47 protein-coding genes (1 of these 47 running past the window's edge) are annotated in these 57,057 nt (G+C 67.3%); 14 read left to right on the forward strand and 33 right to left on the reverse strand.

The window, feature by feature from the left end:
• Positions 1-428: the 5' end (the start) of an FAD-binding oxidoreductase gene (locus ACSFA0_RS17785; protein ID WP_435451580.1), read on the reverse strand. 991 nt of this gene lie to the left of the window's left edge; the window shows 428 of its 1,419 coding nt (coding positions 1-428); its start codon is at positions 426-428; the stop codon falls past the left edge of the window.
• Positions 425-895 (reverse strand): DUF2069 domain-containing protein, encoded by a 471-nt coding sequence (locus ACSFA0_RS17790; protein WP_435451581.1) that lies wholly within the window; start codon positions 893-895, stop codon positions 425-427. Before ACSFA0_RS17790 ends, ACSFA0_RS17785 begins: the two co-directional genes overlap by 4 nt.
• Positions 896-912: 17 nt before the next feature.
• On the opposite strand from ACSFA0_RS17790, the gene ACSFA0_RS17795 reads away from it, so the two are divergent.
• Positions 913-2,196: a YihY family inner membrane protein gene (locus ACSFA0_RS17795; RefSeq protein ID WP_435451582.1), complete on the forward strand. Its 1,284-nt coding sequence runs from the start codon at positions 913-915 to the stop codon at positions 2,194-2,196.
• A gap of 64 nt (positions 2,197-2,260) precedes the next feature.
• Positions 2,261-2,629: a thioredoxin family protein gene (locus ACSFA0_RS17800; protein ID WP_435451583.1), complete on the forward strand. Its 369-nt coding sequence runs from the start codon at positions 2,261-2,263 to the stop codon at positions 2,627-2,629.
• 61 nt (positions 2,630-2,690) lie between these two features.
• Here the strand turns inward: ACSFA0_RS17800 and ACSFA0_RS17805 are convergent, their stop codons facing one another.
• From ACSFA0_RS17805 to ACSFA0_RS17815, 3 genes are all read right to left on the reverse strand, one after another.
• On the reverse strand, positions 2,691-3,614 hold the full coding sequence (locus tag ACSFA0_RS17805; protein WP_435451584.1) for a DUF3829 domain-containing protein: 924 nt from the start codon (positions 3,612-3,614) through the stop codon (positions 2,691-2,693).
• Positions 3,615-3,844: 230 nt separating this feature from the next.
• Complete coding sequence (locus tag ACSFA0_RS17810) at positions 3,845-4,651, reverse strand: alpha/beta fold hydrolase (protein WP_435451585.1); 807 nt, start codon at positions 4,649-4,651, stop codon at positions 3,845-3,847.
• On the reverse strand, positions 4,651-5,961 hold the full coding sequence (locus tag ACSFA0_RS17815) for an O-acetylhomoserine aminocarboxypropyltransferase (protein ID WP_435451586.1): 1,311 nt from the start codon (positions 5,959-5,961) through the stop codon (positions 4,651-4,653). The genes ACSFA0_RS17810 and ACSFA0_RS17815 overlap by 1 nt, the downstream gene beginning before the upstream one ends.
• Before the next feature lie 125 nt (positions 5,962-6,086).
• On the opposite strand from ACSFA0_RS17815, the gene ACSFA0_RS17820 reads away from it, so the two are divergent.
• Complete coding sequence (locus ACSFA0_RS17820) at positions 6,087-6,542, forward strand: CBS domain-containing protein (RefSeq protein WP_435451587.1); 456 nt, start codon at positions 6,087-6,089, stop codon at positions 6,540-6,542.
• 8 nt (positions 6,543-6,550) lie between these two features.
• Positions 6,551-7,738 (forward strand): GAF domain-containing sensor histidine kinase, encoded by a 1,188-nt coding sequence (locus ACSFA0_RS17825; protein ID WP_435451588.1) that lies wholly within the window; start codon positions 6,551-6,553, stop codon positions 7,736-7,738.
• A 57-nt stretch (positions 7,739-7,795) separates the two neighbouring features.
• On the opposite strand, the gene ACSFA0_RS17830 is transcribed toward ACSFA0_RS17825, so the two are convergent.
• The 11 genes from ACSFA0_RS17830 to ACSFA0_RS17880 form a co-directional block, all read right to left on the reverse strand.
• Complete coding sequence (locus tag ACSFA0_RS17830) at positions 7,796-9,127, reverse strand: lytic murein transglycosylase (protein WP_435451589.1); 1,332 nt, start codon at positions 9,125-9,127, stop codon at positions 7,796-7,798.
• A complete protein-coding gene (locus tag ACSFA0_RS17835) occupies positions 9,124-9,912 on the reverse strand; it encodes a DUF3750 domain-containing protein (protein WP_435451590.1) in 789 nt (262 codons plus the stop codon). The genes ACSFA0_RS17830 and ACSFA0_RS17835 overlap by 4 nt, the downstream gene beginning before the upstream one ends.
• A gap of 76 nt (positions 9,913-9,988) precedes the next feature.
• Complete coding sequence (locus ACSFA0_RS17840; RefSeq protein WP_435451591.1) at positions 9,989-10,630, reverse strand: glutathione S-transferase family protein; 642 nt, start codon at positions 10,628-10,630, stop codon at positions 9,989-9,991.
• Between the two features lie 14 nt (positions 10,631-10,644).
• Positions 10,645-15,789, reverse strand: a complete 5,145-nt coding sequence (locus tag ACSFA0_RS17845) for a malto-oligosyltrehalose synthase (RefSeq protein ID WP_435451592.1) — start codon at positions 15,787-15,789, stop codon at positions 10,645-10,647.
• Complete coding sequence (treZ, locus tag ACSFA0_RS17850; protein WP_435451593.1) at positions 15,782-17,626, reverse strand: malto-oligosyltrehalose trehalohydrolase; 1,845 nt, start codon at positions 17,624-17,626, stop codon at positions 15,782-15,784. Before treZ ends, ACSFA0_RS17845 begins: the two co-directional genes overlap by 8 nt.
• Entirely contained in the window at positions 17,623-19,761 is a 2,139-nt protein-coding gene (gene glgX / locus ACSFA0_RS17855) for a glycogen debranching protein GlgX (protein ID WP_435451594.1), read from the reverse strand. Before glgX ends, treZ begins: the two co-directional genes overlap by 4 nt.
• 96 nt (positions 19,762-19,857) lie before the next feature.
• A complete protein-coding gene (locus ACSFA0_RS17860; protein WP_435451595.1) occupies positions 19,858-20,565 on the reverse strand; it encodes a mechanosensitive ion channel family protein in 708 nt (235 codons plus the stop codon).
• A 47-nt stretch (positions 20,566-20,612) separates the two neighbouring features.
• Entirely contained in the window at positions 20,613-23,993 is a 3,381-nt protein-coding gene (treS, locus tag ACSFA0_RS17865; RefSeq protein ID WP_435451596.1) for a maltose alpha-D-glucosyltransferase, read from the reverse strand.
• Between the two features lie 21 nt (positions 23,994-24,014).
• A complete protein-coding gene (locus ACSFA0_RS17870) occupies positions 24,015-26,171 on the reverse strand; it encodes an alpha-1,4-glucan--maltose-1-phosphate maltosyltransferase (RefSeq protein WP_435451597.1) in 2,157 nt (718 codons plus the stop codon).
• Complete coding sequence (gene glgB, locus ACSFA0_RS17875; RefSeq protein ID WP_435451598.1) at positions 26,164-28,056, reverse strand: 1,4-alpha-glucan branching protein GlgB; 1,893 nt, start codon at positions 28,054-28,056, stop codon at positions 26,164-26,166. The genes ACSFA0_RS17870 and glgB overlap by 8 nt, the downstream gene beginning before the upstream one ends.
• A 157-nt stretch (positions 28,057-28,213) precedes the next feature.
• Positions 28,214-29,431, reverse strand: a complete 1,218-nt coding sequence (locus ACSFA0_RS17880) for a polyhydroxyalkanoate depolymerase (RefSeq protein WP_435451599.1) — start codon at positions 29,429-29,431, stop codon at positions 28,214-28,216.
• Between the two features lie 100 nt (positions 29,432-29,531).
• Between ACSFA0_RS17880 and ACSFA0_RS17885 the strand changes: the two genes are divergently transcribed.
• From ACSFA0_RS17885 to ACSFA0_RS17900, 4 genes are all read left to right on the forward strand, one after another.
• Positions 29,532-30,188 (forward strand): glutathione S-transferase, encoded by a 657-nt coding sequence (locus ACSFA0_RS17885; protein WP_435451600.1) that lies wholly within the window; start codon positions 29,532-29,534, stop codon positions 30,186-30,188.
• Positions 30,189-30,356: 168 nt separating this feature from the next.
• The gene (locus tag ACSFA0_RS17890) at positions 30,357-30,551 is read left to right on the forward strand and encodes a hypothetical protein (protein ID WP_435451601.1); all 195 of its coding nucleotides are present in this window, start codon (positions 30,357-30,359) and stop codon (positions 30,549-30,551) included.
• A 172-nt stretch (positions 30,552-30,723) separates the two neighbouring features.
• Entirely contained in the window at positions 30,724-31,083 is a 360-nt protein-coding gene (locus tag ACSFA0_RS17895; protein WP_435451602.1) for a hypothetical protein, read from the forward strand.
• A gap of 61 nt (positions 31,084-31,144) precedes the next feature.
• Positions 31,145-32,233: a PA0069 family radical SAM protein gene (locus tag ACSFA0_RS17900; protein ID WP_435451603.1), complete on the forward strand. Its 1,089-nt coding sequence runs from the start codon at positions 31,145-31,147 to the stop codon at positions 32,231-32,233.
• 16 nt (positions 32,234-32,249) lie between these two features.
• Here the strand turns inward: ACSFA0_RS17900 and ACSFA0_RS17905 are convergent, their stop codons facing one another.
• From ACSFA0_RS17905 to ACSFA0_RS17945, 9 genes are all read right to left on the reverse strand, one after another.
• On the reverse strand, positions 32,250-33,059 hold the full coding sequence (locus ACSFA0_RS17905) for a ParB N-terminal domain-containing protein (protein ID WP_435451604.1): 810 nt from the start codon (positions 33,057-33,059) through the stop codon (positions 32,250-32,252).
• A 70-nt stretch (positions 33,060-33,129) separates the two neighbouring features.
• Positions 33,130-33,762, reverse strand: coding sequence for a 3'-5' exonuclease (locus tag ACSFA0_RS17910; RefSeq protein ID WP_435451605.1), 633 nt, complete (start codon positions 33,760-33,762; stop codon positions 33,130-33,132).
• A 16-nt stretch (positions 33,763-33,778) separates the two neighbouring features.
• Complete coding sequence (gene fghA / locus ACSFA0_RS17915) at positions 33,779-34,636, reverse strand: S-formylglutathione hydrolase (protein WP_435451606.1); 858 nt, start codon at positions 34,634-34,636, stop codon at positions 33,779-33,781.
• Positions 34,633-35,550, reverse strand: a complete 918-nt coding sequence (locus ACSFA0_RS17920) for an alpha/beta fold hydrolase (RefSeq protein ID WP_435451607.1) — start codon at positions 35,548-35,550, stop codon at positions 34,633-34,635. The genes fghA and ACSFA0_RS17920 overlap by 4 nt, the downstream gene beginning before the upstream one ends.
• On the reverse strand, positions 35,543-36,664 hold the full coding sequence (locus ACSFA0_RS17925) for an S-(hydroxymethyl)glutathione dehydrogenase/class III alcohol dehydrogenase (RefSeq protein WP_435451608.1): 1,122 nt from the start codon (positions 36,662-36,664) through the stop codon (positions 35,543-35,545). The genes ACSFA0_RS17920 and ACSFA0_RS17925 overlap by 8 nt, the downstream gene beginning before the upstream one ends.
• Positions 36,665-36,786: 122 nt before the next feature.
• Entirely contained in the window at positions 36,787-37,161 is a 375-nt protein-coding gene (locus tag ACSFA0_RS17930) for an acyl-CoA thioesterase (protein WP_435451609.1), read from the reverse strand.
• The gene (locus tag ACSFA0_RS17935) at positions 37,158-37,979 is read right to left on the reverse strand and encodes an IclR family transcriptional regulator (protein WP_435451610.1); all 822 of its coding nucleotides are present in this window, start codon (positions 37,977-37,979) and stop codon (positions 37,158-37,160) included. Before ACSFA0_RS17935 ends, ACSFA0_RS17930 begins: the two co-directional genes overlap by 4 nt.
• Positions 37,980-38,088: 109 nt before the next feature.
• The gene (locus ACSFA0_RS17940) at positions 38,089-39,051 is read right to left on the reverse strand and encodes a Bug family tripartite tricarboxylate transporter substrate binding protein (protein WP_435451611.1); all 963 of its coding nucleotides are present in this window, start codon (positions 39,049-39,051) and stop codon (positions 38,089-38,091) included.
• Positions 39,052-39,271: 220 nt separating this feature from the next.
• Positions 39,272-39,730, reverse strand: a complete 459-nt coding sequence (locus ACSFA0_RS17945; RefSeq protein WP_435451612.1) for a PaaI family thioesterase — start codon at positions 39,728-39,730, stop codon at positions 39,272-39,274.
• Positions 39,731-39,884: 154 nt separating this feature from the next.
• Between ACSFA0_RS17945 and ACSFA0_RS17950 the strand changes: the two genes are divergently transcribed.
• Genes ACSFA0_RS17950 through ACSFA0_RS17960 form a run of 3 tightly spaced genes read left to right on the forward strand, consistent with a single transcriptional unit; the run spans position 39,885 to position 43,836 of the window.
• On the forward strand, positions 39,885-41,438 hold the full coding sequence (locus tag ACSFA0_RS17950) for an acetate--CoA ligase (RefSeq protein ID WP_435451613.1): 1,554 nt from the start codon (positions 39,885-39,887) through the stop codon (positions 41,436-41,438).
• A gap of 47 nt (positions 41,439-41,485) precedes the next feature.
• Complete coding sequence (locus tag ACSFA0_RS17955) at positions 41,486-42,625, forward strand: FAS1-like dehydratase domain-containing protein (protein WP_435451614.1); 1,140 nt, start codon at positions 41,486-41,488, stop codon at positions 42,623-42,625.
• Between the two features lie 2 nt (positions 42,626-42,627).
• The gene (locus tag ACSFA0_RS17960; RefSeq protein ID WP_435451615.1) at positions 42,628-43,836 is read left to right on the forward strand and encodes a CaiB/BaiF CoA transferase family protein; all 1,209 of its coding nucleotides are present in this window, start codon (positions 42,628-42,630) and stop codon (positions 43,834-43,836) included.
• Here ACSFA0_RS17960 and ACSFA0_RS17965 read toward each other — a convergent pair.
• Together ACSFA0_RS17965 and ACSFA0_RS17970 are read right to left on the reverse strand one after the other, a co-directional pair.
• Positions 43,833-45,653, reverse strand: coding sequence for an ATP-binding response regulator (locus ACSFA0_RS17965; protein ID WP_435451616.1), 1,821 nt, complete (start codon positions 45,651-45,653; stop codon positions 43,833-43,835). The two genes, ACSFA0_RS17960 and ACSFA0_RS17965, sit on opposite strands and share 4 nt — an antisense overlap.
• Positions 45,653-46,276: a response regulator gene (locus ACSFA0_RS17970; RefSeq protein WP_435451617.1), complete on the reverse strand. Its 624-nt coding sequence runs from the start codon at positions 46,274-46,276 to the stop codon at positions 45,653-45,655. Before ACSFA0_RS17970 ends, ACSFA0_RS17965 begins: the two co-directional genes overlap by 1 nt.
• A 212-nt stretch (positions 46,277-46,488) precedes the next feature.
• Here ACSFA0_RS17970 and ACSFA0_RS17975 point away from each other — a divergent pair, with 212 nt between their 5' ends.
• The 3 genes from ACSFA0_RS17975 (at position 46,489) to ACSFA0_RS17985 (ending at position 47,937) form a co-directional block, all read left to right on the forward strand.
• Complete coding sequence (locus tag ACSFA0_RS17975; RefSeq protein ID WP_435451618.1) at positions 46,489-46,749, forward strand: hypothetical protein; 261 nt, start codon at positions 46,489-46,491, stop codon at positions 46,747-46,749.
• 68 nt (positions 46,750-46,817) lie between these two features.
• Entirely contained in the window at positions 46,818-47,273 is a 456-nt protein-coding gene (gene aroQ, locus ACSFA0_RS17980; RefSeq protein WP_435451619.1) for a type II 3-dehydroquinate dehydratase, read from the forward strand.
• 10 nt (positions 47,274-47,283) lie between these two features.
• Positions 47,284-47,937: a DNA-3-methyladenine glycosylase I gene (locus ACSFA0_RS17985; RefSeq protein WP_435451620.1), complete on the forward strand. Its 654-nt coding sequence runs from the start codon at positions 47,284-47,286 to the stop codon at positions 47,935-47,937.
• 9 nt (positions 47,938-47,946) lie between these two features.
• Here ACSFA0_RS17985 and ACSFA0_RS17990 read toward each other — a convergent pair whose 3' ends face one another.
• The 6 genes from ACSFA0_RS17990 to grpE form a co-directional block, all read right to left on the reverse strand.
• Entirely contained in the window at positions 47,947-49,497 is a 1,551-nt protein-coding gene (locus ACSFA0_RS17990) for a SpoVR family protein (RefSeq protein WP_435451621.1), read from the reverse strand.
• Entirely contained in the window at positions 49,494-50,780 is a 1,287-nt protein-coding gene (locus ACSFA0_RS17995; protein WP_435451622.1) for a YeaH/YhbH family protein, read from the reverse strand. Before ACSFA0_RS17995 ends, ACSFA0_RS17990 begins: the two co-directional genes overlap by 4 nt.
• 42 nt (positions 50,781-50,822) lie before the next feature.
• Complete coding sequence (locus ACSFA0_RS18000) at positions 50,823-52,745, reverse strand: PrkA family serine protein kinase (RefSeq protein WP_435451623.1); 1,923 nt, start codon at positions 52,743-52,745, stop codon at positions 50,823-50,825.
• Between the two features lie 328 nt (positions 52,746-53,073).
• Positions 53,074-54,213: a molecular chaperone DnaJ gene (gene dnaJ, locus ACSFA0_RS18005; RefSeq protein WP_435451624.1), complete on the reverse strand. Its 1,140-nt coding sequence runs from the start codon at positions 54,211-54,213 to the stop codon at positions 53,074-53,076.
• Positions 54,214-54,300: 87 nt separating this feature from the next.
• Complete coding sequence (gene dnaK / locus ACSFA0_RS18010) at positions 54,301-56,238, reverse strand: molecular chaperone DnaK (RefSeq protein ID WP_435451625.1); 1,938 nt, start codon at positions 56,236-56,238, stop codon at positions 54,301-54,303.
• A 106-nt stretch (positions 56,239-56,344) separates the two neighbouring features.
• A complete protein-coding gene (gene grpE, locus ACSFA0_RS18015) occupies positions 56,345-56,920 on the reverse strand; it encodes a nucleotide exchange factor GrpE (RefSeq protein ID WP_435451626.1) in 576 nt (191 codons plus the stop codon).
• Between the last annotated feature and the right edge of the window lie 137 nt (positions 56,921-57,057).

A 57,057-nucleotide genomic window follows, 5' to 3' on the forward strand; every position in this document is an offset into this window, starting at 1 on the left:
TTGCCGCCGATGGTGCAACTGCCCTCGGCCGCCAGGCTCAGCGGGAACAGGAAGCCGGCCTTCTCGGCGGTCTCCTGCAGCGTCTGCAGGATGCAGCCGGCCTCGACCGTCATGGTCAGGTTGGCCGCGTCGATGTCGCGCACCGCGTTCATGCGCTGCAGGCTCAGCAGCACCTGGGTGCCGCTGGCGTCGGGAATGCCGCCGACCGCCAGGCCGGTGTTGCCGCCTTGCGGGACGAGCGAGGCCGACGCGGCGGCGCAGGCCTTGACCACGTCGGCCACCTGCTGCGCGCTCGCGGGGCGCACTACGGCCAGCGCCTTGCCGCGCTCGCGCTTGCGCCAGTCCTGCTCGTAGGCGGTGAGGTCGCCCTCGGTCAGCACATGGGGCGCGCCGACGATGGCGCGAAGTTGGTCGATCAGATCGGTCATGGGATGGAGGTCTCCAGCGGAACGGCGGCCCGTGCGGTGCGGGCATCGCGCAGGCGCAGCCGCACGTGCATCGCGCACGCCGTGAAAAGCATCAGGCACAGCGCGATTTCGATGCCTGCCAATGCGCGCCCGAGCGGCAGGGCGTCGCTCCACGCGCGCACCACGCCTTCGGTGAAATAGAGCCAGATCATCAGGCTGACCCAGCGGTAGGTGTACATGCGGTTCTTGTAGAGCCCCGCGAGCGGCACCACCAGCGGCAGCACCTTGAGCGCCAGCCAGGAGCCGCCGGGCCGCAGCGGCGCCAGCCACATCTCCCACGCCAGGCCCAGCACGATCAGGCCGACGAGGCTGCCCACGGCCAGCCAGCGGGTGGAGGCGACGGCGGACGAGGGGGCTTGGGGCAGGGTCACGGATGGGGTGTGCAAGGGTCGCGCGCGGCGGGCGCGCAGGGCGGTCTGCGGCGGCATGCCGCAGGGCCGATGGCATGATACCGGCCATGAAACACCGGTCATGGTGGAGGGACCTTTCGCATTTTCCTTGGGGCAACACGGCGGCCGTGCTGCGGGAGCGTTTCCGCGAAGACCGCCTGGGCCTGACGGCCGGCAGCCTGACCTTCACCACCACCATCGCGCTGGTGCCGTTCTTCACCACGGCGCTGGCGCTCTTCACGGTGTTCCCGATGTTCGCCAAGATGCAGGGCCGACTGCAGCGCTGGCTGATCGAAAGCCTCATTCCGGACAACATCGCACGGCAGGTGCTGGGCTACCTGAACCAGTTCGCCAGCAAGGCCAGCGGGCTCGGCATCGCGGGCCTGATCGTGCTGCTGGTCACGGCGGTCGCGCTGATTTTGACCATCGACAAGACGCTCAACAGCATCTGGCGGGTGCGCACCCCGCGCCCGCTGGCGCAGCGCGTGCTCATCTACTGGGCGGCCATCACGCTCGGGCCGCTGATCCTGGCGGTGAGCCTGAGCACCACGTCGTACGTGTTCTCGGCGTCGCGCGGCGTGGTGGGCAGCGGCGGCCTGCTCAAGCTGCTGTTCGACACCTTCGAATTCGTGCTGCTCGCCGGCGGCATGGCCTCGCTCTACCACTACGTGCCCAACACCTCGGTGCGCTGGGCCCACGCCTGGGCGGGCGGCCTGTTCGTCGCCGCCGCGATCGAGATCGCCAAGCGCGTGCTGGGCTACTACCTGAGCCTGGTGCCGACGTACTCGGTGCTCTACGGCGCCTTCGCCACGGCGCCCATCCTGCTGGTCTGGATCTACGTCGCCTGGGTGATCGCGCTCTTCGGCGCGGTGATCGCGGCCTACCTGCCCAGCCTGCTGGCCGGCGTGGCGCGCCGTGGCGACACGCCGGGCTGGCCTTTCCAGCTGGCGGTCGAGGCGCTGCAGTTGCTCGACGTCGCCCATGCGACGCCGGCCAAGGGGCTGGGTGCGAACGAGCTGGTGGTGCGGATGCGGGTCGATGCCCTGCAGCTGGCGCCAGTGTTGGAGACGCTGGTAACCATCGACTGGATCGCACCACTCGCGGAAGACCCGGCCAACGAAGACCCGCGCTACGTGCTGCTGGCCGACCCCGACGTCACGCCGCTGGCGCCGCTGCTGACCGCGCTGCTTCTGCCGCGCGCCGACGCGCTCGCACACCTGTGGCGCAAGGCCGCGCTGGAGAGCCTGTGCCTGCGCGACGCGCTGGTGGTGCGCGACGATCTGCAGGACCTGACACGGCCGAGCCAGATGGGGCGCTACGCCCACCTCGCGAGGCGTTGACCCTTTGCTGCAGCCTTGGGCAGCCACCTCGATAATCCACGCTCCATCGTTCCAGGCCTTCTCCGTGAGCGCACCGCCCATCGCCGATCCCGCCGCACCCACCTGGGTGGTCTGCCTGTGCGCGGACTGGTGCGGCACCTGCCGCGATTACCGCCCCGCCTTCGAGCGCATCGCTGCCGCGCACCCCGGGCTGCGCTTCGCCTGGGTCGACATCGAGGACCATTCGGACATCGCCGACGACTTCGATGTCGAGACCTTTCCCACGCTGCTGGTCGCGAGTGCGCAAGGCACGCACTTTCTCGGGCCACTGCTGCCGTACCCCGAGACGCTGAGCCGCATGCTCGGCGCGTTGCCGGCCGCGCAGCCGTCGAGCGATGCGGTCGGCGTGCTGATGGCGGCGGTCAGCCGCGCGCCCGAGCGATTCGAACTTTGAAGCAGGGGGCGTGCACCAACGGGCGCAGCCCGTGGCGACTCCGTGCAGGAAGGCGTGCGGCCTAGCGGCTGGCTGCCTGCACCGCGTCGTTGTAGTAACCCACGATGTTGCGGCCCGTCATCGCGCTGGGACTCTTGCTGGTGGAGAAGACGCGCCACTGCCCGATCATCGATTGAAGCTTGCTCTGCACATCCAGATTGGCTTTGGCGGTCTTCTGGGCGTCTGCACTGGCGTCTGCAGGTTTGGCGGCGATGGCTTTGCGGTAGTTTTCCATGGACGTCTCGAGCTCGGTGGTCAGCGTGTTCGCCCGGGTCATCGCTTGCTGGTTCTTGCCGCTTTCGATGCGTTGCAACTCGCCCATGAACTTCTTGGCGAGGGCCATGGTCTCGATGCTGTAGTAGCTCGCTATCTCGCCCTTCTCCTTGAGCTTCGCCATCTGGTTGGCTCGCCGGTCGTCCTCGACACGATCCAGCTCCTGCCCGAAGAGGTCGATCTCCGTCAGAGCGCCGGTGAAAGCCGCGGTCATGTTGGCGTCTTCAGCGCGAGCCTTGACGTAGTTGTCCGCCAGAAAACCCTGCGCGTGGAAGTACGGATGCAGCGGGGTCCAAACGGCGAGCAGCTTCTCGCCGCTGGCGAGCAGGCGGTCGGCCGCCGTGTCGAGCGGTGCATCCCCGGAGCCGACCGTTCGCGCCTCTTTCAAGGTCTTGAAGAGAGCGTCGAAGGTGGCCGGGTCGCCATAGAACGACGAGGCATTCGGACGCTTCGTCTGGATCTGCAAGCGCTGGTAGCTCTTGAAGATGGCCGCGAGACTGCGGTTGTCATCGATCAACCGGTTGTAGGTGACGATGTAGGTGTTTTTGGCTTTGGCCTGTGCGTTGGCGGTATCGCGCGTCGACGACGCGGCTGGGGCCGGACTGCCAGAGGCTGAGGCCTCCTTCTTGTCGCAAGCGGTCAAAAATGCACTGCAGATCGCAAGCGCGACCAAGCCTGCGCGCGAGGCGCTCCTGTTGATTTTCATGGACTCCACTCCCTGGAAAGACGGATGCCGACGTGCCCTCTTCGTGGCGTGCGGCCGATTTCGGGGCCAGCGCGGAGTGCGCTGTGCCCCGGGGCGGGATTCTGGCGTCTGGCTTTCGAAGCGTGCTGAGCAGCAACTTCGCTTTTCAGCATTTCCTCACGAATCGACGTTGCGTCTTCACGGCTCCTGCATTGGCATCAGCCGTCCAGGAAGTCCCTCAACGCGAACAGCACAGCATCCGGCGCCTCGGTCATGAGCTGATGACCGGCCTGCACCACCACCGTCTTCGATGAGAGCGCTTTGGCGCTGAGCGTCCTGGCGGCCTTGGGCGGCGTCATCTGGTCGGCCGCCCCGAGCAGGAACAGCACGGGGCACTGCACCGCCGCCATCGCCGCTTCGCCGTTCGCATAGTCGTTGCACGCGTTGAATCCGACGTGGAACACGTTGACCTCGCGGTTGCTCGCCAGCACGCGGCGCATGAGCGCGCGCGAGCCGCCGTAGAGCCAGGTGCCGGGGCCGAGCGAGGAGGGCGGCGGCGCCATCATCGAGTGCGAGAAGACGTTGACCATGTCGATAGCCTTCATCGGCGCGTTCAGCGCGCTGTCGAGCAGCGCCGGCGACACCGCCATCGGGTAGGCCGTGCCGACCATCGCCAGGTGCGAGATGCGTTCCGGCGCGCGGGCGGCCGTCTCCAGCGCGATCAGCGAGCCGAAGCTGTGGCCGACCAGTGCGGCCTTTTGCACGCCGGCCGCATCGAGCAGCGCGACGATGAACTGCGCCGCTTCCTCGACGGTGGCCGGCGCCTTGCCGGCGCTCTTGCAGTGGCCGGGCAGGTCGATGGCCAGCACGTTCCAGCCATGGTTGGCGAACCAGCGGCTCTGCAGGATCCACACGCTGTGGTCGTTGAGCACACCGTGGATGAAGACGACGGTCGGCTTGGTCGCATCGAGCGTCTTGCCGCCGGTGTAGGCGTAGGTGGCGTGGCCGTGAACGATCAGTTCCATCACGCACCTGCCTTTTCTGCCGCCTTCAGCGCGCGCTTCAGGTCGTCGATCAGGTCGGCCGGATCTTCCAGGCCGATCGACAGCCGGATCGTGCCCTGTCCGATGCCAGCGCCGGCCAGCGCCTCGTCCGTCATGCGGAAGTGCGTGGTGCTGGCCGGGTGGATCACCAGGCTGCGGCAGTCGCCCACGTTGGCCAGGTGGCTGAAGAGCTTGAGCGCTTCGATGAAGGCCTTGCCCTGCGCGCGGCTGCCCTTGATGTCGAAGCTGAACACCGCGCCGGCACCGCGTGCGCCGTGCTTGAGCAGCTTCTGCGCCAGCGCGTGGCTCGGGTGCGATTCGATCAGCGGATGGCCCACCCGCGACACGAACGGGTGCGCGGCCAGAAACTCGACCACCTTCTGCGTGTTGTCGATGTGCCGCTCAATGCGCAGCGGCAGCGTCTCGATGCCCTGCAGGATCAGCCACGCCGTGTGCGGGCTCATCGACGCGCCGAAGTCGCGCAGGCCTTCGCGGCGCGCGCGCAGCAGGAAGGCCCCGACCGTGCTCTCTTCGCTGAACACCATGTTGTGGAAGCCGTCGTAGGCCTGGCTCAGCTCGGCGAACTTGCCCGACTTCTCCCAGTCGAAGCTGCCGCCGTCGACCACCACGCCGCCGATCACCGTGCCGTGACCGGAGAGGAACTTGGTCGCCGAGTGGTAGACCAGGTCGGCGCCGTGGTCGAAGGGCTTGATCAGGTAGGGCGAGGTCAGCGTGGAATCGACCAGCAGCGGCACGCCGGCCGCATGGGCGATGTCGCTCACCGACGGGATGTCGAGCACGTCCAGCCCGGGGTTGCCTACGGTCTCGCCGAACAGCAGCTTGGTGTTCGGGCGGATGGCGGCTTTCCAGCCGTCGAGGTCGTTCGGCTTGACGAAGGTCGTCTCGATGCCGAAGCGCCGCATCGTGTAGTGCAGCAGATTCTGCGAGCCGCCGTACAGCGCCGTGCTGGCCACGATGTGCGAGCCGGCGCCCATCAGCGTCGCCACGCTCAGGTGCAGCGCGGCCTGGCCGCTGGCGGTCGCGATGGCGCCGATGCCGCCCTCCAGCGCCGCCACGCGTTGCTCCAGCACCGCGTTGGTCGGGTTGCTGATGCGGCTGTAGACGTGCCCGGCGCGTTCCAGGTTGAACAGGGCGGCGGCGTGGTCGCTCGACTCGAAGACGAAGGACGTGGTGAGGTGGATCGGTACGGCGCGCGCGCCGGTGGTCGGGTCGGGCGCCGCGCCCGCGTGCAGGGCGAGGGTGTCGAAACCGGGGTCGGAATAGCCAGGCATGTGTCTCCTTGGGGGCTTGTACGCCCGCCCGCGTGCGTGCACGGCAGGGCGGCGATGGCCGGCTATTGTGAGCGAGTTGGGCTATATTCATCCGATCGGCCGAGAGTCAGAAGAGGAGCACCACGATGAAAGTCAGCGACATCCTGCGCGTCAAGGGCAACACCCTCTACACGATCACCCCCGACGAACCCCTGGCCGACGCCGTGACGACCATGGCCGAGAAGGACATCGGTTCGCTGGTGGTCATGGAACACGGCGATCTGGTCGGCATGCTCACCTTCCGCGAGGTGATCGTCGCCATCGTCAAGAACGGCGGCCAGGTCGGTGGCTCGCTGGTGCGCAAGGCGATGGACGACGCGCCCGTCACCTGCACCGCCGAGACCGACCTCGACGAGATCCGCCGCATCATGCTCGAGCGCCACGCGCGCTACATGCCGGTCATGGACAAGCGCATGCTCATGGGCGTGATCAGCTTCTACGACGTCGCCAAGGCGGTGGTCGACAGCCAGAACTTCGAGAACAAGATGCTCAAGGCCTATATCCGCGACTGGCCCGCCGGCGACGAGGGCGCCGCCACCTGAGCCGTGCCATGGACGACAGCGCAGAGGCCATCGCACGTGACGTGGCGGCGGTGGGGCGCATCAGTGCCGTCCCGTCCCTGCTTCGCCTGATCTGCCAGAACACCGGCATGGGCTTCGCCGCCGTGGCGCGGGTCACCGATGGCACGTGGACGGCCTGTGCGGTGCAGGACGACATCGCATTCGGCCTGAAGCCCGGCGGGCAGCTCGAGGTGGCGACCACGCTGTGCAGCGAGTCGCGCGCCGTCCGCGAGCCGGTGGTCATCGACCACGCCAGCCTCGACCCGATCTACCGCGACCACCACACGCCGCGCCTCTACAACATCGAAAGCTACATTTCGGTGCCGATCGTCCGGCCGAATGGCCAGTACTTCGGCAACCTGTGCGCCATCGACCCGAAGCCGGCCGTGGTCTCCGACCCGCGCACCGTGGCGATGTTCACGGCCTTCGCCGACCTCATCGCGATGCAACTGGAAAGCGAAGATCGCCAGTTGGCGGCCGAGACCGCATTGATCGATGCACGCACGACAGCCGAGCTTCGCGAGCAGTACATCGCCGTGCTGGGGCATGACCTGCGCAACCCGCTGTCGGCCGTCGGCGCCACGGCCGAACTGCTGTCGCGCCGCGCCGAGCCGGAACTGGTCCGCCTCGGCACGCGCCTGGGGGCTACCACGCGCCGCATGTCGCAGCTGATCAACGACGTGCTCGACCTGGCGCGCAGCCGGCTCGGTGCCGGCATGGGCGTGGTGCTCGAAGAAACGGCCGAGCTCGGGGGGGCGCTGAACGATGTCGTCTTCGAACTGCAAGAGGCGCATCCGCGGCGCTGCATCGACGCCGACATCGTGCTCCCGTGCACGGTGCGTTGCGACACGGGCCGCTTGCAACAGCTCCTCTCGAACCTGCTGGGCAATGCCCTGACCTATGGCGCCATCGACCGGCCGGTGCGCGTCGATGCATCGATCGATGGCGACGATCTGCTGCTGGTGGTGGCGAACGAGGGCGCGCCGATCGCTCCCGACGACCTGGCGCGTGTCTTCGAGCCCTACTGGCGCCCGCTTACCAGCAAGCCGGGCGGTGGGCTGGGCCTGGGCCTCTACATCTGTGCGCAGATCGCCACCGCGCATGGCGGCGCGATAGCGGTGGCGTCGTCGGCCGAGACGGGCACGGCGTTTTCAACGCGGCTGCCGATCGTCGTCTGACGCATGGCGCCTCGCGCGCCGGCCTTTCGCGTGCACACTTTCTTTCGACCGCGCACCTCAGCGACGCACGCGCTCCAGCAGATCCGCGGTCGGATAGCCGTCCGCAGGCATGGCCGATGCCCGCTGGAAGGCCCGGATCGCTCGCCGCGTGTTCGTACCGGCCACGCCATCGGGCGTGCCGCTGTCGAAGCCACGGGCGTTCAGCGCCTCCTGCAGTTCACGCATCTCGCTGCGGCTCAACGGGCGCAATTCGCGTGGCCACGGGGCCACGACGCCGGGCCCGCCGCCCAGTCGCTGCGACAACAGGCCGACCGCCAGCGCGTAGCTCACCGAGTTGTTGTAGCGCAGGATGGCGCGGAAGTTCGGCCCGACCAGGAAAGCCGGCCCCTGCGCGCCGGCCGGCAGCAGAAGCTCGGCATCCGGCAGGTCGGGCAGCGTTCTGTCGATCGCCTGCACGCCCATCGCTGCCCACTGCGCGCTCGGTCGGCGCTCGCCGGGGTCGGCCAGTGCGGGGTCGAAGCCCGTCGGCAAGCGCACCTCCACGCCCCACGCCTGACCCGCCTGCCAGCCGGAGCGCGCGAGGAAGTGTGCGGTGGACGCCATGACGTCGGCCATGCTGCCCCAGATGTCGCGCTTGCCGTCGCCATCGGCATCCACCGCGTAGGCGAGGAAGCTGGTCGGAATGAACTGCGTCTGCCCCATCGCCCCGGCCCACGAGCCGATCATGTGCTCCCGGTCGACGTCACCCAGGTCGATGATCGTCAGCGCCGCGAGCAGTTCCCTGCGGGCGAACGCCTCACGGCGACCGTCGACGCCCAGCGTCGCGAGGGCGTCGATGGTCGGCGTGCTGCCGTAGTTGCCGCCGTAGTTGCTCTCCATGCCCCAGATCGCGACCAGCACCTCGGGCGGCACGCCGTAGCGCGCTGCGGCGCTCGCGGCCTCGCGCTGGACCTGGGCCTGCTTCTCACGTCCATTCGTCACGCGCTGCGCGCTGACCGTGGTATCGAGGTAGTCCCAGATCGGCCGCGTGTATTCAGGCTGGGCCCGGTCGAGCTCGACCACGCGCGGCAGGTACTGCACACCGTTCAGCGCCGCGTCGAGGGTCGACGCGCGCACACCGGCAGCCAGCGCCTGGGCGCGCACCTCGGCCAGCCACGCTGCAAGGCGCAACTGCGCGTCGGCCGATGCGTCGGCTGCCGGCTGTGCGGCGATGGGGGCGGCCATGGCCGCACCCGTCACGCTGGGCTGCGGGCGGTTGATCGACCCCGTGGCTGTCGGTTCAGCGGGCGCCGTCGCGCATCCAGCGATGGCCAGCGAGAGGAGGCCGGTGGCCAGTGATGGCGCGAAGCGCGAAGACACACGAACACGCACGAAATGGGAGCAGGTCATCGCTTCATTCTCGCCTCGGGCAAAGCAGGCTGGCTGGGAGCCGGTGGCGCGACATCCGGCAGTCGGCCGAAACCTGGCAAGCGCAGGGCCACGTCGTCGACGTCGATGCCGAAGCCCAGGCCCAGCAGGTTCATTTCCAGGCCCTCGTCGCGTGCGACCGTCACGCCCGCCAGTCCCATGAGCGAGAACTGCCAGCCGGTGCCGCTCGGCGCACGGTCGATGAAGGTGGTCGGCCCGAGATAGTCTTTGCCGATGGCCGTCGGTGGCAGGTCCAGGCGCAGCGCAGGCACCTGCCGGGCCACCCAGGCCACAAAGGTGTTGCTGTTGGGGCCGGGCCAAAGGCGGTACGAGCCGCGCCAGGGATAGGCCGCCACGACCGATTCGATCTGCGCGATCATGGCTTCGGCCTCGGCACCCCGGTGGTCCGCCAGCAACTGCGGATAGGCGCCGTACCACAGCATGTCCGGTGACGTCACTTCGTTGGTGACCAACGCATCTCCGCCGCGCCGGGCCCGCCATCCGACGATGTGATAGGTGGTGTACAGATCCGAGCCGGCACGTTTGACTGCGATCCAGGGATGAATGCCGAAGGCGCCCCGCCAGCGCACGATGCGGGCCCCATAGACCTGCACCACCGCACCGCGCTCGATGGCAGGATCCGGCGCCTGCCCGGTGCTCTCACGACTCGTCAGGTGCCATGGGGTGTTCAAGTCCAGGCTGCCGGAGGCCAACACACCGATAGGCCCGAGCATCAGCACCGCCAGCAGGCCCAGGAACCCCAGCATCCAGCGCGACCAACGCGGTCGGCGCCGTCGTAAGGCCGAACTCAATGAAGCGGAGCCCTCGTCGAAGCGCACGTTCTCAACCCAGCATCGGCACCAGATCCGGATCGCCCTTGGCCATCGCACGTTGATACGCCGGCCGCTCGCCGATGCGTTGCAGGTAGGCGCGGACATGGGGATACGGTGCGAGGTCCATCGGCTGGAAGAGGCGCATCGTGGTGAACGAGAACACGCTCATGATGTCGGCGGCGGTGAACTCGTTGCCCGCGAAGTAGGGGGCCTCGCCGAGCCGCGCTTCGACCAGCGCCATCACCTTGTCGAGCCGGCCTTGCACCGACACGAGCACCGGGTGGTCGGCAGGCAGCTTGGCACGGCTGACGATCATGAGGCGGCCCATGGCGGGCATCAGGTTGCCGTTGGAGAAATGGAACCAGTAGAGGAAGGCCGCGTAGTCCGGGTGCTCGGGGCCGAGCTTGAGACGGCCGCCGCCGTGCTTCACGATGATGTATTCGACGATGGCCGCCGACTCGGCCAGCAGCAGGTCGCCGTCCTCGATCACTGGCGCCGCACCGAGTGGATGCAGCGCCTTCAGCGCGGGCGGCGAAAGTCGGGTGACGGGGTCGCGCGTATGGTGCTGAAGGTCGTAGGGAAGCCCCAATTCCTCGCAGAGCCAGACGATGCGTTCGGACTGGGAATGGCCGAGGTGATGGATCTTGAGCATGTTGGTTCCGTTGATCAGTCGTGCGCGTCGAGCGCGGCCAGGGCCGCGCCCGGGAAGTGCGAGAAGACCTCGCTCATCGGCAGCGCACCGTCGCGCACGGTGAGGACTTCGCCGGTGAACAGGTTGCGAAAGCGCGCGCCGTCTGTCCAGCCCGGCAGCGCCACGCCCGTGTCTTTCCAGACCTCGACGCCAAGCGGCAGCCAGCAGTCCGATGCCGCGATGGAGGCTTGCGATTCGGCTTCGGTCGCCAGCCCGACGAAGAGGCGGCCGGCCACGATCAGCAGCGTCTTGTCTTCGTGCGTGCGCTGGAAGGCGAGCACGTGTGATGCGCCGCTGCCCGCCGCTTCGAGCGGCGCATAGGCGCCGTCGCGGAACAGCGCGGGCTCGTCGCGGCGGAATTCGAGCAGGCGAGAGAGGATCCACAGCTTCGCGCCGCCGTCGTGTGGCGCCGCCGCCAGCGCACGCACGGCCGCGGGTTCACCCGTGCCATGGGCGATCTGCGACAGGCGCTCCAGCCACTGCGCACGTTCGCCGTAATCGACGGGCCGGCGGTTGTCGGGGTCGACGAGGCTCAGATCGGTCAGCTCGTTGCCTTGGTACAGGTCGGGCACGCCGGGCGAGCCGTACTTGATGAGCGTCATCGACAGGCTGTTGAGCGCGCCGAACCAGGCCAGCGTGTCGCCCAGCGCCTGCACGTCGTCGAGGAAGGGATTGCCCGCGACCCGACCGAGGATGCGTTGCACGAAGCCCGCGAGCGCCTTCTCGTAGTCCTCGTCGGGGAAGGTCCAGCTCGTGTGCTCCTTCGACTCGCGCGCGGCCTTGAGCATGTAGCGCTCGATGCGCTCCACGTACGCGGCACGCGCTTGGTCGGTCAGGCCGCCCGCGGGCAGCGTGCCCAGCAGCGTCTGGTACAGCAGGTATTCGTCGGCGGCGGAGGGCATGGCGCCGCGTTCGTCTGCGGCGGTTGCGGCATCCGCGTCGGTGCGGTTCATCGCGCGCCAGCGGCGCAGCGCCAGGCGCCAGGTGGCGGGCATTTCGGACAGCACGTCGATGCGGGTGCGCACGTCTTCCGAGCGCTTGTTGTCGTGCGTCGAAGTGGCCAGCATGGTGTGCGGCCAGCGCGCGGCGCGGTCGGCGCTGGCGGTGTGGAAGTCGGCCACGGTCATGCCGAAGTGCGCCGGCTCGCCGCCCACTTCGTTGAGCGAACTGAGCGGGAAGTAGCGGTAGAACGCGGTGTCTTCCACACCCTTGGCCGTGACCGGCGCGCTGAACTGCTGGAAGCGGATCGCCAGGCGCAGCGCCCGTGCGCATAGGGCCTTGTCTGCGCCGGGGACGGTGTCGGCCAGCAGCGTGAGCCGCACGAAGTCGAACACCGAGCCGTCCGCGTCGCGGCTGCGGTGGCGCGCCTCGGCCACGGCCTGGTCGATGTACTTGCGGTCCTGCTCCGACGGTGCTTCGAGGATGTAGCTGCGGTACACCGGCAGGCAGGCCGCGACCTCCGACAGCGCGCGGCGCAGCGTGTTGAGCGTGTAGTCCCGCGTGCGCCGGTCGCCGCGCGCGATGCGCAGCAGCTCGCTGGACAGAACGTTGAGTTCCGACGACAGCGCGTTGCGCATGATGGCGCGCTTGCCTTCGTAGGCCAGCTCGCCGAAGGGTTGCAGCACGCCGGTGAAGCTGCGCCAGATGCGCAGGAAGCGCTCTTCGGCGTTGGTGTCGACCAGCACGCCGTTGACCACTGTCGCGAAGCGGTAGCCGGTGGTGCCGTGGATGGCCCATTGCACCGGCACTTCTTCCTGCGACGCGGCGATCTTCTCGGCCACGACATAGAGCGGCCGGGGCGGGCGGCCTTCGGCGTCGGGTTCGGGCAGCACCAGGCCGGCGCGCTTGGCGTAGCCCTGTTGCAGGCGATCAAAGTACTGGGCCGGGTCGTACAGGCCGTCGGGGTGGTCGATGCGCAGGCCGTCGACCACGCCGGCAGCCGCCAGGTCGAGCGCCATGCCTTGCGTGGCTTCGAACACCGGCTCGCGCTCGATGCGCAGGGCGGCGAGCTCGTTGATGTCGAAGAAGCGCCGGTAGTTGATCTCGTCGGCCGCCACGCGCCAGAAGGCGAGGCGGTAGGCCTGGCCTTCGAGCAACGCATGCAGCGCGTCGCGCTCGCCCTGCGCGTTGATGTCGGCCAGCGCCGCCGCGATGGCCTGCGCCACGTCGAGCTGGCGTGACACCAGCCGCGCCAAGCGGCTCTTGAGCAGTTCCTTGTCGCGCGCCCGCTCGGCCACCGCTTCGGCATCGGTGGCTTCGCGCGCGGGCAGGTGGCCGAAGGACGTGGCGATGCTCGCCAGGCTGGCCGACAGGTCCGGGTCGGCCAGCCGAGATTCGGCGCGCTGCAGCACGCGGCCGTAGGTCTCGGGCGCGAGCGGGAAGCGGTGCTCGTGGTAGTGCACCGCGAGGCTGCCGTTCTCGGCATCGAAGGCCAGCACCAGTTCACCGCGGTCGAGCACGTCGCCGTAGTGGTCGCCCAGCACCGGCAGCAGCACCTTGCCGTGCAGCTCGACGTTCAGCGGCTGCCAGTCGATGTCGAAGTGCTGCGCATAGAGCGAGGCGGGGCCGTTCTCGAGCACGTCCATCCACCAGGCGTTGTCGGCGCCCAGCACGCCCATGTGATTGGGCACCAGGTCGAGCAACTGGCCCATGCCGTGAGCGCGCAGCGCGGCGCTGAAGCGCTCGAAGCCGGCCTGGCCGCCGAGTTCGGGGTTGATTTCGTCGTGCGCCACCACGTCGTAGCCGTGCATGCTGCCCGGCCGCGCGCGCTGGATCGGCGAGCAGTAGACGTGGCTCACGCCCAGCTTCTCCAGGTAGGGCAGCACGGCGATCGCGTGGTCGAAGGTGAAGTCCTTGTGGAACTGCAGGCGGTAGGTGGCGCGCGGTACCACGGTCTCGATGCCGCGGTGGGCCACCGGCGCGCGCGCCGGATGTGGGCGCACCGCCTCGAGCGTCTGGAACAGCGCCAGCGTGCTCTCGTCGGTGGCGAGCTGCTGCAGGTCGAGCGTGAGCTTGCGCTGCCAGTTGGGGTGCGCGTCGGTCGTGCCCGGCATGTTGGCCTGCTCGACCTGGCCGATGGCGTCTTCCAGTTGCACCATCATCACCTGCGATGCGGTACTCGCGAGGAAGGCGTGGAAGGCGGCGACGGTCTCGGGCGCCAGCGTCTGCGCGCCGGTGGCCTGCGCCACCGCGTCGGCCGACAGCAGGCCGGCGCGCTGCACGGCCAGCAGCAGGCGCACGCGCTCCTGCGCGCGGTCGAACAGCTGCTTCTCGAAGATGGCCTGGTTGGGGAAGAGGCCGAGCGACAGGCGCAGCCGCAGATCGTGCCCGGTCCACCAGCCGGTGAGCGTGGCGAGGTCGTGCGTGCTGATGGCCACCAGCGCATGGCGCGGGTACTCGGCGGGCGCCTTGAATTCGCCGTCGTGGCCGCGCTCGAAGTACATCAGGCGGTACGACAGGATCTGGTAGCGCGCGAGTGCACCGCGCATCTCGTCGGCCACAGTGCCGAGGTCCTCGCCGATCACCATGCAGCGTTCGCGCTCGCTCTCGATGGCGACCACGGCCAGCATCTCGTGCAGCTGGTAGTGCACATAGGCGCCGTCCTGCGGCGTCTTGCCGGGCGGAATCCAGAACAGGCGCATCAGTCCCATCACGTGGTCGATACGCAGCGCACCGGCACCGCGCATGTTGGCGCGCAGGGTCTCGATGAAGTAGCGGTAGCCATCGGCGCGCAGCTTGTCCGGCCGCAGCGGCGGCAGGCCCCAGCCCTGGCCGTTGGGGTTGAACTCGTCGGGCGGTGCGCCCACGCTCGCGCCGTGGGCGAACTGCTCGCCCTGGCACCACGTGTCGGAGCCGGCGCGGTCGACCGACACGGCCAGGTCCAGATAGAGGCCCACGGCCATGCCCAGCGCGGCGCACTGGTCGCTGGCGCGCTGCAGTTGGCGCGCGGCCTGCCATTGCAGGTACTCGTAGTAGCCGACGCGTTCGGCGTGGCTTTCGACGAAGCGCGCGACCGCGGGCGAGGCCGGGTCGCGGTAGTCCTCGGGCCACACCGGCCAGCCCCACACGGCGGCATCGGCCGCGAAGAAATGCGCCTGCAGTGCCTCGAAGGTGGCATGACGGCGCAGCGCGTCGCCGCGTGCCGTGCGGAAGTCGTCGAAGGCGCCGGCCGTGGCGCTCTGGCCGCTGGCCTGCTGCGCGCGGAAGTGCGCGTAGAGCAGCTCGAGCACCTCGAACTTCGCGGCGGCCACGCCGGGGTACTCGACCAGCGGTGCTTCGCGCAGCACGGCCAGCCGCGTCTGAAAGTCGGGCGACTGCACCAGGCGCTGGGCCGGCTCGCAGTCGCGGAATTCATCGACGGCTTCGACGTCGATGTAGAGCACGTCGAGCATCAGCCGCGACGACGGGCTGTAAGGGCTCGCATGCGCCGGGTTGTGCGGAAACAGCGCATGCAGCGGGTTCAGGCCGATGATGCCGGCGCCGCGCGGCGCCACTTGTTGCGCGAGTTGCGTCAGGTCGCTGAAGTCGCCGATGCCCCAGTTGCGCGCGGAGCGCAGCGCATACAGCTGCACGGCCGGCCCCCACACGCGGCCATCGCCGCGCAAGGCGGGCGGCTGGTAGCAGTGCGGCGGCGCGGCGAGCACCAGGGTCTCGCCGACCAGGCCTTCGAGGCTCAGCCGGTGGTAGCCGACCGGCAGCGCCAGACTCAGCGTCACCCGCCGTTCGCACACGACGACGCCGTCGCGTTCACCACGCGCGCCTTCGGGCAGCGCATGCAGGTCGATGCGGCCATGGTGTGGCGTGCCGTCTTCGGTGTGCAGCGTCCAGCCGATCTCCGGTTGCGCTGCGGGCAGCCGCAGCGTGAGCTGCCACTGCTCGCGCCCGGCGTCGACCGCGACCGCGGGCGGCAGCGTTCCTTGCCAGTGCGCCGCGTCGACCTGCTCGAGGCTCTCGTGCGGCAGCGCATGCGGGTCGACGCCAAAGCTCTCGAGCAGCGTGACCAGGTTGGCCGGCGCGATCACATGGCGGTTGCCGAAGATGTCGTGGTAGTCGGTCGCGATGCCGAAGTGGGCGCACAGGCGCTGCAGCGCCTCGTGTTCGCCGTGGGGTGCGTCAAGCAAGCGGGTTCTCCTCGAGGGTCAGGCAGACGGCGCCGGGCGCAAGTCGCCAGGTCGGACCGGTGTCACGGTCGGTGTTCGATGTGTAGAGCAGGCCGCCCGTCAGCGGCGGTGCGTCGATGGTCGTCGTGCCGAAGTTGGCCACCAGGTTCAGTTGGGCGAAGCGGCCGGGCGCGGCGCCGCCGACTTCCCAGCGCACGCGCAGCGCGTCGCCCTCGCGCCAGTGCTGGCCGCCGGTGCGGTGCGCGGCCAGGCGCGGCATCAGCCGTTCGCGGCGCAGCGTGAGCAGGTCGCGCACGTGTGCCAGCAATCCGGCGTGGGCGCCGTCGGTGCGCTCGTCCCAGCGGAGCTTCGACGCGACGAAGGTCGATTCGGCATTCGGGTCGGGGATGCGCGCGCGCGCGGCCTCGTCCTTGAAGGCCGCGAAGCCACCGAACTCGGCGCGCCGGCCTTCGGACACGGCGGCGGCCAGTTCAGGACCGAAGTCGCAGAAGTAGAGGAAGGGCGTCGACGCGCCATATTCCTCGCCCATGAAGAGCATCGGCGCATGCGGCGACAGCAACAGGCAGGCGTAGGCTGCACGCAGCAGCACCGGGTCGGCCAGCGCCGAGATGCGGTCGCCGAAGGCCCGGTTGCCGACCTGGTCGTGCGTCTGCAGGAAGGACACGAAGGCCGCCAGCGGCAGGTGCGCACTCGGCTCGCCGCGGTGTTCGCCATTACGGAAGGGCGAAGGCTGCCCTTGGTAGACGAAGCCCTGCGCCAGCGCCACGCCGAAGCTGTCGACGGCATCGTCCGCATAGTCGGCGTAGTAGCCGTCGCGCTCGCCGGTGACGAGCACGTGCGCCGCATGGTGCAGGTCGTCGTTCCACTGCGCGGTGGCGCAGGTCGGGCGGTTGTCGGCGTCGCGCTCAAGGTAATGCGAGCCGTTGGCGTCGTTCTCCAGCACGACGTGGATCTGGCGCTCGCGGCCCGGGCCGTCGCGCAGCGCATGGCAGATCTCCTGCACGATGTCGGTGTCGGAGTCGTCGCGAATCGCATGCACTGCGTCCATCCGCAGCCCGTCGAAGCGGAACTCCTCCACCCAGTACAGCGCGTTGTGCACGAAGAAGTCGCGCACCGTGCGCGCCAGTTCGCCGTCGTAGTTGATGGCCGCGCCCCATGGCGTCTGGTGCGCCGGGTTGAAGAACGCCGGGCTGCCCGCGTGCAGGTAGTTGCCTTCCGGGCCGAAGTGGTTGTAGACCACGTCGAGCAAGACCATGAGGTCGAGCGAGTGCGCCGCATCGACGAAGGCCTTGAGTTCGTCGGGCGTGCCGTAGGCCGCGTCGGGCGCGAACAGCAGCACCCCGTCGTAGCCCCAGCCGCGCTGGCCGGGGAAGTCGGCCACCGGCATCACCTCGATCACGGTGAAGCCGAGTTCGGCGAGCTCGGCCAGCCGCTGGGTCGCTGCGGCGAAGGTGCCTTCGGGCGTGAAGGTGCCGATGTGCAGTTCGTAGATCACCGCCTCGTGCCACGGGCGGCCGTGCCAGGCGACGTCGTTCCAGTGGTAGCTGCGCGGATCGACCACTTCGCTGGCGCCGTGCACGTCGTCCGGGTTCCGGCGCGAGGCCGGGTCGGGCACGCGCAGCCCGTCGGGCAGCTTGAAGCGGTAGCGGTCGCCTGCAGCGGCTTCGGGCACCTCCACATGGTGCCAGCCGTCGGCATACGGCAGCATGGGCAGGGCGCCCTCGGCGCCTTCGCGCTCGAGTTCGATGCGCGCGAGGCCAGGCGCCCAGTAGCGAAAGAGCACGCCGCCGCCGTCGAGCAGGCTGGCGCCGAAGGGCATGGTGTGGGCACGTTTCATGGTTGTGGTCTCGTAGGTCGGGCGAGCAGCACCAGCGAGCGGCAGTGCACGCGCAGGGCGGGTTGTGTCAAGGGAGGCGCCTCGTCGTCGGGCAGCGTGGCGCTGGCGGTATCGACGCGAAGGCACCACGGGGCGCCGTCGGCGGGAAGGGAAAAATCCATGTCCTCATGGTGCGCATTGAAGAGCAGCAGGAAGTCGTCGTCGACCAGCGGCTCGCCGCGCGGGCCCATGTCGGCGATGCCGCTGCCGGACATGAACATCGCGATACAGCGGGCGTTGCCGTCGGACCAGTCGCCAGGGCTCATCTCCTGGCCGTCGGGGCGGTACCAGACCAGGTCCTTGGCAGCGCCTGCCTCGAGCGGTGCACCGCGGAAGAAGCTGCGGCGTCCGAAGGACGGATGGCGGCGGCGCAGGTGCACCAGGTGGCGCGTGAACTCGCGCAGGGCGAGGCGCTCCTCGTCGAGTGCCCAGTCGAGCCAGCCCAGCGCGTTGTCCTGGCAGTAGACGTTGTTGTTGCCGCGCTGCGTGTGGCCCGACTCGTCGCCGGCCAGCAGCATCGGCACGCCCTGCGACAGCAGCAGCGTCGCGAGCAGGTTGCGCTTCTGCCGCGCGCGCAGCGACAGCACGTCGGGGTCGTCGGTCGGGCCTTCGACGCCGCAGTTCCATGCATGGTTGTTGCTGCTGCCGTCGCGGTTGCCTTCGCCGTTGGCCTCGTTGTGCTTCTCGTTGTACGACACCAGGTCGTGCAGCGTGAAGCCATCGTGCGCGGTGATGAAGTTGATGCTGGCCGGCGGCTGTTTGCCCGACCAGCCGTACAGGTCTTGCGAGCCGGTGAGCCGGCTGGCCACTTCGCCGAGCAGGCCGCCGTCGCCCTTCCAGTAGCTGCGCATGCCATCGCGGTAGCGGTCGTTCCATTCGGCCCAGCCGAGCGGGAAGTTGCCGACCTGGTAGCCGCCGTGGCCGAGGTCCCACGGCTCGGCGATGAGCTTGACGCGGTTGAGCACCGGGTCTTGCCGGATCGCATCGAAGAAGCCGCCGAGGTTTTCGACCTTGCCGCTCTCGCGCGCCAGCGCCGAGGCCAGGTCGAAGCGAAAGCCGTCGACGTGCATTTCCTCGACCCAGTAGCGCAGTGAATCCATCACCAGCTGCAGCGCGCGCGGATGCTCGAGGTTGACCGTGTTGCCGCAACCCGTGAAGTCGTCGTAGTAGCGCCGGTTGTCGGTGTTGACGATGTAGTACGACGCGTTGTCGACGCCGCGCAGCGACAGGGTCGGCCCGAGCTGGTTGCCTTCGCAGGTGTGGTTGTAGACCACGTCGAGGATCACCTCGATGCCGGCGGAGTGCAGCGTCTTGACCATCGTCTTGAACTCCTTCACCTTGCGCGACGCGCTGTAGCGCATCTCGGGGGCGAAGAAGCCCAGGGTGTTGTAGCCCCAGTAGTTCTGCAGGCCGTGCTCGGCCAGGTGCCGGTCGTTCAGGTAGCTGTGCACCGGCAGCAGCTCGACCGTGGTGACACCCAGGCGCTGCAGGTAGTCGATGACCGGCGCGGTCGCCAGGCCCGCGTAGCTGCCGCGCAGTTCAGCTGGCACCTCGGGGTGCTGCATGGTGAAGCCACGCACATGCATTTCGTAGATGACCATGTCCTGCCGCGCGATCTGCGGACGGCGGTCGTCGCCCCAGGTGAAGGCGGTTTCGAGCACGCGGCCCTTGGGCATGAAGGAGGCACTGTCGCGCCGGTCGAAGGACAGGTCCTCGCGCTTGCTGCCGATGGTGTAGCCGTACAGTGCGTCGCTCCAGCGCAGCTTGCCGACCAGGTCTTTCGCATACGGGTCGATCAGCAGCTTGTGCGGGTTGAAGCGGTGACCGTCTTCTGGCTTGTAGGGGCCATGCACGCGGTAGCCGTAGGCCATGCCGGGGCGCGCCTCCGGCAGATAGCAGTGCCACACGTCGTCGGTGCGCTCGCGCAGCACGATGCGCTGCAGCTCATGCCGACCGCTGTCGTCGAAGATACACAACTCCACCTTCTGGGCATGCTGCGAAAAGAGGGCGAAGTTGACGCCTTCGCCGTCCCAGGTGGCGCCGCGCGGGTAAGCGGTACCGGGCCAGACGACGTGGATCGGGTGGGGTGATTTCATGGCAGCAGTGCGCGGTCGGCGAGGGAGGGGGAACGTGTGGGTCAACGTGCCCGAAGGCGAGGCAAGCCGCGTGCCACGGAGCAGGCTCGCGCCCGGTCAGGGCAACCGGTCGCTGTCCTCGCGTTCCTTCAACGAGCGGCCGCGGCGTGGCCACCATTCCTCGATGCGTTCGGCCGCCCAGTCCTTGCCGCCGAGGCCGAAGGCCAGCGCGATGGCGAAGACCACGCCGCCCAGCAGAATGAGGAAGCTCTCGCGGATGATGTCGCCGCCGACCTTGATCTGGTCGAGCGCGATCAGGATCACGAAGGCCATCACCGCGTACTGCGCCAGCTTGCCCAGCAGCAGCGCGTCCTGCATCTTCACGTTGCGGCAGTAGGTGGTGACCGTGTCGCCGATGAAGCGCGCGAAATAGGCGCCGAAGGCCAGCACCAGCAGCGCGACGAACACGTTGGGCACGAACCACACCACGCGGCCGAGCAGGTCGGTGATGTACGTCAGGCCCAGGCCATTGAACGCGATGAGCAGCGCCGCCAGGATGACGAGCCAATACACCAGCACGCCGAAGATGGTGGTGGTGTCGCCGGTCATGCCACCCTGGCGCAGGAAGCCGTCCAGGCCCGAGCGCTCGGTGAGCACCGGGAAGTTGATGGCACGCATCGCCTTCACGACGGCGAAGCGCGCCACCTTGGCGAGCAGCCAGCCGGCAATCACCACCACCACGGCAATGAGCAGCCGTGGCAGGAACGCGCCGATCTGGTAGAGGATGGCCCGGGCGGGCTCGAGGTGGATGCCGAATTCTTCCATGGGGTGTTCTCCGTGCGGATGCGGTGGTTCGGTCGGTCGGTGGTCGGTCAGTGGGCGTCGATCAGCGCCAGGATGCCCTGCAGCGGGACCTGCACCCAGTCGAGCCGGTTGTCCAGCTCGTAGCGCAGCTCGTACATCGCCTTCTCGAACTCGAAGAGCGCGAGCAGGCGGGTGGCCGATTCTTCGCTCTGGGTCGCGCCGCCGTGGCTCATGCGCGCCATATAGGCCCCCAGGAAGGCATCGCGCGTTTCTGCTTCCCAGGCGCGCGCAGCGGGCTCCAGCTTGAGGATCTCGTCAGCGCTTTGTGCTACGCGGCGCAGGGCGGACCAGCGCGCGTAGTTGAAGGAGCGCACCATGCCCGCCACGTCGCGTAAGGCTGAGCTGCGCTGGCGCCGCTCCTCGAAGCTGCGCGCTGGTTCCCCCTCGAAGTCGATGATCAGGAAGTCGTTGCGCGACACCAGCACCTGGCCCAGGTGATAGTCGCCATGGAAGCGGGTCTTGACGCCGCTCTGCCCCTCCAGCGGGAAGGCCGCGACGCGGTCGCGCACTTCGGCCGCGCGCACCAACAGTCGCTTGGCCTCGTCCTGCAGTTCGTGCGGCAGATCGGCCAGGCGCTCGGCCAGGCGGTCGAGGGTGCGTCCGGTTTCGTTGGCGGCGCGTTCGCGCCAGCCGGCCACGTCCTGTTCCGTCATCGGCTCGGGATCGAAGGCCTTGTCGCCGGTGCGCTTCGACAGCGCCAGGTGAAGCTCGGCAGTGCGTTCGCCCAGCGTTTGCATCAGCGACAGGAAGCCGCCGTGCACGTCGGCCGGCTGCTCGGTGTCGATGGTGCGGATCGACTCCAGGTAGCGCTCCAGGTAGCTGAGCGTGTAGTCCCAGCCGTCGCCCTGGTTGGGCACATACGACTGCACCAGCGCCAGCGTCATGGTGCTGCCGTCGTTGGCCACGTATTCCAGCGCGCCGGCGACCGGCACGCAGTTCGGGTACTTGGCCACCTCGGTGAGGAAGCGGCCCATCTCCAGTTCGGGGTTGATGCCAGGGCGCAGGCGCCGGTAGCCCTTGAGGAACAGCCGTTCGCCGAGCGTGACGACCGTGTTGCTGCTCTGCGCGGTCGGCGCGGTCACCGCCAGCGCGTTCACGTCCTTGCCCGCCAGCTTGGCGAAGGCGTCGGTGTGCGTGAACAGCAGCTTGCCACCGTTGGTCGGCAACGTGAGCCGCTCGCCCATGGCCTCGACCAGTGCGCGGCAGAAGCTCTCGTCGAAGAAGGCGTCGGCCATCACGCCGACATTGGCCTGCTGCCGCACCTTGGCGACGGGGCAGGCCATCAACGCCTTCATGCGGTCCTCGTCGTGGTCTTCCCAGGCCAGCGCGAGCGGCATGAAGTAGGTGGAGGTCTCGCTCGGGCCGTCGAGGTCGAGCAGGGGCAGCATCCAGCTGCGCTGGCCGGCGTCCCACACGGCGTGGTCGCGTACCCGCGCACGCGCGATCGACGTCCCCTTCGACGCGTACCAGCGCTGCGTCTCGACGTGGCGTGGCAGCGTCTCGGTCTCGAGCTGCAGCCGCATGCGCTCGGCCATGCCGATGCGCCAGGGCATCACGCGCTCGCGGAAGAAGCTGGTCCAGCCGTCGAACAGCACGAGCACCGCGCGGTCCTGCAGCGGTGTCCCTTCCTGATGCCACGCCGGCATCTGCACGTCGGCCGACAGGCGGAACCAATAGAAGCCGTGCGAGGGCAGCGTCAGCAGGTAGGGCAGCTCGCCCACCGGCGGGAAGGCGGTCTTGCCGAGCATCTCGACCGGCACGCGGCCCTTGAAGGCCGACAGGTCGAGCTCCACCGGCTGCGCCGAGCGCGACAGGTTGAAGACGGTGAGGATCGCGTCGTCGCCGTACTCGCTCAGGTACGCCAGGATCTTGCGGTTGCCCGGCTTCAGAAAGCGGCGTTTGCCGCGCCCGAAGGCATGGCTGGTCTTGCGCACGGCGAGCATGCGCTTGGTCCAGTTGAGCAGCGAGCTGGCTTCGCGCGACTGCGTCTCGACATTGAGCGCCTCGTAGCCGTACATCGGGTCCATGATCGGCTGCAGGTACAGGCTCTGCGGGTCGGCGCGCGAGAAGCCGGCGTTACGGTCGGGGCTCCACTGCATGGGCGTGCGAACCCCGTTGCGGTCGCCCACGAAGACGTTGTCGCCCATGCCGATCTCGTCGCCGTAATAAATGATCGGCGAGCCCGGCATCGACAGCAGCATGCTGTTCATCAGCTTGATGCGGTCGTTGTCGTTCTCCATCAGCGGCGCCAGCCGGCGGCGAATGCCCAGGTTGATGCGGGCGCGCGGGTCGGCCGCGTACATGCGGTACATGTAGTCGCGTTCGCGGCTGGTCACCATCTCGAGCGTGAGCTCGTCGTGGTTGCGCAGGAAGATGGCCCACTGGCAGCCGTCCGGGATGTCGGGCGTCTGCTGCATGATTTCGATGATCGGATCACGGTCTTCTTGGGCGATGGCCATGTACATGCGCGGCATCAGCGGGAAGTGGTACGCCATGTGGCATTCATCGCCGTTGCCGAAGTACTCGCGCACGTCTTCGGGCCACATGTTGGCCTCGGCCAGCAGGAAGCGGTTCTTGTATTCGGCGTCGATGGTGGCGCGCAGCTTCTTGATGACGTCGTGCGTCTCGGGCAGGTTCTCGTTGCTGGTGCCGTCGCGCTCGACCAGGTAGGGGATCGCGTCGAGCCGGAAGCCGTCGACGCCCATGTCCAGCCAGAAGCGCATCGTCTTCATGATGGCTTCGAGCACCGCCGGGTTGTCGAAGTTGAGGTCGGGCTGGTGGCTGAAGAAACGGTGCCAGTAGTACTGCTTGGCGACCGGGTCCCAGGTCCAGTTCGAGGTCTCGGTGTCGGTGAAGATGATCCGCGTGCCCTGGTAGATTTGGTCGGTGTCGCTCCACACGTAGAAGTTGCGCTCGGGCGAGCCGGGCGGGGCGGCGCGGGCCGCCTTGAACCACGGGTGCTCGCTGGAGGTGTGGTTGATGACCAGCTCGGTGATCACGCGGAGGCCTCGCGCGTGGGCGGCCTCGAGCATCTCGCGAAAGTCTTCGATCGTGCCGTACTGCGGGTGGACGCTTTCGTACTCCGAGATGTCGTAGCCGTCGTCGCGCAGCGGGGACGGATAGAAGGGCATCAGCCAGATCGTGTTGACGCCCAGCTCCTTCACGTAGTCGAGCTTCGCGGTCACGCCCTTGAAGTCGCCCATGCCGTCGTTGTTCGAATCGAAGAAGGCCTTGACGTTGAGCTGGTAGATGACCGCGTCGCGGTACCACTGCGGATCGTCGCTGGTGTCGATCTCCGGGGTTTCAAGCGTCAATGCCGGCACTGCGGACGACGCTGTGCTCGCATGTTGCGGGGGCTGGACCGGTTGGACGGGCAAGGGAGCATTCATGGGCGCAGTGCCTCTCTTCTTTTAGAGGAAGTATTCGAAGTCGTTCTCGTCGCGTGTGCGGCGGCGCACCCGCAACACATGGGCCGGCGTGTGCTGCGGCTCCAGCATGACGTAGTGCCATTCGCCCTGCCACAGGAAGCGCTGGTCGCTCAGCAGGTCGTGCACCTGGAAGGACTGGCCGGCCGGAACGCCGATCGATTCAGGCGTGAGGCCGATCCAGCCGGACTGCGCGTTGTGCGGGTCGAGGTTGACGACCGTGACCACCACGTTGCTGCCGTCTTCCGAGGACTTCACGTAGGCCAGCAGCTGGTCGTTCTCGACCGCCAGGAAGCGCAGCGTCGCGTTGCTCTGCAGGGCGGGGTTGTCGCGACGGATGCGGTTGATGCGCGCGATGAAGGGCGCCAGGCTGTGCGGCATGTCGTTGGGCCAGGTGCGCAGCTGGTACTTCTCGGAGTCGAGGTATTCCTCGCTGCCCGCGTGGCGCGGCTTGTGCTCGAGCAGTTCGTACGCCGGGCCGTAGATGCCGTAGCTGGCGGCCAGCGTGGCGGCCAGTGCCAGCCGCATCCGGAACATCGGCGCCTCGCCGCTTTGCAGTTGCTCATGCAGGATGTCGGGCGTGTTGGGCCAGACGTTCGGGCGGAAGTAGTCGTAGCCCGGGCCTTGCGACAGCTCGGTGAAGTACTCGGTCAGTTCCTGCTTGGTGTTGCGCCAGGTGAAGTAGGTGTACGACTGCGAGAAGCCCAGCTTGGCCAGACGGTGCATCACCTTCGGTCGGGTGAAGGCTTCGGCGAGGAAAAGCACCTCGGGATGCTCTCGCTTGATCTCCGTGATGCACCATTCCCAGAACGGGAAGGCCTTGGTGTGCGGGTTGTCGACGCGGAAGATCGTCACGCCTTCGCCGATCCAGTGGTCGAACACGCTCTTCAATTCGGTCCACAGCCCCTGCCAGTCGTCGCACTCGAAGTTGAACGGGTAGATGTCCTGGTATTTCTTGGGCGGGTTCTCGGCGTACTGCACCGTGCCGTCGGGTCGCCAGCGGAACCATCCCGGGTGTGCCTTGACGTAGGGGTGGTCGGGTGCGCACTGGAAGGCGATGTCCATCGCGATCTCCAGGCCGTGCTTGCCGGCCTCGGCCACCAGATGGCGGAAGTCCTCCGGCGTGCCGAGCTCGGGCAGGATGGACTTGTGGCCGCCTTCTTCAGCGCCGATGGCCCAGGGGCTGCCGACGTCGTCGGGCTCGGTGACGAGCACGTTGTTCTTGCCCTTGCGGTCGATGCGGCCGATCGGGTGGATCGGCGGAAAGTACAGCACGTCGAAGCCCATCTTCTCGATGGCAGGCAGGCGCGCTTCGACATCCTTGAACGTGCCGTGCTCGCCAGGCACGGTGCCAGCCGAGCGCGGGAACAGTTCATACCAGCTGCTGAAGCGCGCGCGTTCGCGGTCCGCCACCAGCGACAGCTCGGCGCCGTAGCGCGCCTCGAAGCGGCGGTCGGGGTAGAGCGAGGCCAGGGCTTCCAGCTTCTCGTCGAGCGCCAGGGCCTTGAGGGCCGTGCCGGTGATCGCTTCGTCGGCGGCGGCACGGTCGAGTTCGGTCGCCAGGCGCGCGAGCGTGACCGCATCGTCGCCGGTGGCGCGCTTGGCCGCCGCGGCGACCTCGGTGGCGCCTACCTTCGCGGCGATGCGGATGTCGGCGTCGTCCACGCGGCGCGTCAGTTCATGGCGCCAGGAGGCGAAGCCATCGACCCAGGCGAGCACCGAGTAGATGTAGCGGCCCGGCACCGTCGGGGTGAAACTGCCTGTCCACACGTCATTGGTGACGAGTGCGAGCGGCGTTTCGTGCACCGTGGTGTCGCCCTCGCGCCACCACTGGATCACCGCGCGCAGCACGTCGTGGCCGTCCGTGATGCAGTGCGCCGTGACCTCGAAGGGCTCGCCCGCGATGCGCTTGACCGCGAAGCGGCCGCCATCGACGTTGGGCAGCACGGCGTCGATCACCGCGCGGATCCGGCCTTCCTTGGGCAGGCTGTGCGGGCGCGAGATCAATGCGGCGGTCTGCGTCTCGGGGATGGCCGGCGTGGCCGCGGTGGTGTCTTCACTCGGCCTGCTCGCGGCCTTCGATGGCTTCGCGGCGGGCGTCGTCGTGCTTTTCGGTGCGCTCTTCGAGGGGCTCTTAGGCATGGGTCTCCAGCTTCAGGATCAGGGTGGAAAGAGGGGGCAGCGTCAGCGTCAGCGAGTGCGGGCGACCGTGCGCCGGCAGCGGCGCGGATTCGACTGCGCCCATGTTGCCCCAGCCGGCGCCGCCGTAGTCGCGTGCGTCGCTGTTGAGCAGTTCGCGCCACATGCCGGCCAGCGGCACGCCGAGGCGGTAGTTGGTGCGGGGCAGCGGCGTGAGGTTGCACACCACCAGCACCGGGTCGCCGTTGCGCGCCTTGCGCAGAAAGGCGAACACGCTGTTCTGCGCGTCGTCGGTCTCCACCCACTCGAAGCCGTCGGGCGAAAAGTCGACTTCGTACAGCGCGGGCTCGGCCTTGTACACGCGGTTGAGCTCGCGCACGAAATGCTGCAGGCCGCCGTGGCCTTCCTGGCCGGTGACCCACCATTCGAGTTCGCCGTCGTGCGTCCACTCGCGGCGCTGCCCGAATTCGCCGCCCATGAAGAGCAGCTTCTTGCCGGGGTGTGCCCACATGAGGCCGAACAAAGCGCGCAGGTTGGCGAACTGTTGCCACGGGTCGCCCGGCATCTTGTTGATGAGCGAGCCCTTGCCGTGCACGACCTCGTCGTGCGAGAGCGGCAGGACGAAGTTCTCGTTGAAGGCGTAGACCAGCGAGAAGGTCAGCTGGTGATGGTGATGGCGCCGATGGATCGGGTCCTTGGCGAAGTACGACAACGTGTCGTGCATCCAGCCCATGTTCCATTTCATGCCGAAGCCCAGGCCGCCCATGTCGGTCGGGCGCGACACCATCGGCCATGCGGTCGATTCCTCGGCCACCGACACGGTGTCGGGGTGCTCGCGGTACACCGCTTTGTTCAGGTCGCGCAAAAAGCCGATGGCCTCGAGGTTCTCGCGGCCGCCATGCACATTGGGGATCCACTCGCCCTGCTTGCGCGCGTAGTCGAGGTAGAGCATCGAGGCGACCGCGTCGACCCGCAGACCGTCGAGGTGGTAGCGCTCCAACCAGAACAACGCCGACGAGATCAGGAAGCTGCGGACCTCGTTGCGGCCGTAGTTGAAGATGCTCGAGTTCCACTCCGGATGGAAGCCCTGGCGCGGGTCCGCGTGCTCGTAGAGATGCGTGCCGTCGAAGAAGGCCAGCCCGTGCGCATCCGTCGGGAAGTGCGAGGGCACCCAGTCCAGCAGCACGCCGATGCCGCGCTGGTGCATGTGGTCGACGAAGGCCATGAAGTCCTGCGGCGTGCCGTAACGCGAGGTCGGCGCGAAGTAGCCGGTGGTCTGGTAGCCCCAGGAGCCGTAGAAGGGGTGCTCGGTCACCGGCATCAGCTCGACGTGGGTGAAGCCCATGTCGACCATGTAGTCGGCCAGGCGCTCGCCCAGCTCGCGCCAGCCGAGCATCTCGCCGTCCTGCCGCTGCCAGGAGCCGGCATGCAACTCGTAGGTCGACATCGGCGCGTCGAGCGCATTCTTGGGGCCGCGAGCGGCCATCCAGGCGTCGTCGTTCCAGGTGTGTTCGAGCGACCACACGCGCGATCCGGTGGCGGGCGCTGGCTCGGCATAGAAGGCGAAGGGGTCGGCCTTCTCCAGAACGTTGCCGTTGGTCGCGGAGAAAATGCGGTACTTGTAGACCGCGCCGCGGGTGGCTTGCGGGTCGAACCCTTCCCACACGCCGCTGCCGTCGGGTCGGGGCTCGAGCGGCATGACGCTGTCGTCCCAGCCGTTCCAGTCGGCGATCACCGACACGGCGCGCGCGTTGGGGGCCCAGACCGCGAAGGTGGCGCCGCCGCCGGGCTGGAGGTGGCAGCCCATCGTCTCGTGCAGTTTCGCGTGCGTGCCTTCCCGGAAAAGCCAGACGTCATGCTCGCTGAGGCGAGAGTGTTCGATGTGCACGGGTGCGTTCCTTGTTGCGCCGAAGAATCCGGCGCGTCGACTACGGGCTTGAAGCCTTTAGCGTACGCCACCCACTTGACGCTCCGGGCCGCCGAGCGCCCTTCGTCCTGTCAGACAGGCGCTACACCGGGTGCGACGCGGCGCCCTGGCGCGAGCTTCAATGCAGCTCGGCCGCGGCGTGGATCGCTTCGCGCACCCGTGGGTAGATCTGCGCGTTCCACTTGCTGCCGCTGAACACGCCGTAGTGGCCCACGCCGGCCTGCAGGTGGTGCGTCTTGAGGTAGGGGCGGATGTTGGGGCAGAGGTCTTGCGCAGCGACCGTCTGGCCCACGGAGCAGATGTCGTCGCGCTCGCCCTCGACGGTGATCAGCGCGGTCCTGCGGATGGCAGCTGGGTTGACGGTGCGGCCGTGCACCGTGAGCACGCCGCGTGGCAGGTCGTAGGTCTGGAAGACCCGCTCGACGGTCTCCAGGTAGAACTCGGCCGGCAGGTCGTTCACCGCCAGGTACTCGTCGTAGAAATTGCGGATCGTCTCTGCCTTCTCGGTCTCGCCGTCGACGATATGCTGGTACAGCTTCTTGAACTGTTCCTTGTGCCGTTCCGGGTTCATGCTCATGAAGGCCGTCAGCTGCAGGAAGCCGGGGTACACGCGCCGCATCATCCCGGCGTGCGGGAAGGGCACGTGGCTGATGAGGTTCTTGCGGAACCAGTCGATGGGCTTGCTGGTGGCGAGCGTGTTCACGCCGCTGGGGTTGACGCGGCAATCGACCGGCCCGGCCATCAGCGTCAGGCTCTTCGGCGCGGCGGGGTTGTCGTCTTCGGCCATCAGCGCGGTGGCGGCCAGCGCGGCCACGCAGGGCTGGCAGACGGCGACCAGGTGGGCGCCGGGCCCGATGGCTTCGAGGAAGGCAATGAGCTGGGCTGTGTAGTCGTCCAGGCTGAAGCCGCCATGGCGCAGCGGCACGTCGCGGGCGTTGTGCCAGTCGGTCAGGTAGACGTCGTGATCGCGCAGCAGCGTGCGCACCGTTTCGCGCAGCAGCGTGGCGAAATGGCCCGACAACGGTGCCGCCAGCAGCACGGGCGGATGCACCGCCTTGGTGTCCTTGCGGAAACGGCGGAGGGTGCCGAAGGGGGCGACCAGCGTCACTTCCTCGTGCACCGCCACCGGTTCACCGTCGACCAGCACCTGGTCGATGCCGTAGGCCGGCCGGGTGTGGGTCAGCCGCAGGCGCGAGAAAACCTCGAAGGCGGCGGCCATCTTGCGGCTGGCGCTGTCGGGGCCGGCGCCAGCCCACATGGTTTGACCCATGAACTGCGCCGCGAGCCGCATGGGAGACATCAGATCGCTCTGGTTTTGGTAGGCCCGGTACAGCATGCGCGGGCTGAAGGCAATTTGCGGGCCAGCGCGTGGTCGGCATCCGTCGTGGCACAGGCCTTGCACTTGCATCCCCACGCTTGGGCAATCAGGAGCACGCATGGCCAAACCCGTTCTCACCATCAGCAGCAAGAACTACGGTGCCTGGTCGCTGCGCGGCTGGCTCATGTGCAAGCTGGCAGGGCTGGACTTCAGCGAGAAGGTGATCTCGCCGGACGACCCGGCCATGAAGGCCGAGATGCTGCTGCTGTCGTCGTCGATGCTGGTGCCGTCGCTGCAGCACGGCGCGGTGCTGGTCTGGGACACGCTGGCCATCGGCGAGTACCTCCATGAGATCAAGCCCAAGGCCGGCCTGCTGCCGGCCGACGCCAAGGCGCGCGCCCACTGCCGCGCCATCTGCGGGGAGATGCACTCGGGCTTCAGCGCCATGCGCGGCTCGCTGCCGATGAACATCAAGGGGCACTTCCCGAACTTCAAGATCTGGTCGCGCGCCCAGACCGATATCGACCGCGTGGTCGCCATCTGGCGCGAATGCCTCCAGCGCTACGGCGGGCCTTTCCTGTTCGGCGCGCAGCCCTGCATCGCCGATGCCATGTACGCGCCGGTGGTGACTCGGTTCCTGAGCTACGACGTGTCGCTGGACCGTGAATGCGCCGCGTACTGCAAGCGGGTCATGGCGTTGCCGGCCATGCAGGAATGGGTGGCTGCGGCGAAGCAGGAGCCCGACGAAATCGACGAGTTGGATGCCGAGTTCTAGCCTGTCCGTGTTCGCATCCGTTCGTACCGGGTTCCTGTGGCGGTCACGAAATGAGTACTTGTGGTTAACATTTATTACACAAAAGAGTACTAAAGGTTAACATTTCAACTAACATCACCGGCATGCGAAGTCGCCTGGGTGGCGGCTTTCCGAACCGGAGATGTGGTTGTGAAAAACGCCTGGACTGTGGCTGCCGGTTTGACGGTGTTGGCGCTGTGCCTGACGGCCTGTGACGACGGTGTGCGCGCCGGTCTGCAGACGAACAAGGCGGCGTTGGGCCCCAACATCGAAACCGTCGTGGTCACCTGGCAACCGCGCGACAAGACGGCCGAGTTCCTGAGCGCCTGGCGGCCCAAGAACTGACGGGCATCGGCCAGATCCGCTGTCGCTGCGGATCGTTGCCGGTATTTCCCCGGCCCTTGCGTCGAAATTTGCTCTTCGGACCTCAAGAGTCGGCCTGCCCTGCCGATAAGTCTTTTGTAGGCATCACGCACGGTGCCGAGCCGATGGACACGACGCTGGAAGAGAGATTCACATGCCACACGACACCATTCCGATGGGGTCAGCCTTCTCCCGATGGGAAGCGCTGACCAAGGAATACCTGGAAGGCCTGGTCGCATTGCGCCGCCGGGAGCCGGGGGCGTCGGCCCGGATGATGCGTCTTGCGCGCGAGATGCAGGAGTGCGAGGCGCGCTGCGGTGGCCCGGTGTACGTGCCGCCGGCGCGCGTGCCACTCGCCGAATCGCAGCTGGCGGAACCGAGCCTGCCCCAGCCGATCGCGCGGCAACCCGTCGACAGGGACGCGGTTCCCGGCTTCTGGACCAGTGCCTTCGGTGCCTTGCTCGGCAGCGGCCGACATGCCGGGCAGGGCGGACGAGACGCCGCGTCACGCTGAGTCGGGGTTTCTTCTTTGCTTGTCGGAGGCGATGCGCGATACTGTAATTAAATACAGCTCCATGGCCGACCACCTGATTCCTCTCCAGGCCCTCAAGGGCCGCGGCGCCGCCAGCCGGCTGGCGCACCGCTTCGAGCGCGATGTGCGCGACGACTTCGACGACGGCTGGAACACGCTGCAAGACGATGCGGCCGAGGGCCTTTCGCCGCTGAAAACCGAGGTTCGTTTCGAGGACGTGAAGTCGGTCCTGAGCGAGAACGACTCCCCCGACATTCCCTTCGACCGTTCGCTCAACCCGTACCGCGGCTGTGAGCACGGCTGCGTTTACTGTTTTGCCCGGCCGACGCACAGCTACCTCAACCTGTCGCCCGGTCTGGACTTCGAGACCAAGCTGATCGCCAAGCGCAACATCGCCGAGGTGCTGCGCGCCGAGTTGGCCCGCAAGAGCTACCGGCCCAGCCATCTGGCCATCGGCACCGCCACCGACTGCTACCAGCCGATCGAACGTGAGCTGCGGCTGACGCGCTCGGTGCTCGAGGTGCTGCGCGAGGCGCGCCACCCTTTCGGCATCGTGACCAAGTCGAGCGCGGTCGAGCTTGACCTGGACCTGCTCGCCCCGATGGCGGCCGACCGGATGGCCGCGGTGTACGTCAGCGTCACCACGCTCGATGGTGACCTGGCCCGCACGCTGGAGCCGCGCGCCGCCGCGCCGCACCGGCGGCTGCGCACCATCCGCACGCTGGCCGAGGCGGGCGTGCCGGTGGGCGTGAGCGTCGCGCCGCAGATTCCGTTCATTACCGAGGACATGGAGCAGGTGCTCGAAGCCGCCTGGGAGGCCGGCGCGCGCTGCGCCTTCTACACGGTGGTGCGGCTGCCCTGGGAGGTCGCGCCGCTCTTCAAGGAGTGGCTCGAACTGCACTACCCGCAGCGCGCCGACCGGGTCATGGCGCGCATCCGCGAGATGCGCGGCGGCAAGGACTACGACGCTGACTTCGCCACCCGCATGAAGGGCAGCGGCCTGTGGGCCGACCTGATCCGCCAGCGCTTCGAGAAGGCGACGAACCGCATCGGCTTCAACCGGCAGCGCATCGCGCTGGACCTGGGGGCCTTCCGGCCGCCGGGCGTGGGCGGGCAGGGCAGCTTGTTCTGAAGACCGCGCGCCGGCCTCAGCCGGCCAGCAGGTCCGCCACCTGACGGCGCAGCGCCGCGTTCTCGGCCTCGAGTTCCGTCACGCGGCGGCGCAGCGCCTGCACCTCGTCGCCGTCGTTCTCCATGTCGGACGGCGCGGCGTCATCGGCCGACTCGGCCGACGGTTCACGTGGCTTGCGTTTGGCATCGCGCACCCGCTTGGCCGCCTGCTTGAGCTCGTCCTTGCCGGCGATGACCGCGGCCTGCTGTTCCTCGGTGGGGAGGCTGGCGACGGCGGCCGCCGCGTTGATCGAGATGGTGCCGGCCTTCACGGCCTCGACCAGCTCCGGCGCCGCCTGCTTCTGGATCTTCTCGATCATCACGACCTGGCTGCTGCTCAGGCGCGCGGCCTTGGCGATCGCTTCGCGACTGTTCATCGGTGCCGGCGGCGCCTCGTCCACGTCGAAGGGCGGGCCTTCGTCGGCGGTGGCGCCGGCAGTCGCGGGCGCCGTCGCGCGGGCGCGTCGCTCGGCGACGATCTCGCGCTTGCGCAGGGCCAGCACGCCGCGCTGGAAGTCCGACACGCTGCGTCGGCCCAGGTGCTGATCGATCATCCACAGGTGCACGTCGGCGATGCTGCGAAAGCGTGGGTTCTGCACGGTCTGGAAGGGCAGCCCGTGCTTCTGGCAGATGCCGTAGCGGTTGTGGCCGTCCACCAGCACGTCGCCCCACATCACGAGCGCGTCGCGACAGCCCTCGGCCAGCAGGCTGCGTTCCAGCGATTCGTATTCGTCCGGCGTCAGCGGGTCGATGTAGGCCTTGAGTTCTTCGTTGACGACGATGTCCATGGGTGCGCGATTTCGGGAAGCGGGAGAAGGGGCGCGATTGTAGTGAGCGTGCCCCGTAGGGCCCGGTGCGTCAGCTCGACAGCGGCATCGGCACCAGCCGGGCCGCGTCCAGGCCCAGCTTGTCCATCACGCACATCGCCGCGTAGGCGTCGTTGGCGGCGTAGCGCACCTGGCCTTCCGACAGGCGATGCGTCGCCCAGTTGGAGGTCGACTGCTTGCGCGACTTGACGAACTGTTGGCCGAACAGCAGCGCGATGGCCGACTTCACGCCGACTGCATCGCGGTAGCCGCGGCGCTTGAAGACGGTGTCGAGGTCGACCACGCCCTGCGGCTCGACGCCCAGTGTGCGGCGAATCTGCGTGCGGTCGCCGGCCAGCCCGAAGCCGACCTTGACGAGCGCGCTCGAGGCGATCAGATGGGCGGCCGCCGCGCGGCAGACCGGGTCGTGCACCTGGAAGACCCAGGCCCGCTCGAGCGAGGCGAACTGCACCGTGTGCGGCCCGGTCGAGATCTCGTTCTTGAGGAAGGTAGGTTTCGATTCGGTGTCGAAACCGACCACGTTCAGCGCGCCGAGCTCGGCGAGTGCCCGCTCTGCCTGAAGCGCGGTGGTCACCACGTCGATGTCCTGCAGCGTGAGTCCGGGGAAGACGTCGAAGGCGGCGATCTCTTCGCGGGTCGGCAGGGGCGGCGGGGCGGTGTTCATGCGCGGGTCGTCACGTTCAGCCCTTCAGCAGCTGGGCGTGATGGACGAGGTGGTCCGCCATGAAGCTCTGGATGAAGTAATAGCCGTGGTCGTAGCCCTCGTGGCGGCGCAGCGTCAGCGGCTGGCCGATGGCGTGGCAGGCGGCTTCGAACAGGTGCGGGTGCAGTTGCTCGGCGAGGAATCTGTCGCCCAGCCCTTGGTCCACCAGGATGCCGGCCGGGTAGGGCGCGACCGGCTGGTTTTCCATGAGAACCGTGGCGTCGTGTTCGATCCAGCGCGTGCGGTCCGCGCCCAGGTAGCCGGTGAAGGCCTTCTCGCCCCACGGGCAGCGCGTGGGCGCGCAGATCGGCGCGAAGGCCGACAGCGACTTGAAGAGGCCCGGGTGCCGCAGCGCCAGCGTGAGTGCGCCGTGGCCACCCATCGAATGGCCGGTCAGGCCGATGCGCTGCGGATCGATCGGGAAGGCGGTGCCGAGCAGCGGCAGCAGTTCGCCGATCAGATAGCTTTCCATGCGCCAGTGCGCGGCCCACGGCGCCTCGGTCGCATCGAGGTAGAAGCCGGCGCCCACGCCGAAGTCCCAGCTCTCCGATTCGCCGGGCACGTTCGCGCCGCGCGGGCTGGTGTCGGGCGCGACGAGCGCGAGGCCGAGGTCGGCCGCCAGGCGCTGCGCGCCGGCCTTCACCATGAAGGTCTCTTCGTTGCAGGTGAGCCCCGCCAGGTAAATCAGTGCCGGTACCGGGCCGTCCGCGGCCTGGGGCGGCAGGAACACCGAAAAGCGCATCGGCAGGCCGATCTCGCCCGACGCGTGCTCGTGGAAGGTCTGCGTGCCGCCGAAGCAGCGGTGTTCGGACAGGGTCTTGGGGGATTCGGTCATGGGCGATGCGGGGAAATGAGTTCGAGCACCGCGTCGGCGAACACACGGGGTGCTTCCTGCGGCATGTTGTGGCCCACGCCGGGCAGCGTGTGGTGCGTGCGCGGGCCGGTGAAGTGGTGGCCCTGGTCGGCCGTGCCCGCGGGCGACATCACGCCGTCCTCGGCACCGTCGAAGGTCATCGACGGCACGCGGATCTCGGGCATCTGGTCGAGGGCCGCTTGCAGGTCGGCATAGGCCGGGTCGCCAGCGGCCTTGCCGTAGCGGTGCCGGTACGAGTGAATCACGATGTCGACGAAATCCTGGTTGTCGAAGGCGGGTGCAGTGCGTTCCCAGGTGGCGTCGTCGAACGCCCAGGTTGGCGACCACAGCCGCCACAGCAGCCGGCACAGGTCGCGGCGGTTCTGCGTGAGGCCCGCGCGGCCGCGCTCGGTGTGGAAGTACCACTGGTACCAGTAGCGGAACTCGTTCTCCGGCGGCGCGGGTTCATCGGCATGCGCGATCGCCTGCACCTTGTAGCTGTTGAAGGACACGAGCCCGGTGCAGCGCTCGGGCCACAGCGCCGCAGCCACGCAGGCGGCCGTGCCGCCCCAGTCGTAGCCGGCCATCACGGCCTTCGGAATCGCCAACGCATCGAGCAGCGCGCGCAGGTCGGCAGCCAGCGCCGCCTGCTCGCCCGAGCGTGGCGTGGCCGCATCGACGAACTGGGTCGGGCCGAAGCCGCGCAGGTAGGGCACGACCACGCGGCAGCCTGCGTCCGCGAGGATCGGCACCACCTCGGCATAGGCGTGCACGTCGTACGGAAAGCCGTGCAGCAGCACGGCGGGCGGCCCGCCCTCGGGCCCGCTCTCATGGAAGGCGATGTCCAGCACGCCGGCGCGCACGCGGCGCAGCGGGCCGAGCATCGCTTCAGTCATACAGGACCACGCCGCGGATCGACTCGCCGCGCTTCATCAGATCGAAGCCCTTGTTGATGTCTTCGAGCGGCATGGTGTGCGTGATCAGGTCGTGGATGTTGATCTTGTTCTCCATGTACCAGTCGACGATCTTCGGCACGTCGGTGCGGCCGCGCGCGCCACCGAAGGCCGAGCCTTCCCAGTGGCGGCCGGTGACCAGCTGGAATGGTCGGGTGCTGATCTCGGCACCGGCCTCGGCCACGCCGATGATGATGCTGCGGCCCCAGCCCTTGTGCGTGCATTCGAGCGCCTGGCGCATCACCTTGGTGTTGCCGATGCACTCGAAGCTGTAGTCGGCGCCGCCGTCGGTCAGCTGCACGATCGCGTCGACGATGTTGCCGCCGGCCGCCCCGATGTCCTTCGGGTTGAGGAAGTGCGTCATGCCGAACTTTCGGGCCATCGCCTCGCGTGCCGGGTTCAGGTCGACGCCGATGATCTTGTCGGCGCCCACCATCTTGGCACCCTGGATCACGTTCAGGCCGATGCCGCCCAGGCCGAACACCACCACGTTGGCGCCGGCTTCGACCTTGGCGGTGAAGATCACGGCGCCGATGCCGGTGGTCACGCCGCAGCCGATGTAGCAGACCTTGTCGAAGGGCGCGTCTTCACGGATCTTGGCCAGCGAAATCTCCGGGGCAACCGTGTAGTTGCTGAAGGTCGAGGTGCCCATGTAATGGAAGATGGGCTTGCCGTCCATGCTGAAGCGGCTGGTGGCGTCGGGCATCAAGCCCTTGCCCTGCGTGCCGCGAATGAGCTGGCAGAGGTTGGTCTTGCGCGACAGGCAGAACTTGCACTGGCGGCATTCCGGTGTGTAGAGCGGAATGACGTGGTCGCCCTTCTTGAGCGTGGTCACGCCCGGGCCCACGTCGACCACGATGCCCGCACCTTCATGGCCGAGGATGGCCGGGAAGATGCCCTCCGGGTCGGCGCCCGAGAGGGTGTAGTAGTCGGTGTGGCAGATGCCGGTGGCCTTGATCTCGACCAGCACTTCGCCGAACTTCGGCCCTTCGAGGTCGACGGTTTCGATGGTCAGGGGTTGGCCCGACTGCCAGGCGACGGCGGCTTTGGTTTTCATGCGGAGGTCCTTGAGGAAAGGGGTGGCGGTTCGACCGCGGACCCCCAAGCTTAAAACGGTTCGCATCGCGCGGCCGCGGCGTCGCCGTCTTGCCCCTGCCGCACCCGACGGACGCTGCGACCTCAGGCGGTGACCGGGCGCGGCGCGCCCTGGTCGTCGATGGCGACGTAGACCAGCGTGGCGTCGGTCACCGGCGTGGTCACGCCCTCGCTGCCGCGGCGCTCGGTCAGGGCCCGCACATGGACGCTGATGGACGTCCGCCCGACGTGCACCACCTGCGCGAAGAAGGACACCAGGTCGCCGGCCTTGACCGGATGGCTGAAGGCCAGCTTCTCGATGGCGACCAGCACCACGCGACCGCGCGCCGCGCGCATCGGAAGTACGCTCCCGGCGGAATCCATCTTCGCCAGCATCCATCCGCCGGCGATCTGGTCGCCCAGGTAGGTGTCCGACGGCATCGGGATGAGGCGCAGCACGAGTTCCGGTTCGGTCGTCATCGGCGCGAGGGCAGCAGGGCCGAGAGGCCGTCGGCCTCTTTCTTCATGGCCTTGGCCAGGTCCATGGTGGCGCTGCCGACCAGGTTGTCGGAGAGCCCGGTGGCGACCAGCGTGTGGCTCACCCGGTGCGACGCGTCGAGCAGCGGCACCGCGATCACCGTCACGCCGTTCATGTAGTTGCCGCGGTCGATGCTGAAGCCGCGCTTGCGGACGAGTTCGACCTCGCGCTTCCAGGTGGCGAGGTCGATCGGCTTGTCCCAGCGCAGCGACTTGAAGCGCTTCTCGATCTGCGGCCACGGCTCGTCGCTGAAGGCCGCGACCAGGCGCCCGGTGGCGCTCACCAGCGCCGGGAAGCGGCTGCCGACATCCACATGCAGGCGGAAGGGCGCGCGCGAACGCGACAGGGCCAGCACCACCATGTGGTCGATGTCGGGTGTCTCGACGCCGATCATCGTCACGTTCCAGTCATTCGCCAGCACGTCGAGCACGGGCTGCGCGAGGCTGGCGAAGCCGCTGCTCTCGATGGCGCTGCGCGCCAGACTCAGCATGCCGGTGCCCAGCGAGTAGCGCTTGGTGTCGCTGTCGATCTTGACGAGCTCTTCAGCGACCAGCGCGCGCAGGATATGCAGGCAGGTGCTGGGGACCAGGGCGAGTTCGTCGGCAATGGCCTTCACGCCCATGGCCTGCGACGAGCGACCGAGCAGCCGGAGGATGGCGACGGCGCGCGTCACGCCGGGAACGGGCCGGACCCGCACCGGCTTCTTTGTCGAGGGCTGCGCCTTGGCGGGCTTCGCGGTGGGAGAGGGGCTGGACTTCATGGAGCGTGCGGTCGGCGGCCGCAAGCTTATCCCAGATGGTGGGCGGTGAACGAGGCTCGCCCAGGTGCTCCCGATGCCCGCGAATGGGTCTGCGCGCGCGGGCATCGGCCTAGTCCGCCTTCAGCCCCGATGCCTTGATGAGCGGCTCCCACTTCCTGCGCTCGGTCTGCGCGAAGTCGGTGAGTTGCTGGCGCGTGCCGCCGCCCGGGTCGAAGCCGTACTCGAGAAGTTGCTGCTTCGTCTCGGCGCGGCTGAGAATCCTGTTCATCGCCGCGTTGAGCTTGTCAAGGATCGGCCCGGGCGTCGCGCGAGGTGCAAAGAGGGCATTCCACGCGACGACCTCGAAGCCCGGGAAACCCTGGTCAGCGACCGGCTTGACACCAGGCACCAGGGCGCTCGGCTTGGCAGACGTGACCGCCAAGGCGCGGACGTGGCCTGCACCCAACTGCGCGCGCAACGCGGTCGGCGTGTCGATGACCAGCGGCAGACGGCCGCCGAGCACGTCGGTCATGGCGACACCCGAACCCTTGTAGGGCACGTGGAAGAGCTTCAGGTTCGAACGCTCCTTCAACAGCTCGACCACCAGGCGCGCCGACGTGCTCGGTGTGGCGATGTCGGCTGCGCGCGGGTCGCGCTTGACGGCGCCCACCAGATCGTCGAGCGACTGCATCGACGACTTCGGGTTGACGGCCAGCACCATCGGAAAGCTGCCGACCAGAACGATCGGTTCGAAGTCCGTCTCGGGCTTCAGCCGCATTCCGGCGTAGAGGTACTGGTTCACCACGTGCGTGGCGTTGGTGCCCATGGTGAGCGTGTACCCGTCGGCCGGTGCGTCGGCTGCGAGTTCGGTCCCCAGGTTGCCGCCAGCGCCGGGCCGGTTGTCGATGACAACGGGCTGCCCCAGGTCTTTCGACAGCTGGTTGCCGAGATAGCGCGCCGCGATGTCGGTGCCTTGCCCGGCAGGGTAGGCCACGATGATTCGTATCGGCTTGTCAGGGTAGGCCTGCGCGAGCGATCCGTGTGAGGCGCAGGCCAGCACGCATCCTGTGAAGAGCAGTTTCCAGAATCTCATTGTTGTCTCCTGTTGAAGGCATCGATGGCCAAGCCCGGGCCCTGGCGATGGGTCCCCGCGTTCACCGGCTTCGCCGCCGTTCGTGGCGCCTTGCATCCACGATGCAGGAACTTCAAGTCATCCCGAACAGCTTCGTTTCGAGTATGAAAGTCGCAGTTATCATTGTCAAATACAGCATGGATTTGTATTAGGACAAATGCGTTAGCGCCGTTCCTGGCCGCTATGGCAGCGCGTTCCGTGATGCCGTGGGTCTCGCCGCCTGCATCTTCATGACCGCCTGGGCCGCCAGGACGTCACTGCCGGTCACGCTCAGCGCGCCGTGCATGAAGAGGAGGCTGGACGTGCGACGCACCACCCGTCCGCGCGCCTCGATCAGGACGCCCGGCGGCACGGACGCGAGAAAGTGCGTGTCGAGCTGCACCGTCACGCAGGGTGCGCGGCCTGCGGCTTCCCATGCGAGCGTGCTCAGCGCGTGATCGATCAGCGTTGCGAGCAGTCCGCCGTGAACCACCCCTGCCGGGTTCAGATGGTCGTCGGTCGACACCACGCCGTAGGCCCATCCGTCCCCCTCTCGCGCCGCCCAGAGCGGGCCGGCGAGTGCCATGAACCGGCCCGCTCCTCTGAGTGGCTTCCATCCACCTTCGCGCAGGCGGGTGCAGAGATCGGTCGTGTTGTTCATGGCCAGGATCGGGCAGGGGAGGAGCCTCGGATTCTAGGAACGAGCCCAGGCCGGGATCAATTTAACAATTGTCTATGTACAAATACAAGATGCATTTGACAATAATAAAGCACAAGTCGCATAGTTCGTTCATCGCCAAGACGCCATGGACCCGATGAAAAAACTCACCGACTACACCTCGTTCGCGGATGCGCAGAAACACTGCTCACCGGAGAAGCTCTGGGAACTTTTCGATGGCGACCGCCAAGCCTTCAACATCGCGCACGAATGCGTCGACCGGCATGCGCTCGGCGACAGGGTGGCGATCGTGGTGGCCTACGCGAACGGCAGCGAAGAGGTGATCACCTTCAAGACCCTGTCGCGCCTGTCGAGCCGCTTCGCCCACCTGCTGGTGGCGCGCGGCATCCGGCCCGGCGACCGTGTCGCGGTCATGCTCGAACCTTCGCTGGCCTTCTACGTGGCCATCTTCGGCGCGATCAAGACGGGCGCGATCGCAGTGCCGCTCTTCACGCTCTTCGGGCCGGACGGCATCCGGTTGCGTGTCGAGGACTGCAAGCCGAAGATCCTGGTGACCAATGCCGAGAAGGCGTCGGTCTCGGTAGGCATCGACGGCGTCGAAGTGCTGGTGGCCGACGAAGGATTCGTGCAAACACTGAGCCCCTTTTCCGACACCTTCGAGGTCAAGACCCGTGCGGAAGACGACGCGATCTTCCAGTACACCTCCGGCACCACGCGCGAGTTGCCGGCCGCCGTCAAGCACAAGCAGCGCGCCCTGGTGACGCTGATGCTCGCGGCGCTGTACGGCACGGGCATCCGCCCGGGCGACCGCTTCTTCTGCCCGTCGTCACCGGCCTGGGGGCACGGGCTGTGGCATGGCACGCTGGCGCCGCTGGCGCTGGGCGTGACCATCGGCGCCTATTCTGGAAAGTTCGATTCAGCCCGCCTGCTGAAGGCACTGCAGCATGGCCGCTTCAACACCATCTCGGCGGCGGCGACGCACTTCCGAATGATGCGCAACTCGGGGGCGTCGTCGAAGTACAAGTACTACCTCGAGAAAGTGTCCTTCACCGGCGAGCCGATGGACAGTGAGACCGAGGACTTCGTCAAGGCCACCTTCGGGCGCCCCGTCTGCAGCATGTACGGCACAACCGAGATCGGCGTGATCCTGGTGAACTACCCCGGTGCCGAGGACTTCCAGGTGAAGCACGGTTCGCTCGGAAAGCCGATCCCGGGGGGCCGCGTGGACGTCCAGGATGCCGACGGCAAGACCTGCCCCCCGGGCGTGGTCGGCGAACTGAAGGTCTGGCGCGGCGGCGTCTGGGTGCCCACCAAGGACCTCGGCAAGGTCGACGCCGACGGCTACTTCTATCACGCAGGGCGCGCCGACGACGTGATCATCTCCGCCGGCTGGACCATGAGTGCGGTGGAGATCGAAGACGCCGTGCTCAAGCACCCCGACGTGCAGGAAGCGGCCGCCATCGGCGTGGCCGACGAGCTCCGCGGTCAGGTGGTGAAGGCCTTCGTCGTCACGCAGCGCGAAGGCAGTGACGCCTTCACCAAGGAAATCCAGGATCTCGTGCGCAGCCGATTGAGCCAGCACGAGTACCCGCGGCACGTCGTCTTCGTGACCGACCTGCCCAAGACGCCCGCGGGCAAGGTCCATCGCAAGGTGTTGCGCGACCGGGAACCCAAGACCGCGAGCGTCTGACCCCTTTCAACCCCTTCAACCCCTATCACCACCACCAGGAGACATCGATGTCCGAACAAAACGAAAGAACATTTCCCAAGATCACCGAGCGGGGCCTGGACGAACTGCGCGAGCGGATCGGCCAGAAGATCGAGAACACGCTGGAGCCGTGGTGCCACGAGGCCACGCGCGACAACATTCGCCACTACGCGCACGGCATCGGCGACGACAACCCGCTGTGGTGCGATCCGGCCTACGCGGCCAAGACCAAGTACGGCGGCATCGTGGCGCTGCCGAGTTTCCTGTTCTCGACCAGCCGCATCGTGTCCGGCTACGTCGGTGGCCTGCCCGGCGTGCACGCGATGTGGTCCGGTGCCGACTGGACCTGGCACCAGCCCGTTCTTCGCAATGACGAGATCCGCACCGAGGCCTACCTGAAGGAACTGGTCGAGCACGAGACCCGATTCGCGGGGCGTGCCGTCCAGCAGATCTACCACGTCGACTTCTACAACCAGAAGGGCGACAAGGTGTCGGAGGCCGACAGCTGGTGCTTCCGCACCGAACGCGACCATGCCCGCGAGCAGGGCACCAAGTACAAGGAGGCGCGGGAGCGCGGACCCCGGCGCTACACGCCCGAAGAGATTGGCGAGGCCTACAAGCTGTACCGCGAAGAGGAAGTGCGCGGCGCGACGCCTCGTTACTGGGAAGACGTCGAGGAGGGCCAAGCCCTGCCGGTGATGTTCAAGGGCCCGATGACGGTCACTGGTTTCATCGCCTATGCGCAGGGCTGGGGTGGGCTGTACATCCGCGCCAACAAGCTGGCCTGGCGACTGATCGACGCGCATCCCGGCGTCGGCATCACGAACCGCTTCGGTATTCCGGACGTGCCCGAGCGCGTGCACTGGGAGGAAGATTTCGCGCTGGAAGTGGGTGCTCCCGGCGCTTACGACTACGGCCCGGAACGCACCTCGTGGCTGACGCACCATCTGACCAACTGGATGGGTGACGACGGCTTCCTGCGCAAGGCGAACTGCAAGATCCGGCGTCACAACCCGGAAGGCGACATGCTCTTCATCAAGGGCCACGTCAAGCGCAAGTACATCGAGGATGGCAAGCACCTGGTCGAGATCGAGCAGGAGGCTCGCAACCAGGACGACGAGCTGTCCGTGCTCGGGTCCGGCGTGGTCGAACTGCCGAGCCGCGGCTAGCCATGCGTGGAGCCCTCGCCGGCGTTCGGGTGGTCGATCTGTCGCGCGTGCTGGCCGGGCCGCTGTGCGCGCAGATGCTGGCAGACCATGGTGCGACGGTGGTCAAGGTCGAGCCGCCCACCGGCGACGACACCCGCACCCTGGGGCCACCCTTCGACTGCGAAGGCGACGCCGCCTATTTCGGCGCGGTCAACCGTGGCAAGCAGTGCATCGCTCTCGACCTGTCCAAGGCCGAAGGGCGAGAGGTGCTCGAACGGCTGCTCGCCGATGCCGACGTGCTGATCGAGAACTTCCTGCCCGGCACGCTCGAGAAATGGGGCGTGTCGTACGAGGGTTGGATGCGGCGACGCTTCCCCCGGCTGATTCATTGCAGCATCAGCGGCTTCGGCGCCGACGGCCCCTTGGGCGGCATGCCAGGCTACGACGCGGTGCTGCAGGCCATGTGCGGCCTCATGAGCATCAATGGCGATCCGGCCAGCGGGCCGACGCGCATCGGCGTGCCGATCGTCGACCACCTGACGGCCTACACCGCGTTGTCCGCGATCCTGATGGCGCTGCACAGTCGGCATGCCTCGGGCCAGGGACAGTCGGTCGAGGCGACGCTGTTCGATGCAGCGTTGAGCCTGCTGGTGCCGCATGCGGCCAACTACTTTCTATCGGACCAGGAGCCCGGCCTGCTCGGTAGTGCGCACCCGAACATCGCGCCCTACGACCGCTTTCGTTGCGGCGATGGCGACATCTTCCTCGGCATCATGAACCGGGGGCAATTCGAGCGCTTCTGCGCCGCGGTCGACCGGCCCGGCCTCGCGACGGACGCGCGTTTTCGCGACAACGCGCTGCGTATCGCGCACCGGCAGGTGCTGCGCGAGGAGATCGAGCGTGCCATCGGTTCGTCGGAGCGCCGGGCGCTGTGCGACGCGCTGATGCGCGCGGGCGTTCCTGCGGCACCGGTGCATTCGGTGTCGGAGGCCTTTGCACAACCGCATGCGGCACACCGCCGGATGCGGGTGGCGCGCGAGCGATACGGTGGCATCGGACTGCCGGTGCGGCTGCATGCCACGCCGGGTGCGCCCGCCTCCGATCCGCGCCCGTTCAATGCGGATGCGGTGCGCGTGCTGCAGGACGTCGGCTACGGCCCGGCAGACATCGATCGACTGGTGGCCCGCGGCGTCGTTCCGGCGCCCGGTCCGCATGCCGGCCGACGCCCCTAGCGCGCCGCTCCGTCGGCGCGGGCGTGCATATCCTTCAGCAGCGCGAAGTTCGAATCGAGTTCGACGCGCTTCAACACGCACTGCAGGCCGTGATGCAGTTGGGCCGGTACCACCGGTTTGTGCAGCAACGGCACGCCGCTGGCACGCGCCTCGCGCAGCCGTTGCGGGGCGGTGTCGCCGGTGACGAGCAACGCGGGCAATGTGCTGCCATGTTCGGCGCGCAGGGCCGCGATGGCTTCGGCGCCGGTCTGCTGCCCGCGCAGCCGGTAGTCGCTGATGACCACGTCGGGCGTGCGTCGGCGCGCCAGTGCCAGCGCGTCCTCGATGGAATCGGCCACGTCGCACTCGCAGCCCCAGGCTGTGAGCAACTGCTGCATGCCGGTACGGACGGCTTCGTCGTCGTCGATGACCAGCACCCGTACGTCGAAGACCTGCGCAGCCACCGGTTCGGCGGCCGGCCGGCGCGCCAGGGTCCCGGGCGGCGCAATCGGCAGGCTGAGTCGGAACACGCTGCCGCGCCCCGGCCGCGACGACAGCGTGAGCTCCTGCTTCAGCGTGCGCGCCAGGCCTTGCGCGATCGCCAGGCCGAGCCCGAGGCCTTTGCGTCGGTCGCGCTCGGCATTGCCCAACTGGTGGAACTCGCGGAATACGGCCTGTTGCTGCGACGGGTCGATGCCGATGCCCGTGTCCCACACTTCCAGAACCGCCTGGCCCCCTCGCCGCCGGCAGGCGACGAGCACGCCGCCGCGCGCCGTGTAGCGGATCGCGTTGGTGACCAGGTTGCGCAAGACCAGGGCAACCAGTGCCGGGTCGGAAACCACCACCATTTCGGTGTCGATCGATCGGTAGACGATGTCCTTGGCGTCGGCCTGAGGTGCCAGCTCGTTCTCGATCTTGTTGAGCAGCGGCTGCAGGTGGAAGGGCTGGACGTGCGGCTCGACCACCCCCGCCTCGATGCGCGAGAAGTCGAGCAGGGTGTCCAGCATCTCGGCCGACGCCTGCCAGGTGGCGCGCGCATTGGCGAGCGCGTCGTACTGGGTGGTGCTCAATCGCGTGCGCGCCAGTACTTCGAGGAACAGCCCTTGTGCATGGATTGGCTGGCGCAGGTCGTGGCTGGCGGCGGCGAGGAAGCGTGACTTGGCCAGGCTGGCCTGTTCGGCCTGCAGCCGGGCCGCCTGCGCCTCCGCGGAACTGGCATGCAACTGCTCGATCAGCCCGAGGTTCTCGAAGCGCAGGTCGATGGCTGCGCGTGCGGCCCGCGCGCTGCTGCGTGCCTGGCCCATCAGCGTCGCGATGTACAGCGCACCCGCGATGCCCAGCGCGTGGTAGGCCGGGTTGCCGAGCAGCCAGAGTTTGGTGCCGACGGTGGCGAATTCGAAGAGCGCGAACGCGATGAACACCGGCAGCACGGGCGCCAGCGACGCCATCGAGCTGCCCGCCACGCCGGCGAGCACGGCCACCACCAGGATGCTGCCCGCCACGCTGCTGTCGTCGAGGGTGACCCAGGCGAGCGCGCCCCAGGCCACCGCGTCGATGGCGTTCAGCACCATTTGCCGCGCCACCACGCGATGCGGATGCGTGGTGGCCAGGTCGATGCGCAGCGTGCGCTCCGCGTCCCAGGCGTAGAAGAGCTTGATCCCGACGATCGCCGCGCACCACGCGGTGAGCCATGTCGCGTTGCGCGCGTTGGCCAGCGTCCAGACCAGCAGCGGTGCGAGCAGGAGCGTCGGCACCACCGAACTGCCCACGTGGCCCAGTTGCAGCCGCAGCTGCTCGGTCAGCGTCCGGTCGTCGGCCAGCCAGCGCCTCAGCGCCATCACGCGACCAGACCGCGTTGGCGGGCGGCAAAGCTCGCCTCGGACCGGCTCGACACCTGCAGCGCCGCGAGCACTGCCTGCACATGCCCGCGCACCGTGTTCTCCGACAGGTTCAGCCGCCGTCCGATGAGCTTGTTCGACAGGCCCTGGCACATCAGGTTGAGGACCTCGCACTGGCGCGGTGTCAGGCGCTGGGCATCGGCATCGACCGGGGCGGGGGTGGAGAGCGCGGCGCCCGGCGTCGGCGATGGGACCAGCCCGCGGCGGACACGGTCAATGACCTCGAGGATGGTGTCGGCCGTCGCCGCCTTCGAGACGAACGTGGTGGCCCCGCGTTCGAGCGCCAGCGCGACCATGTGCGGCTCCGCCTGCGACGACAGCATGATCACCGCCGCGTCCGGCCACTTGCGCTTGACCAATGCGATGCCTTCGATGCCGTTGAGGCCGTGCAGATGCACGTCGAGCAACACCAAGGTGGGCGTTGCCATCGTGCAGTGCATGGCGTCCTCCAGCGAGGCCGCCTCCGCCACTTCGAGTCCGGGAATGCCTGCGGCCAGCACCATGTGCAGTCCACACCGGAACAGCGCGTGGTCATCGATCAGCAGAATTCTGGCGGGCAGCATGGCGCTGGCGACGGTCCGAAAGAGAACTAAAGAATCAGCGGCGGGTGGCTGCGAGACAGCGGCGCTGGCCGAGCGCCCGAGGTGGAGGGCGTGCGGGCGATTCTGCGCGAACTCGCCCGGTCCAAAAGGACTATTTACCTTCGAGCACAAGGTGGCGAACATCGGGCTCGCGCACCACGCGACTGTGTCACGTCCGCATTCCTCCCGACCGCATGAAGCCCTTGATCGATATCCGCCGCCACGAGCCGACCGGCTTCACCTACTGCATCAGCGCCCGGGGCACCGACGGCGTGGATGGCGGCGCGGCCTTCGACACCATCGAGCGCTGCCTGTTCGATGCGGCGGCGTCGCTGGGTCACTATTTCCTGCGGGTGGACATCCGGTTCGAAGGTGGGCTCCTGGGCTCTTGCGCTATCGACACGCTGCGCCGGGAACCGCAGACGATCGTCGCCCTGATGCCGCAGCCGGCCTGAGCGGCCGAAGGGCGCCGTCGGGCGCACATAATGGCCGCCGCATCCCTTGCAGCCATCGGTGCCCGCCCATGAAAAAGATCCTCGTCCTCAACGGCCCCAATCTCAATCTCCTCGGCACGCGCGAGCCGGCGCAGTACGGCAGCGACACGCTGGCCGATGTCGAGCGCCTGTGCGCCGACGCCGGTGCGCGGCTGGGCGTGGCGGTCGAATGCCGGCAGACCAACCACGAGGGCGCGCTGGTCGACTGGCTGCACGAAGCCGGGCGAGAGGTGACCGCCGGCCGCATGGTGGGCGTGGTGCTGAACGCCGGCGCCTATACCCACACGTCGGTCGCGCTGCACGACGCCATCAAGGGCGCCAGCGTGCCGGTCATCGAACTGCACATCTCGAACGTCCATGCGCGCGAGAGCTTCCGCCACCATTCCTTCATTTCGCCGGTGGCGCGCGGCATCATCGTCGGGCTCGGCGTGAAGGGCTACCCGCTCGCCATGGATGCACTGGTGCAGTTGAACGCGGCCGACTGAGGACGGCAGCGTGCCTTCGAGCAAAGAAAAGCCGCTGGCGGACGGCCTGTTCCGCGGTGCCGACGGCGCGACGCGCTGCCGCTGGTGCGAGGCCACGCCGGCGTACCAGCACTACCACGACCAGGAATGGGGCTTCCCCGTGACCGACGAACGCCGGCTGTTCGAGAAGCTCTGCCTCGAAGGCTTCCAGGCCGGGCTGAGCTGGCTCACCATCCTGAACAAGCGCGAGAACTTCCGGCGCGGCTTCGCCAACTTCGAGGCGGAGCAGGTCTCTCGTTTCGGCGAAGCCGACATCGCACGCCTGCTGGCCGATGCCGGCATCGTGCGCCACCGCGGCAAGATCGAATCGACGATCAACAACGCGAAGCGCGTGCTGGCGCTCCGCGAGGAATTCGGTTCGCTGGCGGCCTACACCTGGCGCTTCGAACCGTCGGCGTCGTCGCGCCCGAAGAAGGCGACGCTCGCCGCGCTGCGCGCCTTCACTACCACCGCCGAATCGATCGCGATGTCGAAGGACCTGAAGAAGCGTGGCTGGAGTTTCGTCGGGCCGACCACCGTCTACGCCTTCATGCAGGCGATGGGCCTGGTCAACGACCACATCGAAGGCTGCAGCGCGCGAGACGCCGCCCTGGCCGCTCGCAAGGCGCTCACGCTGCCGCGCTGAGATGCATGTTCAGCGGTTGCGCGGGGCCGAAGCCGTTTCGCGCAAGGTCACGCGGCCCTGTGGATCGACGCTCTCGAGCCGCACGTCGAAGCCCCACAACCGGGTCACGTGCTTGAGCACCTCGTGCGTGTCGTCGCGCAGCGGCTGGCCGTTGCGCTGCACATGGCGCAGCGTGAGCGAGCGGTCTCCGCGCATGTCGACGTTCCACACCTGGATGTCCGGCTCGCGGCTGCCGATGTCGTACTGGCGCGAGAGCGATTCGCGCAGCGCCTGGTAGCCGTTGTCGTCGTGGATCGCCGCGATCTCGAGTTCGGGGTCGTCGGCGTGGTCGCGCACCGCGAAGAGGCGGAAGTCGCGCATCGTCTTGGGGCTCAGGAACTGGCCGACGAAGCTCTCGTCCTTGTAGTTGCGCATCGCATGGTCGAGCGTCGTGAGCCAGTCGGTGCCCGCGTAGTCGGGGAACCAGCGGCGGTCTTCCTCGGTCGGCTTCTCGCAGATGCGGCGCAGCTCCGTGAACATCGCGAAGCCCAGCGCGTAGGGGTTGATGCCGCTGTAAGCGCGGTGGCCCACCGGCGGCTGGTACACCACGCTGGTGTGGGAGCGCAGCCACTCGATCATGAAGCCGTCGGCCAGCTGGCCCTTGTCGTACATGGTGTTGAGCAGGGTGTAGTGCCAGAAGGTGGCCCAGCCCTCGTTCATCACCTGCGTCTGGCGCTGCGGGTAGAAGTACTGCGCCACCTTGCGCACGATGCGCACCACTTCCCGCTGCCACGGTTCCAGCAGGGCCGCGTTCTTCTCGATGAAGTACAGCAGGTTCTCCTGCGGCTCGGCTGGGAAGCGGCGCGTGGCATCGGCACCGGCCGCCGCCTCGGCGCGCCGGGGCAGGGTGCGCCAGAGGTCGTTGACCTGCTGCTGCAGATGGTGCTCGCGTTCGGCGCGCTGGCTGATCTCCTGCGCGAGCGAACGTTTCTGCGGCCGACGGTAGCGGTCGACACCGTAGTTCATCAAGGCGTGGCAGGAGTCGAGCAGTTCCTCGACGGCGTCGACACCGTGGCGTTCCTCGCACTCGTTGATGTAGTTCCGCGCGTAGACCAGGTAGTCGATGATCGACGACGCATCGGTCCACATGCGAAACAGGTAGTTGCCCTTGAAGAAGCTGTTGTGCCCGTAGGCCGCATGGGCGATCACCAGCGCCTGCATCGCCATGGTGTTCTCTTCCATGAGGTAGGCGATGCAGGGGTCGGAGTTGATGACGATCTCGTAGGCCAGGCCCATGGCGCCGCGCCGGTAGTTCTTCTCGGTCGAGATGAACTGCTTGCCGTACGACCAGTGGCGGTAGATCACCGGCATGCCGACGCTGGCGTAGGCGTCCATCATCTGCTCGGCGGTGATGATCTCCAGCTGGATCGGGTAGGTGTCGAGCTTGAAGGACTCGGCCGTCTTGCGAATCTCCTGGTGGTAGGTCTCGATCAGGTCGAAGGTCCAGTCCGACGGGCTCGGCAGCGGCTCGGTAGCGCGGCCCGGGGAGGATGTCACCGGCAGTTCGCTCGTCTCGCTCATGCGGGCGCTCCTTCCTTCTTGAACAGTTCACGAAACACCGGGTAGATGTCTTGCGCGCTCGCCACCTTGCGCATCGCGAAGTTGGGGCGGATGCCTTGGAGCTGCGCGTACTCCTGCCAGAGGTTCTGCTCTGCGTCGGCCACCTGCACATAGGCGTAGTAGCGCACCATCGGCAAAATCGATTCGTCCAGCATCTGGCGGCAGCGGCCGCTGTCCTGGTGCCAGTTGTCGCCGTCGCTGGCCTGCGCGCCGTAGATGTTCCATTCACCGCTGGGGTAGCGCGCACGGATGATCTCGTCCATGAGCACCAGCGCGCTCGACACCACGGTACCGCCGGTCTCGGTGGCATGAAAGAACTCTTCTTCGGTCACTTCCTGCGCCTGCGTGTGGTGCCGCAGAAAGACCAGGTCGATCTTCTCGTAGTGCCGCGTGAGGAACAGGTACAGCAGCATGAAAAAGCGCTTGGACATGTCCTTGCGCGCCTCGTCCATCGAACCCGACACGTCCATCAGGCAGAACATCACCGCCTTGGCGCTGGGCACCGGCACCCGTACGCGGTTGCGGTAGCGCAGGTCGATCGGGTCGATGTAGGGGATGTGCTTGGCGGTGCGGCGCAGCTCGACGATCTGCGCTTCCAGATCGGCGATGCGGTCGGCCAGCGGCGGCTCGTTCGCACCGGGTTCGGCGCGCAGTTGCAGCAGTTCGGTCTGCATGCGCATCAGCGCGACACGGTCCTCCCCACCCAGCGCAATGCGCCGTGCCAGTGCGCCCCGCATCGAACGCACCACATGGAGGCTGCTCGGGTTGCCGTCGCTCTTGAAGCCGGCGCGATGGCTTTTCCACTCGGGCACTTCGGCCAGTTGCGTGCGGATGAGGTGGGGCAGGGCGAGGTCGTCGAAGAAGACCTGCATGAACTCTTCGCGGGTGAGCTTGAAGACGAAGTCGTCCTCGCCTTCGCCGCTGTCGCCGGCTTCCCCGCTGCCCTGGCCGCCGCCCCCGCCGCCGGGCGGACGCTTGATGCGGTCACCCTTGAGGTATTCCTGGTTGCCCGGGTGCACGTACTCGCGGTTGCCGCCCGGCCCGTGCCCGAACACCGGCTCCGACACGTCACGCTTGGGCAGCGTGATGTCCTCGCCGCGTTCCAGGTCGCGGATGGTGCGGCCGCTGATGGCGCGCCGCACCGCATCGCGGATCTGGCCCCGGTAGCGCCGCAGGAAGCGCTCGCGATTGCCGATCGACTTGTTCTTGCCCGACAGGCGTCGATCGATGATCTGTTGCAGCATGGCCAAGGTGTCACACCTCCGCGCCGGAGCGCGACATCAAACTCAAGAACTCTTGCGAACGCGCAGGTACCACTCGCACAGCAGCCGCACCTGCTTGGCGGTGTAGCCTTTTTCGACCATGCGCGCGACGAAGTCCTGGTGCTTCTTCTGTTCGTCGGCACTGCTCTTGGTGTTGAAACTGATGACGGGCAGCAGCTCCTCGGTATTCGAGAACATCTTCTTCTCGATCACCGTGCGCAGCTTCTCGTAGCTGGTCCACGCCGGGTTGCGCCCCGCGTTGCCGGCGCGCGCCCGCAGCACGAAGTTGACGATCTCGTTGCGGAAATCCTTCGGGTTCGAGATGCCGGCGGGCTTCTCGATCTTCTCGAGCTCACCGTTGAGCGCCACGCGGTCGAACACTTCGCCGGTGTCGACGTCGCGGTACTCCTGGTCCTGAATCCAGTAGTCGGCGTAGGTCACATAGCGGTCGAAGATGTTCTGGCCGTACTCGCTGTAGCTCTCGAGGTAGGCGGTCTGGATTTCCTTGCCGATGAACTCGGCATAGCGCACCGCGAGGTGTTCCTTGATGTAGGCCAGGTACTTCTGCTCGGTCTCGGCCGGGAACTGCTCGCGCTCGATCTGCTGTTCGAGCACATACATCAGGTGCACCGGGTTGGCCGCGACTTCGCTGCTGTCGAAGTTGAAGACCTTGGAGATGATCTTGAAGGCGAAGCGCGTCGACACGCCGCTCATGCCCTCGTCGACGCCCGCGTAGTCGCGGTACTCCTGCAGCGATTTGGCCTTGGGGTCGGTGTCTTTCAGGCTGTCGCCATCGTAGACCTGCATCTTGCTGAAGATGCTCGAGTTCTCCGGCTCCTTCAGCCGCGTGAGGACCGAGAACTGCGCCATCATGCGCAGCGTTCCCGGGGCGCAGGGCGCTTCCCACAGCGACGAGGTGCGCACAAGCTTCTCGTAGATCTTGATTTCTTCCGAGACGCGCAGGCAGTAGGGCACCTTGACGATGTAGATCCGGTCGAGGAAAGCCTCGTTGTTCTTGTTGTTGCGGAAGGCCTTCCACTCGCTCTCGTTGCTGTGGGCCAGCACGATGCCGTCGAAGGGAATCGCGCCGAAGCCTTCGGTGCCCTTGAAGTTGCCTTCCTGCGTGGCGGTGAGCAACGGGTGCAGCACCTTGATGGGCGCCTTGAACATCTCGACGAACTCGAGCAGGCCCTGGTTCGCGAGGCACAGCCCCCCGGAGTAGGAGTACGCATCAGGGTCGTCCTGCGCGTAGGTCTCGAGCTTGCGGATGTCGATCTTTCCGACCAGGGAAGAGATGTCCTGGTTGTTCTCGTCGCCGGGCTCGGTCTTGGCCACGCCGATCTGCCGCAGCACCGACGGGTAGCGCTTGACCACCTGGAACCTGCGGATGTCGCCGCCGTATTCCTCCAGCCGCTTGACGGCCCACGGCGACAGGATGCGCTGCAGGTAGCGGCGCGGAATGCCGTATTCCTTCTCCAGGATCTCGCCGTCTTCCGCTGGGTCGAACAGGCCGAGCGGCGATTCGTTCACCGGCGAGCCCTTGATCGAATAGAAGGGCACCTGCTCCATCAGTTGTTTGAGCCGTTCGGCGATGGAGCTCTTGCCGCCGCCAACCGGGCCCAGCAGATAGAGGATCTGTTTCTTCTCCTCCAGCCCTTGCGCGGCATGGCGGAAGTACGACACCACCTGTTCGATGGCGTCTTCCATGCCATAGAACTCCTTGAACGCCGGGTAGAGCTTGATCACCTTGTTCGCGAAGATGCGCGAGAGGCGCGGGTCGTTGCGCGTGTCGACGAGCTCGGGGTCACCGATCGCCTTGAGCATGCGTTCGGCCGCGCTGGCGTAAGCCACGGGTTCACGCTTGCAGATGTCCAGGTACTCCTGCAACGAGATGACTTCCTCTCGCGTGCGGTCGTAGCGGGCGGCAAAGTTGCTGATCACATCCATGGACAAAACCTCCATCGAGTCAATGAGGCCGTAGCCCCGGATCTGCCGCAGAACGCGTGCCGACCGCAACCGCTGTGGAGGCGCTTGCGCACGGCGATGTGCCCTGCAAAAACTCCCTAACCAATCTGCTCAAACTGCTGATTCAGCATAAAGCAAAGATCGCACCCGCGTGTGGTGTGTTCTCTCTGAACAACAGCGCGACATCAAGTTCCATCCTGATCCATGAACGATTCGGCAACAGTGCTCGCCGACCGTGTTTACATGCATAGCACCAAACAAAAAGGCGGCCCGCAGGCCGCCCTTCCAGCGCGATGTCAGTCAAAGGCGTTCAGCTGAAGAATTCCTTGGCCTTGTCGAACCAGCCCTTGTCGGTCGGGCTGTGCTTGTGACCGCCCTTCTTGAAGGAGTCGTCGAGCTCCTTGAGCAGCTTGCGCTGGTGTTCGGTGAGCTTCACCGGCGTTTCGACGCGCACGTGGCAGTACAGGTCGCCCGGGTAGCTGCCGCGCACGCCCTTGATCCCCTTGCCACGAAGGCGGAACTGCTTGCCGCTCTGCGTGCCGTCGGGAATGTCGATGGCGGCCGCACCGCTGAGGGTCGGCACGTTGATCTCGCCACCCAACGCGGCGGTGGTCATGCTGACCGGCACCACGCAGTGCAGGTCGTCACCGTCGCGCTCGAAGATCTCGTGCTTCTTCAGCCGGATCTCGATGTAAAGATCGCCCGGCGGCCCGCCGTTGGTACCGGGCTCGCCGTTGCCGGTGCTGCGGATGCGCATGCCATCGTCGATGCCGGCCGGGATCTTCACCTCAAGCGTCTTGTTGTTCTTGATCTTGCCCTGGCCGTGGCAGGTGGCGCACGGCTCGGGGATGATCTTGCCGCTGCCGTGGCACTGCGGGCAGGTCTGCTGCACACTGAAGAAGCCCTGGCGCATCTGCACCGAGCCCTGGCCGTGGCAGGTGGTGCAGGTGATCGGCTTGGTACCCGGCTTGGCGCCGCTGCCGTGGCAGGTGTCGCAGTCGTCCCAGCTCGGAATGCGGATCTGCGCGTCCTTGCCCTCGGCAGCTTCTTCGAGCGTGACCTCCATGGCGTAGCTCAGGTCGCTGCCGCGGAACACCTGCCGGCCGCCGCTCTGACGGCCGCCGCGGGCGCCGCCGAACACGTCGCCGAAGATGTCGCCGAAGGCTTCCGCAAAGCCGCCGAAGCCTTCCGCACCCGGGCCGCCGCGCATGTTGGGGTCGACGCCGGCGTGGCCGTACTGGTCGTACGCCGCCCGCTTCTGCGGGTCGGACAACATCTCGTAGGCTTCCTTGGCGTCCTTGAACTTCGCCTCGGCATCCTTCGAACCGTCACCCTGGTTGCGGTCGGGGTGGTGCTTCATCGCGAGCTTGCGATAAGCCTTCTTGATCTCTTCCTCGCTCGCGTTCTTGGGAACGCCGAGGGTTTCGTAGTAGTCGCGTTTGGTGGCCATGGTGCGTCGTCGTCGGGGCGGTGTCAGGAAACGGAAAAGGCTGGATCACCCGACAGGGGCGATCCAGCCTTGGAGAGCGGCTGGGGATCAGCCCTTCTTCACTTCCTTGACCTCGGCGTCGACCACGTTGTCGTCAGCCGGGGCGCTTGCGGCTTCCGCGCCAGCGGCGGCGCCAGGGCCACCCGCGGCACCGGCCGCAGCCTGCGCATCGGCGTACATCTTCTCGCCCAGCTTCTGGCTCGCGCTCATCAGCGTGTTGGTCTTTTCCTCGATCGCGGCCTTGTCTTCGGTCTTGAGCGCCTCTTCGACGTCCTTGATCGCGGCCTCGATCTTTTCCTTCTCGCCGGCTTCCAGGCTCGCGCCGTGTTCGCCCAGCGACTTCTTCACGCTGTGGACCATGGCTTCGCCCTGGTTGCGAGCCTGCGCCAGCTCGACCTTCTTCTTGTCGTCCGCGGCATTCAGCTCGGCGTCCTTCACCATCTTCTGGATCTCGTCTTCCGACAGCCCCGAGTTCGCCTTGATGGTGATCTTGTTTTCCTTGCCGGTGCCCTTGTCCTTGGCGCCGACGTGCAGGATGCCGTTGGCGTCGATGTCGAAGCTCACCTCGATCTGCGGCGTGCCGCGTGCGGCCGGCGGAATGCCTTCGAGGTTGAATTCACCCAGCGCCTTGTTGCCCGAGGCGATCTCGCGTTCGCCCTGGAACACCTTGATCGTCACGGCCGGCTGGTTGTCTTCGGCCGTCGAGAAGGTCTGCGCGAACTTCGTCGGAATGGTCGTGTTCTTCACGATCATCTTGGTCATCACGCCGCCCATCGTCTCGATGCCGAGCGACAGCGGGGTCACGTCCAGCAACAGGACGTCCTTGCGGTCACCCGAGAGCACCTGGCCCTGGATGGCGGCGCCGACGGCCACGGCTTCGTCGGGGTTCACGTCCTTGCGCGGTTCCTTGCCGAAGAACTCCTTCACCTTCTCCTGCACCTTGGGCATGCGGGTCATGCCGCCGACGAGGATCACGTCGTTGATGTCGTTGACCGACACGCCGGCATCCTTGATGGCGGTGCGGCAGGGGGCGATGGTGCGTTCGATCAGTTCGTCGACCAGGCTCTCGAGCTTGGCGCGGCTGAGCTTGATGTTCAGGTGCTTCGGGCCCGAGGCATCGGCCGTCACGTAGGGCAGGTTGATGTCAGTGGCGGCGCCGTTCGACAGTTCGATCTTGGCCTTTTCCGCGGCTTCCTTCAGGCGCTGCAGCGCGAGCACGTCCTTGCCGAGGTCGACGCCTTGCTCTTTCTTGAACTCGGAAATGATGTAGTCGATGATGCGCTGGTCGAAGTCTTCGCCGCCCAGGAAGGTGTCGCCGTTGGTCGACAGCACTTCGAACTGCTTCTCGCCGTCGACGTCGGCGATCTCGATGATCGACACGTCGAAGGTGCCGCCGCCGAGGTCGTACACGGCGATCTTGCGGTCGGCCTTGTCGTGCTTGTCCAGGCCGAAGGCCAGGGCCGCGGCGGTGGGCTCGTTGATGATGCGCTTGACGTCCAGGCCCGCGATGCGGCCGGCGTCCTTGGTGGCCTGGCGCTGGCTGTCGTTGAAGTACGCAGGCACCGTGATCACGGCCTCGGTCACCGGCTCGCCGAGGTAGTCTTCCGCGGTCTTCTTCATCTTGCGCAGGATCTCGGCGCTGACCTGTTGCGGGGCCAGCTTCTTGCCGCGCACTTCGACCCACGCGTCGCCGTTGTCGGCCTTGGTGATGCTGTAGGGCATCAGGTCGATGTCCTTCTGCACTTCCTTCTCTTCGAACTTGCGGCCGATCAGGCGCTTCACGGCGTAGATCGTGTTCTTCGGGTTCGTCACAGCCTGGCGCTTGGCCGAGGCGCCGACCAGCACTTCACCGTCTTCCTGGTACGCCACGATGGATGGCGTGGTGCGCGCGCCTTCCGAGTTCTCGATCACGCGGGTCGTGTTGCCCTCCATGATCGAGACGCACGAGTTGGTGGTGCCGAGGTCGATGCCGATGATTCTGCCCATGATGAAGTTCTCCTGAATGCTGAAATGAAGTTGTTCTTAACGTGTGGATAACCCGCTGCGGTTCAAGGGATGACGCGGGGATTTCCTGTGGGTTTCTTGTGCGCGATCAACTCGCCGAGCTGACCGTGACCAACGCCGGGCGCAGCACGCGTTCTGCGATGGTGTAGCCCTTCTGCAGCACGCCCACGATGGTGTTGGGCTCCTGGCCGGGCGTCGGCACGACCGAGATGGCCTGGTGCTGGTGCGGGTCGAACTTGGTGCCGGCGGCCGGGGCGATCTCGATCACCTTGTGGCGCTCGAGCGCGCTCTTGAGCTGGCGCAGCGTGGCTTCGGCGCCTTCGCGAATCTGCTCGGGCGTGACGTCCTGGATGGCCAGCCCGGCTTCGAGGCTGTCGGTCACCGGCAGCAGGCTCTCGGCGAAGGACTCGACCGCGAACTTGCGGGCCTTGCTGATGTCTTCGTCGGCGCGGCGGCGGGCGTTCTGCACGTCGGCCTGGGCGCGGAGGTACTGGTCGGCCAGCTCGGCGTTCTTGGCCTGCAGCGCGGCCAGTTCGGCCTGGACCGCGGCGAGCTCGTTCTGGGCATCGGCCTCGTTGGCGAATTGCGCGGCTTCGAGCTCTTCGGGGCTCGGGTCGCCTTGCAGGGTCTGCGGGTTCAGTTCGGGATTTTTAGGGTCTGACATGCTCAAAAACCGTTGGATCGGCCGTGAAAGAAACGATTGCTGTCCATCTGGGGCCCGCAGCAGGGTTTTTCAAGACAAAAAAATGCGGCTGATCAAGCCGCTGGCGGGAAACACTGAATTCCTCACGACCCCTCCAG

The organism is Variovorax restrictus, assembly GCF_051216715.1.
GTDB lineage: Bacteria > Pseudomonadota > Gammaproteobacteria > Burkholderiales > Burkholderiaceae_C > Variovorax.

Coding starts and splice junctions, on each gene's coding strand:
- ACSFA0_RS17970 (WP_435451617.1), bottom strand. CDS start 46,276: ATGCTGCCCGCCAGAATTCTGCTGATCGATGACCACGCGCTGTTCCGG.
- ACSFA0_RS17815 (WP_435451586.1), bottom strand. CDS start 5,961: ATGCCTGGCTATTCCGACCCCGGTTTCGACACCCTCGCCCTGCACGCG.
- ACSFA0_RS17930 (WP_435451609.1), bottom strand. CDS start 37,161: ATGACGACCGAACCGGAACTCGTGCTGCGCCTCATCCCGATGCCGTCG.
- ACSFA0_RS17955 (WP_435451614.1), top strand. CDS start 41,486: ATGTCCGAACAAAACGAAAGAACATTTCCCAAGATCACCGAGCGGGGC.
- ACSFA0_RS17965 (WP_435451616.1), bottom strand. CDS start 45,653: ATGGCGCTGAGGCGCTGGCTGGCCGACGACCGGACGCTGACCGAGCAG.
- ACSFA0_RS17940 (WP_435451611.1), bottom strand. CDS start 39,051: ATGAGATTCTGGAAACTGCTCTTCACAGGATGCGTGCTGGCCTGCGCC.
- ACSFA0_RS18000 (WP_435451623.1), bottom strand. CDS start 52,745: ATGGATGTGATCAGCAACTTTGCCGCCCGCTACGACCGCACGCGAGAG.
- ACSFA0_RS17895 (WP_435451602.1), top strand. CDS start 30,724: ATGCCACACGACACCATTCCGATGGGGTCAGCCTTCTCCCGATGGGAA.
- treZ (WP_435451593.1), bottom strand. CDS start 17,626: ATGAAACGTGCCCACACCATGCCCTTCGGCGCCAGCCTGCTCGACGGC.
- ACSFA0_RS17925 (WP_435451608.1), bottom strand. CDS start 36,664: ATGAAAACCAAAGCCGCCGTCGCCTGGCAGTCGGGCCAACCCCTGACC.
- ACSFA0_RS17950 (WP_435451613.1), top strand. CDS start 39,885: ATGAAAAAACTCACCGACTACACCTCGTTCGCGGATGCGCAGAAACAC.
- ACSFA0_RS17990 (WP_435451621.1), bottom strand. CDS start 49,497: ATGAGCGAGACGAGCGAACTGCCGGTGACATCCTCCCCGGGCCGCGCT.
- ACSFA0_RS17870 (WP_435451597.1), bottom strand. CDS start 26,171: ATGCCTAAGAGCCCCTCGAAGAGCGCACCGAAAAGCACGACGACGCCC.
- ACSFA0_RS17825 (WP_435451588.1), top strand. CDS start 6,551: ATGGACGACAGCGCAGAGGCCATCGCACGTGACGTGGCGGCGGTGGGG.
- ACSFA0_RS17900 (WP_435451603.1), top strand. CDS start 31,145: ATGGCCGACCACCTGATTCCTCTCCAGGCCCTCAAGGGCCGCGGCGCC.
- ACSFA0_RS17840 (WP_435451591.1), bottom strand. CDS start 10,630: ATGCTCAAGATCCATCACCTCGGCCATTCCCAGTCCGAACGCATCGTC.
- glgX (WP_435451594.1), bottom strand. CDS start 19,761: ATGAAATCACCCCACCCGATCCACGTCGTCTGGCCCGGTACCGCTTAC.
- ACSFA0_RS17905 (WP_435451604.1), bottom strand. CDS start 33,059: ATGGACATCGTCGTCAACGAAGAACTCAAGGCCTACATCGACCCGCTG.
- ACSFA0_RS17975 (WP_435451618.1), top strand. CDS start 46,489: ATGAAGCCCTTGATCGATATCCGCCGCCACGAGCCGACCGGCTTCACC.
- ACSFA0_RS17810 (WP_435451585.1), bottom strand. CDS start 4,651: ATGGAACTGATCGTTCACGGCCACGCCACCTACGCCTACACCGGCGGC.
- ACSFA0_RS17995 (WP_435451622.1), bottom strand. CDS start 50,780: ATGCTGCAACAGATCATCGATCGACGCCTGTCGGGCAAGAACAAGTCG.
- ACSFA0_RS17830 (WP_435451589.1), bottom strand. CDS start 9,127: ATGACCTGCTCCCATTTCGTGCGTGTTCGTGTGTCTTCGCGCTTCGCG.
- grpE (WP_435451626.1), bottom strand. CDS start 56,920: ATGTCAGACCCTAAAAATCCCGAACTGAACCCGCAGACCCTGCAAGGC.
- dnaK (WP_435451625.1), bottom strand. CDS start 56,238: ATGGGCAGAATCATCGGCATCGACCTCGGCACCACCAACTCGTGCGTC.
- treS (WP_435451596.1), bottom strand. CDS start 23,993: ATGAATGCTCCCTTGCCCGTCCAACCGGTCCAGCCCCCGCAACATGCG.
- ACSFA0_RS17880 (WP_435451599.1), bottom strand. CDS start 29,431: ATGCTGTACCGGGCCTACCAAAACCAGAGCGATCTGATGTCTCCCATG.
- ACSFA0_RS17885 (WP_435451600.1), top strand. CDS start 29,532: ATGGCCAAACCCGTTCTCACCATCAGCAGCAAGAACTACGGTGCCTGG.
- ACSFA0_RS17920 (WP_435451607.1), bottom strand. CDS start 35,550: ATGACTGAAGCGATGCTCGGCCCGCTGCGCCGCGTGCGCGCCGGCGTG.
- ACSFA0_RS17835 (WP_435451590.1), bottom strand. CDS start 9,912: ATGCTGGGGTTCCTGGGCCTGCTGGCGGTGCTGATGCTCGGGCCTATC.
- aroQ (WP_435451619.1), top strand. CDS start 46,818: ATGAAAAAGATCCTCGTCCTCAACGGCCCCAATCTCAATCTCCTCGGC.
- dnaJ (WP_435451624.1), bottom strand. CDS start 54,213: ATGGCCACCAAACGCGACTACTACGAAACCCTCGGCGTTCCCAAGAAC.
- ACSFA0_RS17795 (WP_435451582.1), top strand. CDS start 913: ATGATACCGGCCATGAAACACCGGTCATGGTGGAGGGACCTTTCGCAT.
- ACSFA0_RS17935 (WP_435451610.1), bottom strand. CDS start 37,979: ATGAAGTCCAGCCCCTCTCCCACCGCGAAGCCCGCCAAGGCGCAGCCC.
- ACSFA0_RS17790 (WP_435451581.1), bottom strand. CDS start 895: ATGCCGCCGCAGACCGCCCTGCGCGCCCGCCGCGCGCGACCCTTGCAC.
- ACSFA0_RS17960 (WP_435451615.1), top strand. CDS start 42,628: ATGCGTGGAGCCCTCGCCGGCGTTCGGGTGGTCGATCTGTCGCGCGTG.
- ACSFA0_RS17820 (WP_435451587.1), top strand. CDS start 6,087: ATGAAAGTCAGCGACATCCTGCGCGTCAAGGGCAACACCCTCTACACG.
- fghA (WP_435451606.1), bottom strand. CDS start 34,636: ATGACCGAATCCCCCAAGACCCTGTCCGAACACCGCTGCTTCGGCGGC.
- ACSFA0_RS17945 (WP_435451612.1), bottom strand. CDS start 39,730: ATGAACAACACGACCGATCTCTGCACCCGCCTGCGCGAAGGTGGATGG.
- ACSFA0_RS17860 (WP_435451595.1), bottom strand. CDS start 20,565: ATGGAAGAATTCGGCATCCACCTCGAGCCCGCCCGGGCCATCCTCTAC.
- ACSFA0_RS17910 (WP_435451605.1), bottom strand. CDS start 33,762: ATGAACACCGCCCCGCCGCCCCTGCCGACCCGCGAAGAGATCGCCGCC.